The sequence below is a fragment of the Nitrosomonas halophila genome (genome assembly GCF_900107165.1).
GTDB lineage: Bacteria > Pseudomonadota > Gammaproteobacteria > Burkholderiales > Nitrosomonadaceae > Nitrosomonas > Nitrosomonas halophila.
The window spans coordinates 1-49,820 of sequence record NZ_FNOY01000020.1 but is presented as its reverse complement, the minus strand read 5'-3'; the positions used below and the strand labels follow the sequence as shown (position 1 = coordinate 49,820).

Below are 49,820 nucleotides of genomic sequence, written 5' to 3'. Positions count from 1 at the left end.
TCTACCAGAGCAAGTCTGGCTGAACCCAGAGAAGGACGGGGGTGACTTAAAGGTCGCCGTGTAGATGAACACGACAACTACCTTGACAAACAGCGTACAACTATTCGCCTCAAATGATCGAGGAATCCCGCTCAGCCAGCTTCGCCCCCGCTACGATCGCTATTCTCGGACAGCCTCCTAGTCCGGACAAATTCCGATGTGAATATTGTCCATTATTTTTGGAGCCCAGCAATTACCATGTCATTCAAATCTCGCTTCAGATCGATATTGAATATTTCGCCATTGCCAGAAGAAGCGCATCGGGCAGATAGCGGCATATTTGACTTCAATTCTGACGGCACGCTGTCTCGTGAAGCTGTTGTGCACGAACCTCATTCTGCCGAAGAGGCTTGTCATCAATTCCCAATGGACAACGATCATCCATCGGGACTGGATGCCGAAAACATCGCCATCCATGAAGCCAGGCAGCGACTCGAATGCGAGGCCAAAGCACGCGTGACAGCCGAAGCACGCGCCCGGGCGGAAACCAGCGCCAGATTGGCTGCCGAGGCAAGAATCAAAGCCGATACAGTCGCCACCGAAGAAGCCAAAGCACGCATTCGAGCTGAGACCCTGGCCAAGCGCGAAGCTCAGGCACGCCAGGAATTGGAAGCAAAACTGCGCCAAACAATAGAGGCCGGCGCCAAAGCAGAAAAAGAAATCGTCGCCACCCTACGCGCCAGGGTGCATGCGGAATCCGTGATCGCAGAGAAATCCCACCAACGCGCTCAGGAAGAGGCGATGCTGCTCGCACAAACGCAAGAGAAGGAAATCGCAGAAGAAAAAGCAATCCAGGCGGCTATTGCCAACAGAAAAGTTGCGCAACAAGCGCACATGATGGCAGTTTCCACAGCCGAAGCCGAAACCCGGGCAATTGCCCTGGCCCAAGCCAGGATGGAAGAAAACGAAGAGATACTCGCCTTGGCGCATGCCAAGGCTGAAGCGGAACAGCAAGCACTGGATGAAATCAGCCAGCGCAAGGAAGCGGCCGCCCTGCTGGCGCAGCAAGAGCGGGTGCGGCTGGAAGCGGAAGCCCGAGCGAATCAGGCGCTGCAGGAAAAATTGGCAGCCGAAGAACAAGCAATCCGCGCAGCAGAAACCCGGCAAGAAATCGATCTGGCCGCCAGACAGGCCGCCGAGTCGCGCGCGCATGCCGAATCTGAAGCGGCCGCAGCCGGACTGGCCAGGGTCGAAGCAGAGCGGCAGGCCGAAGTACAGGCTCAGCTGGCCGCACAGACTGAACAAGAAATGTCTCAGGCGATTGCCGAGCGCGCCAGAGCGGATAACCAATTACTGGAAGAGACACGCCAACGCATCGCGGCAGAAACCGAGGCCCGTCTGGCTGCGGAAGCCCGCGCACAAATAGAGCAGCAGGAAATCGTCACGCTTAATGCAAAATTATTAGCGGAGCATGCCGCGGCTGAGGCAGTTAAAGAACGCATTGCAGCCGAGGAAGCAGCAATCCAGCAATCGCGCGCGCGCGCCATTGCCGAGGCTGCCGCCAGGAAATCCGCAGAAGCGAAAATTGCAGCGGAATTGCAGGCAACCACGCTGGCAGAAGAACGCGTCGCCCTGAACGCCCGGGCGGAACAAGAAGCACGCGCACTGGCAGAATCGGAAGCATGTCTGCTCGCAGACAAGAAGAAAAGGCTGGACGCCATCCAGCTGGCCAAAGCTGCCCATGCAACACGGCTGGAGACAGAACGCAAACTGACTGAACTTGCAGCCGCTATCGCCCAGAATCGCACGCTCATCGCGGTCAAGATGGAAGAGAAACTACGCATGGCTGAAATCGCAGCAATTACGACTTTGGGCCGGGCACAGGCGGAAACTTCGGCCCTGGCGGCGCTGCAAGCGAAAATTGAGCAGGAAGCACTCGCCATCGAACGGGCGATTGCACGGGAAGCTGTCGAGACCATGGCCATGGAAGCGGCGCTCGCACGCACCCGGGCTGAGGAAACCGCCATTGCCCAGGCATCGAACACAATCCGGGAAGAAATCGCGATCACCAGCATTATCCAGCAGCATCCCGGTGAGGCCGCACCCGTACAGGAAGAAGTTGAGGATGATGGACACCTTGATTTGAATCCCTCCGGCGAATATGAACCCTCAATGGCCGCACCAGAACAGGCCGACTCAGACGATTGGCAGGTCGCAACACCAATGCTTGCCTATCAAGAAGATATCACAGCCCTGGCTGAATCTGGACAGACAGCGGCCTATCACAACTCCGAGATCGAACCTGGTTTCGCACCCACGCCGGCCATCACCGATGCACTAGAAACCGCAGTGCATGCGTCATTCAAACCTGATGATAGCCCGTCTCCAGACACGTTCGATCAATTTGATAACATCCGGACACCAGACGCTCCTGCCGCACCCCGCACATCCAGAATGCACTACAAGCAAGATGGCAACCAGCCGCTTGCGGATGATCTGGAAGCCGAGTCAATGCTGGACGAGTTGTCAGCAAACAGGATGGGCGCAGCCTAGGAGGTTGTCCAAAAATAGACTGATCTACTACGGATGAAGCTGGCTGAGCCCTCGCTACGCTATTCTCGGACAGCCTCCTAGCAGCAACGCCGGTATCCTCGGCTGATTGCAATTTTTATAACGAATGGATTGTTATCCACAGCATAAGTTGTTATTTTTACGTTACCTGACTGCTGGCGACGCCACGAGCCAAAGTGCACGGCTGTCAAGCCTGTCCAACTGAGAATCCAGGGTAACCGATCCCAGATAGCGTACCGATACATCTTTATAGTATTTTCGGGAGCCTGCGCGGGCCATATTCACGCGTTCTCACCCAGCACACACCCTCCCAACCCCCAGGAGACACAATATGCTGAAAACTCTATGCGCCTCTTCCCTGATGCTGATGCTATGGTCCATGCCATTCCATGGATTTGCCAACCAGCCGGAAGAAAAAGTCACAACCGTACACGATCAAAAGCAAGTTTCGGTGACAATCTACAATGAAGACTTGGCACTGATCAAGGAACTGCGCGACATCCCGCTGAACAAAGGTATGAACCACCTTGCCTGGCGCGAGGTCTCTGCCCGCATCCGTCCCGAAACTGCGTTACTGCGCAATTTGCAGCAGCCCACGGGATTCCGGTTACTTGAACAAAATTTCGATTTTGACCTGCTCACGCCCCACAAACTGCTGGAAAAGTATCTTGGCCGCACGGTCACCATACTTCACACCAATCCCGCCACAGGGGTTGAAACCAGCGAATCCGCCGTCGTGCTCTCCACCAATGAAGGCATCGTACTGCAGTTCGAAGATCGTATCGAAACCGGCACCCCCGGTCGAATCGCCTTTCCCGGTGTGCCCGATCAACTGCGCGACCGGCCTACCCTTACGCTCGCACTGGTCAACCCGCGGGCCGGCAAACATCAGCTGGAACTCTCTTATCTGACAGCCGGCCTCTCCTGGCAGGCGGATTATGTCGCTGAACTCAATGCCGATGACAGCCAGCTCGATCTCAATGGACTGGTCACCCTGGTAAACCGCAGCGGCATCGCTTACCGCAACGCCCGCATGCAACTGGTTGCCGGAGATGTGCACCTGGTCCAGCCTGAAACACGCTACAGCAGAAAAATGATGGCCATGGCAGCCGAGGCGGCGGACTTGCCGCAAATGCGGGAAGAAGCTTTATTTGAATACCATCTCTACACCCTGTCAGCCCCAACCACCCTGGCAGACAATCAGACCAAGCAGGTCGCCCTGATGTCGGCAACCGCCATCCCCCTCCACAAAGAATTTCTGCTGCACGGCGCGAGTCATTACTATGCCGGCAAGGTCGGTGAAATCGGCCGCCAACTCAAGCCTGCTGTGTATATTCAATTTGACAACCAGGGCGAAGGGCTGGGCGTGCCACTGCCCAGAGGCGTTGTACGTGTCTACAAACACGATACACAAGGCCATACGCAATTCGTCGGCGAAGACCGCATCGACCATACCGCCAAAAACGATCAGGTACGCTTGAAGCTGGGTAGCGCTTTCGACATCACTGCCGATAAAATCCAGACCGATTTCCAGCGACTTACCACCACACCCCAGAACGTGGCTGAATCCGCTTACCGGATCGCAATCCGCAATGCCCACCGGGAAGCCGTCACCGTCCGCCTGCAAGAGCCCATACCCGGCGACTGGACAATGCTCGCTGAATCCCTGCCCCACACCAAGCCGAGCGCTAACCTGGCCGAATGGCAAGTCACCGTCCCCGCCAACCAGGAAACCGAGCTGACCTACCGGGTTCGGGTCAAATATTGAAAGGAGGGGCAGTTAGCGTCTCGGCCACCTGAGGTATCCGGGCTCTACCCCAACTCAGAAGCTGTTTGCAAACAGCTGGAGACAGATCATACAGCAGCAGCATGCGTGTCAATACGCACTGCTTTTTCCAAAAATATCGGCAATCACCCCTACCTGCCTGGCAAGGCAGCCAGCATCAAAGCCAGTTGATGCCAGCCAGGGGCTGGATTGCCGTACCACTGCTGCAACTCACAAAATCACAAGGGGTCAAGTCTTGTTCTGCCATAGACGATAATCCATTCTACTCAACATTGGATATCACCGAGAGGAAATTTATCTGGATGATACCGGCCTCATCAATTAGCCGGCATTATTTGGCCATAGCTGTAAACGATTTAACTGGGTTTGCCATGCGTATTGCCTGATAGGCAAGGACTATCATATCGTTGCTAAAACGATTGCAGGAAGAAAGGGCTCGCATATTCCTCATGCTCTGCACAAAAATGAAGCCCTCATGCCAAAGGAGGATGATATGCGCAAGATGATCATGCAAATTCCCTTCCAGCTTCCAACAGAGAAACAGCGTCTACTTCTGTTGCTGGAAATTCTCGATGAAAGCCGGCTGGAAGGTATGGTCTTGACCGGCCCCTGACTCCCCATGGGCACATCCCGAAACATCCTGTTTTCAGGACTTTTCAGCAGCCCTAAAAAAATTCAAGCACACCCGCCTCGGCTCAAACATTGAAACGGAAATGCATTACATCGCCATCCTGGACGATATATTCCTTACCTTCGAGGCGCATTCTTCCGGCCTCTTTGGCCTTTTGCTCTCCCCGGTAGGCGACAAAATCGTCATAGGCGATGACTTCGGCGCGTATAAAGCCTTTCTCGAAATCGGTATGGATGACGCCAGCAGCCTGGGGAGCGGTTGAGCCGCTGCGAATGGTCCAGGCCCGGACTTCCTTGACGCCGGCCGTGAAATAGGTCTGGAGTCCCAGTATTTGATAGGCCGCGCGAATCAGGCGATTCAAACCAGGTTCTTGCAGTCCGATATCCGCGAGAAAGATCTGCTTGTCTTCATCGGAGAGATCCGCAATCTCGGCCTCGAGGGCGGCACAAATCACCACCACGGGCGCTGCCTCCTGTTTGGCCTGCTTTTGGATTCTGTCCAGCATGGGGTTATCTGCAAAGCCCTGGTCCGCGACGTTGGCCACATAGATAACAGGTTTGGCGGTCAACAAACAAAGTGGCTTCAGCAGTGCCTGTTCAGCGCTTTCAAGCTCGAGGCTGCGGGCAGGATGGCCCTGGTCTAGGTGCGCATGCAGTTTCTCCAATATCGCCAGCAAACGCACGCTTTCTTTGTTGCCCGAAGATTTTGCCAGCTTGGCTTCACGCTGCATCGCCTTTTCCACTGTCGCCAGATCTGCCAATGCCAGCTCGGTCTGAATCACCTCCATATCCGACAGGGGATCCACTTGGCCAGCAACATGCACGACGTTATCATCCGCGAAACAACGGACCATATGCACAATGCCATCGGTCTCGCGGATATTGGCCAGAAATTTATTGCCCAAACCTTCGCCCCTGGAGGCACCAGCCACGAGTCCAGCGATATCGACAAACTCTACGGTTGCCGGTTGCACTTTCTGTGGGTTGACAATTTCGCTCAGGCCGGCAAGGCGCGGATCGGGCACTTCGACTATGCCAACATTGGGGTCAATCGTACAGAAGGGATAGTTCTCGGCCGCAATGCCGGCTTTGGTCAACGCATTAAACAACGTGGACTTGCCCACATTTGGCAAGCCTACGATCCCGCACTTCAAGCTCATGATCGGATTCTCATCAATATTTTAGGAAATAGTAGGAAGTTAGAAACGGTTGGGCAACCGCGCACGCTACTTGTCACACCGGGTATGTAATTGGTGCATGGCTGCCGCCAGATCGCCCTTGGCTATGAGTGGCCATACCCGCATGCTGCGATCGATAGCCTGCTCGATGTGTGACGCTTCTTCCTTCCTGGGAGGGTGCAGAACATAATCCACAACCGCATGCTTGTTTCCGGGATGACCGACACCGATCCGCAAACGCCAGAAAGACTGGCTTGATAGCTGAGCGATAATGCTTTTGAGGCCGTTATGTCCGCCTGCCCCGCCACCTGATTTCAGCTTGACAATCCCCGGTTCCAGATCCAGTTCGTCATGCACAATCAAGACTTGTTCAGGCGCTATCTTGTAAAACCGGCAGATGGCTGCCACGGCCAGACCGCTGGCATTCATGTAGGTCTGTGGTTTGAGTAGCCAGCATTCAGTATCGTCCTGGGTTGCACGCGCGCAGAGCCCATGAAATTTGGCTTCCACTCTGAACGATGCATGCAAGGTGTCGGCCAACTGGTCTAGCCAATGAAAGCCGACATTGTGGCGGGTGGCCGCGTATTTTTCGCCTGGATTGCCAAGTCCAACCACAATTCTGATGGGTGATTCCACTACCTGATTCGACCTTGGCAATAAATGACTGGATAAAGCGTGACTTGAACTTGCGGCACTCCCGGATGATCGGCCAGGCCAGTCTTCTCCGGGAGCTTAAACGGTTTAGGCGGATTCGGATTCCGATTCGCCGGCTGCGGCACCACCACGTGGCGCGATGAGGGAGGCGACTGGCTGATCGTCACCCTTGATCAGGGCTGGAATTTCGACCCGCTCGGGCAATTGCAGATCGCTGAAATGCAAAGTGCTGCCCGCGGTCATGTCTGACAAATCGACAGTGATGAACTCAGGCAGATCCTTGGGCAAGCAGGAGATATCGATTTCGTTCAGCACATGGCTGATCATGCCGCCAGACAATTTCACACCGGGAGCGATATCGCCATTGATGAAATGCAGCGGCACTTTCATATGGATTTTCTGGTTCTGATTGACCCGCTGGAAGTCGACATGCAGCACTTGTTGCTTGTACGGATGCATTTGCACGTCCCGCAACAATACCTGCTCGGATTGACCGTCAACATTGAGAGTCAAAATGGATGCGTGAAAGGCTTCCATTTTTAATTTATAAAACAGATCCTTGTGATCCAATTCGATCGGCTGGGCAGCGCCATCCCCTCCGTATACGACCCCGGGCAGCCTGCCTGCCGCGCGCATGCGGCGACTTGCTCCGGTTCCCTCTAACGTCCGCTTATTGGCACTTATTTCGATTTGCATTGCGTTCTCCTGAAAATGATTCATCCGCCACCGGATGAATCAAGAAATCATATAGGTTTATTCCATGAACAATGAACTCAACGAGCTTTCATTGCTTATTCTGAGCATTGACTCACCGAACAAGCTAGCCACGCTCAGCTGACTGATACGGTCACAGTTTGCCGCTTCTTCACTCAAGGGAATTGTATCGGTGACAACCAGCTTATCCAGACTGGAATTCTCAATTCGTGTCACTGCGTTGCCTGACAGCACCGGATGCGTCGCATAGGCAATCACGCTCAACGCCCCCTCCTCTTTCAAGGCTGCTGCAGCTTCGCACAAGGTGTTGGCGGTATCCACCATATCATCAATGATGACGCAGGTACGGCCTTTGACTTCACCGATGATGTTCATCACTATGGATTCATTCGGTTTGGGACGCCGTTTATCGATAATTGCCAGATCGCACTCCAGACGCTTGGCCATATGGCGCGCTCTCACCACCCCGCCTACATCGGGCGACACCACGATTAAATTTTCATAGTTATGCTTCCAGATATCACCGAGCAGAATCGGCATGCCGTAGATATTGTCCACGGGGATATCGAAAAATCCCTGGATCTGGTCGGAATGTAAATCCATGGTAAGCAGTCTATCCACGCCGACACTGGTCAGCATGTTCGCGACCACTTTGGCCGTGATGGCGACACGCGCCGAACGCGGCCGCCTGTCTTGCCGCGCGTAGCCAAAATAGGGAATGGCCGCTGTCACACGACCGGCCGAGGCGCGCTTCAAGGCATCCACGATTACCAATATCTCCATGAGGCTTTCGTTGGTGGGCGCACAGGTGGATTGCAGCACGAAAACATCGTTTCCCCGCACGTTCTCGAGTATCTCCACCATGATCTCACCATCGCTGAAACGTGCAACTTTCGCACGTCCAAGATTGATGCTCAGATGCTTGACCACATCCTGCGCGAGCTGTGGGTTGGCCGTGCCGGTAAACACCATCAAGCTGTCGTAAGCCATGAATAACTATTACCCCGGGATAAAAAAACAGTGCAGGTCGATATAATCGGTTGCATAACGCCAGCATTTGCTGCTGACAGATTACTACTGAGATCTGGCTGGGGAGGTAGGGATCGAACCTACGAATGCCGGAATCAAAATCCGGTGCCTTACCACTTGGCGACTCCCCAATATAAATTTTCCTAAAAATCCGACAATGGATGACTTGCAAGTCCCTGCACGACAAAACCACTCATCTCGCTGGGCATCTGCATGCATGCTTCCCGCGCACTGGGCTCGTCAGGAAACTCTGCAAATATACACGACCCTGATCCACTCATTGCAACTTTCGTCGCACCACGTCGCTGCCTTAACCACGCCAGCCAGCTGGCAACTACCGGTTGCATCCGCGCGACGACCGGTTCAAGATCGTTATGTCCCTGTCCGGTGGAAAAGGCCGCCATTTTGATCGGAATTGTGTCGCGTGTCAACTCCCGACTCGAAAAAACCTCGACTGTGGAGACATGCACAGGTGGAGTCAGTACCAGATACCAACAGGAAGGCAGGTCTACAGGCGTGAATATTTCGCCGATTCCTTCGGCAAACGCATTTCGGCCGTAAACAAATATCGGCACATCGGCGCCCAATTCCAATCCGAGCGTCATCAAATGTTCCCTGTCCCAGCCAATCTTCCATAACCGATTCAAGGCGATCAATGTCGTCGCGGCATCAGAGCTTCCGCCGCCCAGTCCGCCACCCATCGGAATCCGCTTCTCCAGATGAATGTCGACGCCCAGGGGACAGCCGCTCCGCTCCTGCAGCAGCTTGGCTGCACGCACGCATAAATTATCCTGGTCGGGCAGACCGGGCATGGGATTGGTTAACTTGATCAGCCCATCATCCCTGACAGTAAAAGTCAGCTGATCCGCGTAATCGATAAAACGAAAAACCGTTTGCAGCAGGTGGTAACCATCGTCGCGGCGTCCAATCACGTGCAGGAACAAGTTGAGCTTGGCTGGAGCTGGAAATGTATGCATAGCACGTTCACTGTTTTTTATTTTGCTGGGCGTGTGGCGTGTTCATTCTGCCATTGATCGACGACCAGTTTCATTTTCATATCCGCACGGGTGAATTCCAGCAATCGCGGCAAAGCGGATTGCGCTGCCTGTTCCGGATAATAATCCAAATAGGCGATCTGCCAGCCATCCTGGCGGATCGCGACGGTACGGTGATCGCGATCGGTATCCTTCTCGGCCACTGTCATCGGAAAATGCCGGCCACGCACCCAATATCGCAAGCCGGCAAGCGGCAGCTCCCAACCCAACACCTGTGCCGTGAGCTGCTCTGCCGTAGCCGCGCGATAAATTGCCGGTTCGGATGTCGTCAAGCGCACGCCGGTTCGATCGCGATAAATTTCGGCGACTACCTGACCTAGTGGAGAGAACAAATAAATTTCATCCTCATGTGCCGTATGCCGCCAACGTACACTGCCCGAGAATTTCTGCTGATCGGTTTTCACCGCCAGCCGGCCAACCAACATAAAAAAACGATCCATCGATTCTTGCTGCTCGAAAGCAGGCGGAATGATGGTCGCAGTGATGGCAGCAGGACGAATCTCCGGTCCGGCACAGCTGGTCAGTATCAGGCATACGCATAACCACTGCTGAATACGCCAGATCTTTTCGGCACAGAAACCGTGCATGCTGGACAGCTTGGCGATCGCTGCGTGCCCTGCGAACAACTTATCTATGATATCAATAAGCCAGGATGGTTGCCGGTTAAAGCGCATTTCCCGCTTCGGTCGCGGCATTACGGGTATGTTGCGCATCCGGCAACACAATATTCAATTCGAGTGTTTCCTGATTATCATCCTGCTCGAATTTGACGGAGATCGCATCCTGGTCCACCTCGACATATTTCCGAATCACCTGCATCAATTCTTCTTGCAGCTGCGGCAAATAGGACGGTTTATTGCGATAATAGCGCTCATGTGCAACGAGGATTTGCAGCCTTTCTTTTGCGACGGAAGCGGTTTTAGATTTAGATGATCTAAAATAATCCAGTAAGCTCATTATTTACCTCCGAACAGCTTTCTGAGGAACCCCTTTTTATTTTCAACAAAACGGTGCGGTCTTTTTTCGCCGAGGTATCGTGCCACGACATCTGCGTAAGCCTGACCGGCATCACTTTTCTCGTCCAGAATCACCGGAATTCCGGCATTGGAAGCATTCAGCACCGATTTCGATTCCGGTATGATGCCCAGCAAATGCAGGGACAGTATTTCCTGCACATCCTCCAGGCTCAGCATTTCACCCGATTCGACGCGGCTTGGGTCATAACGCGTCAACAACAAAAACTCCTTGATCGGATCCATGCGCAGCTCAGCCCGGCGCGACTTGCTTGCCAGGATTCCCAACATGCGATCCGAGTCCCGGACCGACGACACTTCCGGATTCGTCACCACAAATGCGTCGTCTGCGTAATACATGGCCAAGTTGGCACCCTTCTCAATACCGGCTGGCGAATCACAAACAATGTACTTGAAATCCTTGGAAAGCTCTTCCAGCACCCGGCCAACACCTTCCAGGGTCAATGCATCCTTATCGCGAGTCTGTGAGGCAGGCAGGATATAGAGCTGGTTACAATTCTTGTCCCGGATCAGAGCCTGGTTGAGATTTGCCTCGCCATTGATGACATTAACAAAATCATACACCACCCGGCGCTCACATCCCATGATCAAATCGAGATTGCGCAATCCGACATCGAAATCGATGACAGCGGTCTTATGTCCCCTTTTAGCCAGCCCCATGGCGATAGCCGCGCTGGTCGTGGTTTTTCCGACCCCACCCTTACCCGATGTTACAACGATGATTCTTGCCAATTGAATCTCCTTTCCCAGAAATAGTTTTTAATTGAGTTCCTCAACAATCAACGCTTGGTCCTGCAAATAAACTTGCAGCGGCTTTTTTTTGATACTTGCCTTCAAATCTTCGCTTGTCTTGTAAACCCCGGCAATCGAAACGAGCTCAGCCTGCAAATCGAGACAAAAAAGGCGTGCGGCGGTATTGCCCTGCACACCCGCCAGCGCCCGCCCTCTGAGGGTGTTGTAAACATGAATGTTGCCCTCCGCCATGATCTCCGCTCCGGCACTGACTTGCGACAGAATCACCAGGTCGCCGCCAGCGTAGATCCGCTGGCCCGAACGCACTGGCTGGGTAACAAGCATGGCTGGCGCATGTGACACCTCTTTGACAACCATGGCCTGGATCTCGGGCATGGCAGCAGGCGCGTTGCTCAGCTCCAGTCGCGCACTGCCACTACTGCGGCCAGAATCCACCGGAATCGACGATGCCAAAGCCAAGCGCGCCTGGGCATCGTTGCCGCCCCGGATACCCACAGGGCACAACCCTGATTGCCGCAGCAGCGCTATCAGTGCCGCGACATCGATTTCCTGGCCGTGCTCGTTCAATTCGGTCAAATCGAACAATACCGGAGAACTTTTGAAGAAATCGGGCGCACTGGCAATTTTTTCCTGTAGGTGCAGGGCGATTGCATGCATGTCATTGCTGTATAAAACCAGAACTGGTGCAAAGAAAGTACTGCTCCTGAATTCCAATACGGAAGATTGCAAACCATCCATGTGACAAGACTCTGAGCTGTCCGCAGAATCAATCATGCGGGTATGTATGGAAAAGTGGGATCAAGGTCCCGCGTTTGAAATAAAAGCCGTCATTATACCTTTCCATCCAATGGAATAAACTGCTTTAACCAAGAATCGGGCAAAATGCTTGCAGTGCAGTTGATAGCATAACGCACGCCGCGATGCTTGCAAATAATGCAGAAAAATTGCTGCCTGACAGCATGAAATTAAGTATGCTTCACCTATCTGCCAGTCAAGGAGGAAAGCATGAAATCCCATTCACTTTTACTCTGCTTGATCCTGCTCGGCGCCTGCTCCGGCCCCTCACCGAGAATCCGGGATTTTCCTGCAGAGCCCGCCCCTTATACACTCATCAGCCAGGCAAGCGATACCTACATAGACACCCAACTGCGCTGGGGCGGCACCGTTATCGATGTGGAGAACGAAATCGATTCCAGTCTCATGCAAGTGCTTTTCTATCCGCTCGATGCCAATGGCTATCCGCAAACCGATGAACCCAGCCAGGGGCGGTTTGCGATCGAAACCAGCAAGTTTCTGGATCCGGCAATTTTTGTCAAGGATGCGGAAATCACTGTTGCCGGATCGGTAAAAGGCGAAATCGAACGCCTGGTTGGACATAAACCCGTACGTATGCCGCTCATCGAGGCAGAGGCGATTTGCCTATGGCCAAAGGCATACCGGGGAAGAAGATATTACGATGAGGCCATCTTCCGCTATGTTCCGGATCCCTATTTTGGCGGCTATTGCGGCCCTTACGGCTATTGGTGGTGATCGCCCAACTGGCAGTTTCGGCAGCCTGGTTGTCAGGACAATTTCGAATCATGGCATCAATCAAGAGACATCTGCTACGGTTTCGCCAATGCGCAAATTCCCTTGGGGCATACTCGCGCAAGAATTAAGCTTGAGATTGATTGTCAAACCTTGCACACAGAATGGCTGCCGAGTGTCGATGCCTGCAGGGCAAGTTTTTAAGTACCATCTAAAATAATCACTTAGTGTGTCTGTGCGCACGCGCGCTCTACATCCGTACTGGATGAATGGATGAAGCGGATCGGCCGCATGACTACTCGGCCAATTTAATTGGCGCCACCCACCTTGGAGGAAAGCATGAAATCCTACTTGCTTTTGTTCTGCCTGATATGGCTCGCTGCATGCACCAGCATGCCGCCAGCCATCAAAGATTTCCCAGCAATGGATATTCCTTATCAGCTTGTCAGTCAGGATATCGATGCCTACAAGGATACCCCGCTACGCTGGGGCGGCACGGTTATCGACGTGGAGAACGAAACGGATTCCAGTCTTGTACAGGTGCTTTTTTACCCGCTGGATCGCAACGGTTACCCCCAAATCAACCAAACCAGCGATGGCCGGTTCGCCGTTGAGACCAGTGAATTCGTGGATCCGGCGATCTTTACCGAAGATGCAGAAATCACGGTTACAGGTACCTTGAAAGGGGAAATCGAACGGATGGTCGGCAACAAGATCATACGCATTCCGCTGGTGTCTGCTGCCGCGATTTATCTATGGCCCAAGGATTATCGGGGAAGACGCTATGTTGGGGATCAAAGATATCGCTATCCACCCCCCTATCCCTACTTCGGTTATTATGGCCATCCTTTCTTTTACCGGGGCTTTTATGGCCCCTATGGGTATTGGTGGTAGGCATCAGTTGAGTCACTGTCAGATTGCCGCTCAATTGCACATCCAGCGTCACACAACCCGCACCGGCAAGGAACTAATACAAGCCAGGCCCAAATGCTGATAGTATGAGCCTCCTAACCCAGCCGTATAACCACTGTCACCCGGAATGCTGACTCCGGTATCCATCAGATGCCAGCGCAAACTGTACTGCCCTGTGAAAAAAATGCCAAACACCCACAATAGCTTTTTTCGAACTCAGCGAGATATACATAATCAAGAGGCGCTGCATCGCCCATTGCCAAGCATCCCGCACTATCAGCGCAGCGCAGCGCGATCGCTCACCCCATGCCCGCAGCAAATATCGTTAACGACTTATGTGGAAGCTCTTAAACTCATTCACAATCCTCATCCTGGCTTTTACTGCAGCCAGCATCGCCCTGGCCTACTTTGCGATCGAGCAGCAGCCCCGAATCGAAAGAGAAATTCTCGTCACACCAGAACATATTGCACGCGCCAAGCAGCTGCTTGATACGCATCGCTATCAGGTCCATGCGGGCAAGTCAGTAACAGCCAAATTTCAGCCAGATGATCTGGATATCGCCCTCAATTATCTGGCACATCATTTCGCGCAGGGACGCGCCAGGACAACCGTACAGGATCAAAGCGCACTGATCCAATTGAGTCTGCCCGTGCCGGTAGGGAATACCCGCAGTTTTCTCAATGTTCAGGCAGTTGTGGCAGCAGCCAATGGCCGCCCCATGCTGAAATCGGTGCAGATTGGCCAATTGCCCGTACCGGATGCGCTTGCCGACCTGCTGATATCACAGCTTCTGACCCGGTTACAAAAAAGCAGCCCGGATGTCCGCGCAGCGCTGGAAGCCTTCCGAAAATTACAAATCTCCCGCAATGGCATCGCCATCACATACTACTGGGAAGGCTGGAGAACCGATCAATCCGCTTATTCTTCACTGAGCGCCCCGCTTTTCAATCAACAACAGCTGGATCGGTTGTTCCGCTATCATCATTTCCTGAATGAGCGCAACCGTCATCAGGCAGGACAGTCGATGCCGCTTTCCGAACTGCTGACGGCCCTCATGCAGGAAACCGTCCGCCACACCGCATCAACGAATATTGTAGAAGAGGTCCGTGCCGCAGTATTGGTGGCCGCGTTCCATGTGCTGCAGTTTCCACTCAGATCAGTCATCCCAGAGACAGCCAGCTGGCCCAATCCCGTCAGAATCCGAGTCACGCTGGATGGACGGGCAGATTTTGCCATGCACTTCATGGCTTCTGCCGCAATTACCGCCTATACGGACACCATCTTGTCCGATGCAATTGGCCTCTACAAGGAACTGGAAGATGCCCGCTCCGGCAGCGGATTCTCATTCAACGATATCGCCGCCAACCGTTCGGGTACCCGTTTTGCCGAGAAAATACTGGCTAACCCAACTGCAGCACAGGCCATGCGCAACAAAATACTGTCGGGGATAGAGGATACCGATCTCATCCCCTATTGGTCGGATCTGCCCGAACATATGTCTGAGAGCACCTTCAGAACACACTTCGGGGGCATAGGCAGCCCGCAATATATTGAAATGATGGACAAAATAGAGCGACGTGTGGCTTCACTGAGATTGCTGCACTGAATCCATGCCCGGTCCAAAACGGCATGCTAGCAGATATACAAGACCCCACTCATAAAGAGGTTGATAATTGAGTGGAAAAACCACTAACATTAGCCGCCAAAATCACACTTTCCCAAAATGAAAAAACATCATTGCGCGCATCGTAACGAAAATTTGACCCCTTCTGGCAAGCAGCGCAGAAAACTGCTCCATTTGGCAACATTAGGCGCTGGCGTCAGCCTGTTCACAGTCCCAACGGGCGTCCGGCAAGCGCATGCCAGCGGCAAAGCGAAAACTTTGCTGTTAAGCTGCATGGATTATCGTTTAATGGATGAAATTGAACGCTATATGCTGCGCAAAGGCCTATATCATAATTATGACCACATCGTGCTGGCGGGTGCCTCGCTGGGCGCAATCACCGAGAAATATCCTGCATGGACCAGAACCTTCTGGGACCACCTGGATCTTTCGGTCACACTGCATGACATCCATACCGTTATCGTAATGGATCATCGTGATTGCGGTGCCTACAAAATGCTGCTGGGTGAGGATTATTCCTCGGATGTGGAGAAAGAAACGGCTGTGCACACCACCAATCTCATGCATCTCAAAAAAATGATCAATGAGAAGTATCCTCAGATTGAAGTTGAAACATTGCTGATGGATTTGAAAGGTGAAGTAGAAGTCATCCTGGATACATCCATAGGACAAGAAGCGACCCAACCAGACGAAATAGAATCGGCGTACTGATCCAATCAAGCAGCTGACCATACAACGCAAACTGGAATCAGCCCTTATCAGTCAGAATCGCCCCCCTGATATTGCTGGATTAAAATTCCTTGACCACAAAAAAGGTAATATCGGTGCCGCCCCGTTTATTGTCTCTGATCACGTTGAGATTATGCGTCATATCCACAACCAGCATGGAATCCCCCAGAAAGCCGGTGGCCACACGCCCCCCGACTGCGCTGTAGAACGTATCCTTGCGCTTGAATTCGCCATCGACGTTGCGCACTGGATCGAGCCATGCAAGCGTACCATGCAAACTCAGATAACTGAAAAAAATTGGCTCCCAGCGGTATTCCGTATTGGCAATCAGGTAGTGCTCAGGATAAAACTCCCAGACCGAAGCACCGGGCAATACCGGAATGCCAGTCGACGAAAAATCCCAGCCCATCGGATTCACCCCGCCACCGATCCTTTGTGCCGAGAAACGATCCAGGTTGTTGCCAGTGCCAACATGGACGGTACCCAGCAGGCGATGCCGGTCGCTGTCTATGAACGGCACTCCACCCGCCGCCAGCGCATAGGCATCGAATCTGACATGATCGCGGGTATTGCCCGCCCTGTGCTGGATGCCATCCAGCCCCCAGTCGCGCCAATTCAAACGATGACCATAAACAAAGTTGGCACCGGTAGCAAAACCCTGATGCGCCAGCCAAAGCACATTCCGCTCCAGCGCATCGTATTTAATCTCCAGCCGTGTACCGAGCTCTACCGTATCACTGGGTGTCACTAAATTATCAGCTGCTTTGCGACTTCTTTTGAAATAGAGAAAGCCTGGCTCAAAATAGAGATTGACCATAAATATGTTGTCATTGTAGCCAGGCGAAATCTGTTCTCGATACCCGATACCTGCACTCCACTGCAAGCGCCCCCAGTACATTTCTTCATCACGGACCCGCTTGCCATCGACTATCTCGCTTAACGGCGCAGGCGGTGTAAAGTTGCGGAATGCGAGCGCATATTGATAATTCCCCCAGTCGGGCAATTGCTCGCCGTAAAAGATATCGTTATAGACACCGGCAACATTTGCATAAAACAACTGGCTTTCTTTTGGCTGACGCCAGAAATAGAGGCTACCGATCGGAAATATAGTCCGGTCATCCGGTTCATGCATATTGTATTGCAGCCCCAGCATCCAGGCATCGACTGATCGCCGGTCACGGCTCTCGACCACGATTTCTTCGCCAAAAATCTCGGTTCTGAAGCCTTCGCCAGCGCGTGGCGTACGATACACTTTGGCATCCCGATCAAGATAGGGCAGCGCCTGTTCATTGGGAAAACTGATGGCAGAATGCGTAGCTGAATTCCGATCCTGTTCGGCCAGCCCCAATTGCGCAACAAGCATCAGACTGGAAAACAAGGCAAACCGCAAAAAATGGTGTTGCATATTTTGGCAATAGTCTGTCATCTTCATCCACTCCGAAAATTCATTTAAAAATGCTCAGCTGTGAAAATACCCACAATCCGACTACAATATCCAGGTTGGCCGATTTTATAAAATTCTCCGATCCTGACAATCCTGAAACCCGCCCTCAAGACATTCGACGCCACGTAACCCCGGTACAAATGGCCACCTTACTCCACTCAGCGCTTCAACTGCGCGCGTCATGATCAGTTTTAGGTCACTTGTATCTAAAATGGCGCACTATTTTAGCATTCCGCGCAGAATTGCTCGACAATCTGTTGTTTTATTTCAACACCAAGGACTCGTTAACAGCCAGAACTGGTCAAACTCAAATCAGTCAGTGACATCCGGCCCGGTGAGCTGCCTGCTAAGGTCGGTGACTCTCATTCCAAATAGATAGATCGATTCAATAAGATATCCCTTTGCCGCCAGTCGGGAAGATACTGACGCATCAACGCTTTAAAACGTGAATTATGCCGCCGTTCGTGAAAATGGACCAGCTCATGAACGAGCACATATTCGATACATGCGATGGATTTTTTAGCAAGCTCGAGACTCAACCAAATGCGCCTGGCGGTGGGGTTGCAGCTTCCCCATCGGGTTCGCATGTGTTTGATCCGCCATTCCGCGACCTGTACCCCTACCGCAGCCTGCCACTTGGCCAGCAGTGGTGGAATCAATACTTGCAGTTGCGCCCGATACCAGCGCAATAAAATCAGTTTGCGCTGCTCTCTGCCAGCTCCCGGCCGGACATACAGCGCAAGCTGATCCGGCTTGCGCAATATAACGCCATGCTGGCGCGTCCGCTCATGCACCCGTAGCGCATAGCATTGCCCAAGAAAATGATGGCGCTCACCGTCTACCATTGCCTGTGCATTTACAGCGGGCCGCGTTGTGAATGCTGCCTGCCGCCGTTTGATCCATGCCAGCTTGCCGATGACCATCATGCGAATGGCTTCATCGCTGGCTATCGATGGCACCACTGCCCGCACCCGTCCATCAGGTGGATCAAGGTAGAGATACATGTGCTTGATCGGCTTGCGCACAACCTCCACCATCATGCCGGTTACGCTCAAATAGCTGACGACTGCCTGTTCAGCAAAGCTCATTGCGGCGCCCGCCTGTCAGAACGGCAGCTGCTGCCAGATGCGATCGATTCTGGCCTTGACCTGTGCATCCATCTCAATCGTCCGCCCCCATTCGCGCGCGGTCTCGCCCGGCCATTTGTTGGTCGCATCCAGGCCCATTTTGCCCCCCAGGCCAGAAACCGGGCTGGCAAAATCGAGATAATCGATCGGCGTATTCTCGACGATTAGAGTATCCCGCGCGGGATCAACCCGGGTCGTAATCGCCCAGATGACTTCTTTCCAGTCCCGGATATCGATATCGTCATCTGTCACGATGATGAACTTGGTGTACATGAACTGCCGCAGAAAACTCCAGACACCGAACATGACACGCTTGGCATGGCCAGCATACTGTTTTTTCATGCTCACTACTGCCAGCCGGTAGGAACAACCTTCCGGCGGCAGGTAGAAATCGACAATTTCAGTAAATTGTCTCTGCAGCAACGGTACGAAAACTTCATTCAGCGCCACACCGAGGATGGCAGGCTCATCTGGCGGTTTGCCGGTATAGGTGGAATGATAGATCGGGTCGCGGCGCATGGTCATGCGTTCGACCGTGAACACAGGGAAGGTTTCCTGTTCATTATAGTAGCCGGTATGATCGCCGAAAGGCCCTTCCACAGCGGTTTCCTCAGGATGGATATAACCCTCCAGCACAATCTCGGCACTTGCCGGGACCTGCAGATCATGTGTCAGGCACTGAGTTACCTCGGTTCTCGCACCGCGCAGCAGGCCGGCGAACTGGTATTCGCTCAGACTATCCGGAACCGGTGTCACGGCACCGAGAATCGTAGCCGGGTCCGCACCCAACGCGACCGCAACCGGATAGGGTTTACCGGGATGGACCATGCAGAAATCACGGAAATCCAGCGCACCACCCCGATGGGCCAGCCAGCGCATGATCACTTTGTTCGGCGCGATCACCTGCTGGCGGTAAATCCCCAGATTCTGACGAGCCTTGTGCGGACCGCGGGTCACTGTCAGCCCCCAGGTAATCAGCGGCCCGGCATCATCCGGCCAACAGGTCTGGATGGGCAAGCGGCTCAAATCAACGGCCTCCCCCTCCCAGACCACCTCCTGACAGGGCGCATGAGAGACCTGTTTGGGCGCCATGTTCAGCACTTGCTTGAGCACTGGCAGCTTGTCCCAGGCATCGCGCAGACCTTTCGGCGGATCGGGCTCCTTGAGATAGGCAAGCAACTTGCCCACTTCGCGCAAGGCGGCAACAGAGGTCTGGCCCATGCCCAGCGCGACCCGTTCGGGCGTGCCGAACAGATTGCCCAAGACTGGGATCGTGTGCTGAGTGGGCTGTTCAAACAGTACCGCGGGGCCCGCCTGCTTGAGCAGACGGTCACAAATTTCAGTCATTTCCAGGCGGGGGTCGATTTCCGTCTTGACCCGCTTCAATTCTCCGCGCTGTTCGAGCTGCGCCAGAAAATCGCGTAAATCTTTATATTTCATGGATAGTTAGATAATCTAAATGGAAAACGCAACGAACAGCTAGGAGGCTGTCCGGCAAAAGCCTGGATAACTTGGGACAGGCCGAATCGCCCAATGCCGGTCCTCGCAAGCCAGCGCCCCCTCGTCATGCTGTGATATGGCGCGTGAGAATACAATCACATGCAGCACCACTTACCGGCCGATCCCGGATAGAGTATCCAGCAAAATGCCGATAAAAACCGTCGCACCGATCCAATTATTATGCAAAAACGCTTGAAAGCAACGGGCGGGTTCTCGCTCGCGAACCAGGTGATACTGATGAATGATCAAACCCAGCACGACCAGCAGCGCGGCATAGTACAAAATCCCCCGCTGCAAGAGCCCGCCCGCAAACACCAGGATACTGACAAAAGCAACGTGACACAGCACGATGCCTGCCACATCGAAACGTCCCAGCGTGATAGCGGAAGTTTTGATGCCGATTTTGAGATCATCCTCCCGGTCGGCCATCGCGTATTGTGTGTCGTAAGCAATCACCCAGCAGAGATTGGCCAGCATCAACAACCAGACAATAGGCGGTACGGCATTGGTCTGGGCGGCAAACGCCATGGGCATTCCGATACTGAACGCCAACCCGAGATACGCTTGCGGCATGGCAAAGAAACGCTTGGTGAAAGGATAGGAAGCTGCCAGGAGCAGCGCGCACACGGATAGCCCGATCGTGAGCCAATTGAGCGGCAGAATCAACAGGAATGCGCATAAGCTCAACCCAGCGGCCACCCACAACGCTTCCTTCGGTTGCACCAGACCGGTTGCCAGCGGCCGCTGCCGGGTACGCGCGACATGCGGATCAATGTGCCGATCGGCAAAGTCATTGATGGCACAACCTGCGGAGCGCATCAGGACCGTTCCCAGCACAAAAATCGCCAGTATCATCAAATCCGGCCAGCCATCAACCGCCAGCCACAAGGCCCAGAGCGTCGGCCATAGCAACAACAAAATACCAATCGGTTTATCCAATCGAATCAGTTGGTAATACGCAAATAATTTTTCTTTGAATGTCATAATAATTTTTAAAAAATGGGCTGTGATTGGAACAAGCAAACTGCGAATCGAGCATGCCCAGGAGGCGTCCTAGACTCATTCTGCAGCTCTCAGTTGCCGAATCGCGGGCAAAAATACCTCCGTCACGAGCAATGGCTGATCTTGCAGGGTAAACAGCGAACGCCTGGCCCACAGACTCATCGGCCGATCAGACAACTGCTCGCAAGCCCGTGCAAATAGCGGATGGTGTGGCTTCAGTTGCTTATACTCGAAGGGCGTGCGGCGGATCAACGGATTGGTGAACAGCATGGTACCGAGCGACTGGTTGCCCAGGCGGCTCAATCCGCGCCATGCGCCTTGCAAATGCGCCGGTTTCACCACCGAATGCGCGAAGACAACCGGCATATCGTCGCAGCGCAGGTACACTTCTCGCACCAGTGCCCGCACCCCCCAACGCAGATTCATGATCGCCAGTTCATCGATGCATGCGGCAGCCAGCGCTTGAAATACCGGCTCGACACGGAAATGCTCACTATGCGCTTGCAGCAGGCGCGTCAGCGAATCGCGGTGGCGCAACCACCAGCGGATATCGACAGGCGCACACACTGGCGCAGGGTGCCATGCCGAGGGCGCATTGACCTTCATTACGTTAAAAACCTGAAAGACGGAAAGATCGACCGAAGCATACTCGATCTACAAAAAAGCATTCAGCGCGTTATCTGCGATGACAAAGGATTTCAGAAGCCCCGCTTGACCGCTAGTCGACATGGCTAAGCTGCTATGATGGAGAGGATAAATTGTTGTGCTTGAATTCATTCTAAGGGCTCGTTAATGAATAACTTGAGCATACGCTGGGGTCGCTTTTGGCGCAGACCAAGACGCAAGACACACCGTTGTGTCATTCACAACCAGTGGCTTGCAACGCCGGTATGCGCCAAAAGCGACCCCAGCCCGAAGGGTTGTTGCGTATTCGGGCATCTGCGGCGTTGCGAGGCTTGCGAATGGAACGACCATTCGGCTTCGCCTCGCGCCTTGCATCTTTCCCGAATACGTAACAACGTATGCCCAAGTTATTCATTAACGAGCCCTAAGATTGATTACACTGTCGCGCGTGCTGCCTTACGCTGGCAAGCAACGCCTCTTTGCTGAACGGCTTGGCCAGGTGACCATCGGAGCCGACGATTCTGCAACGCGCCTGATCGAACAACCCGCTTTTGGCGGCAAGCAGCACAATTGGGATTGACCGGTATTTTGGGTGACGCTTGATCAGCATGCAGGCCTGATAACCATCCAAGCGCGGCATGACGCTATCCAGAAAAATAACGTCGGGTCGGCCATCGATGATCTTTGCCATCGCGTCAAACCCATCTGTGGCAAGCATCGCCTCACAACCGGATTGTCCAAGAAAAATTTCGGCGTCTCGACGGATAGTGCTGCTGTCATCGACCACCAAGACTTTAATTCCCGCCAAATCATCGCATTCACTCACAGCCATCCCTCACTCTGCCATCCTTCCTGGCCAAGTTCTCTATCAGAACAACGAAAAACCCTCTCGTTGATGCCAATGGCCCTATGATAACGCATAATCCAGAAAACCTCAGACAGACGCAGGCCGGAATCCGCGCAAAGCAGAGGGATATGACGCGGCATGGCAAGGCAGCCATGCGCTGCATCAACGGGCTGTCAGCAGCTTCCTTCCAGAACTAGGAAGCTGACCACTTGGCCACCAGCTGCCGCAGGAATTTCCACTTTCTCCGGCGGTCTGGCCGCCACCGCTGCCTACTTGCGCCAGAAGGCAATGGTAAAAACGATCAACAATGTATAAAACTCGAGCCTGCCCAGTAACATGGCAAAACTGCACAACCAAATCTGGAAATCGTTCAACGAAACATAGGTTGAAGCGGGGCCAATTTCGCCCATGCCTGGCCCAAGATTATTCAGGCAGGCAATTGCCGCCGAAAAAGCCGTCATGCCATCCAAGCCGCTCAAAGTCAGCGTCAAAGTCATCAAAACCATGCTTGCTGCATAAACGAACAAATAGGCCAGAACGGCAAAAATAATCTTGTGGGAAATCACGTTGCGTCCGATCTTGACCGGAGAAACCGCGCGCGGATGCATGATGGTAATCATTTCCCGGAAAAACTGTTTGTAGAGTATCCGCACCCTGATCATTTTGATCCCCCCGCCGGTCGATCCCGAGGAGGTGCTGAAACCCGACAGAAACATCATCCACAGCGGTGCGAAAATGGGCCAGACAGCGTAATCAGTATTACTGTAGCCAGTGGTTGTAGCCACCGAAACCACATTGAAGGCGGCAAAACGCAACGCCATCAGCGGCTCCTCGTAAACCCCCTCACTCCACAGGTAAACAGCCAGACCCGCACAACTGCCAAGCACGATCAGAAAAAAAAGCTTCGCTTCCGGATCAACCCGGTAAAAAGAAAAACTTTTAGTTCGCCAGACCATGAAATGGGTGGCGAAATTGATCCCCGCCAGCAGCATGAACACAATCGCGATCGCCTCGATCAGTGGAGAATCCCAGTAGCCATAGCTGGCATCATGCGAGGAAAATCCGCCCAGCCCCAAAGTGGTGAAGGCGTGCATGACCGCATCGAACTCACTCATCCCGGCTGACCAGTAGGCGATAATACAAAGCAGCGTCAGCGCGGCATAAACCAGCCATAAACCCTTGGCGGTCTCGGCTATGCGCGGGGTCAACTTGGATTCTTTCATCGGGCCCGGAATCTCCGCCTTGAATAGCTGTCTGCCACCCACCCCCAACATCGGCAGAATCGCGACCGCCAGGACGATCAATCCCATCCCGCCCAGCCAGATCATGAGGCCACGCCATAAATTGATGGCATGAGGCAGCGAATCAAGACCGGTCAGAACCGTTCCCCCGGTCGCGGTCAATCCGGAAGCCGCCTCGAAATATGACTTGGCGATGCCCAGCTCCGGAAAATACGCCAGAAAAGGCAACATGCCAAACAACGGCAATGACAGCCAAACCAATACCACCAGCAGAAAACCGTCACGGATCTGTAATTCGCGCTTGAAAGGACGGGTCATCAGCCAAATGGCCGCACCGCATCCCAGGGTGATCAGCAATGCGTCCCGAAAAACGTCCAGAGAGCCGTCCTCCAGCCAATAGGCCACGCCATAAGGGATCAGCATGGTCAGGCCAAAGACCAGAATCATCTTGCCCAATACGTTGGCGACCGCAAGAAAATGAGTCATAACTGATGCTGCTTACAAAAATGCCACATTGACCTGAAACAGCTTCTCGACCTGACGGATCATTTTCTTGTTGACCACAAACATGATCACGTGATCATCCTGTTCAATCACCGTGTCATGATGCGCCACAATCACTTGGGCCTGATTCCATCGTTCGGAGATATGCTTTTTCTCCTCCTCGGGCAAGTCCTGGCGGTAGGCGTCGCCAGGCGGAAGACCGCGGACAATCGCGCCAATCGTGGCCCCTTTGGGCAGCTTGATATCCTCGATTTTCTTGCCGACCACATTCGACGAACTGGCATCGCCATGCGCGACCAGCTCCAGCGCTTCGGCAGCGCCTCGCCGCAAGCTGTGCACCACGACCACATCCCCCTGCCGGACATAGGCCAGCAATGAGCCGATGGTCACCTGCGCAGGCGAAATTGCAATATCGATCCCACTGCTTTGCATCAGATCCACGTAGATGCCGCGATTGATGAGCGCAATCACCTTGCGCGCGCCCATGCGCTTAGCCATCAGGGCTGCCATGATATTGTTCTCATCGTCATTGGTCAGCGCGCAAAATACATCCATCTCGCTGATGTTCTCGCTTTCGAGCAATTCCTCGTCGGTGACATCGCCATGCAATATCAGCACATTGTGCAAATCCTGCGCCAGCGACTCACAGGTTTTGCCATTATATTCAATGATGCGCACCTGATAACTGTGCTGCAGCGCCTCGGCCAGCCGCCTGCCGACCTTGCCACCGCCCGCGATCATCACACGCCTGGCAGGCTTGTCCATGCTGCGCAATTCGCTCATGACAATACGGATATCACGGGAAGAGGCGATGAAGAAGACCTCGTCCCCGGCCTCGACCACAGTACTGCCCTCGGGGATGATCGGACGATCACGACGAAAGATGGCGGCTACCCGGGTCTCCACATTCGGCACATGCTGACGCAATTCCTGCAGCTGCTGACCAACCAACGGGCCGCCGTAAAAGGCCTTGACGGCCACCAGGCTGACCTTACCAGAAGCGAAGTCGAGCACCTGCAGGGCTTCCGGAAACTCGATCAGTTTTTCAATATATCCGGTCAGGATTTGTTCAGGACAAATCGCAAAATCAACGCAAAAATTCTCCTTGGAAAAGATCTCGGGATGATCCAGATAATTAGTAGCCCGGATCCGGGCAATTTTGGTGGGGGTGTTGAACAGACTTGCCGCCAGCTTGCAGGCAACCATATTGGTTTCATCACTGCCAGTTACCGCCAGGATCATGTCGGCATCGTCGGCACCAGCCTGCCCCATGGTAGCAGGATGAGAAGCATTTCCGGCCACGGTGCGCAAATCCATCCGATCCTGCAACAGGCTCAGTTTGCTCGCCGACAGATCAACCATGGTAATATCATTGGCTTCGCCAACCAGACTCTCCGCCACGGTTGAACCTACCCGGCCCGCCCCCAGAATGATGATCTTCAATACCAGTCTCCAATCCTTGAGTAATAGCAATAACCTTAAACCATGGCGCCTGCCTTCGCCAGCGAACCAGGGAAACGCCGAGTCATACCGTTGCCATCGTTACGGCTGCCGTAACGATTCCCGGTACCCCATACACAATGATCAAGCAAGGAAGCAGCGCTGATCCGGTGCACGGAATGCGCACCGGTTTGCTGGTACGATATGTCGACGCCCACAAAGCGCGCAGTAAACCATATAAACACGAGCCAGGCAATACAGCCATGTTACGTGGCTCAGCCCGCCCATCCGGGATTTCCAGGCTCATGAACGGCCAGTCATCACGCCTGACCTGCAACACAAGGTGCCTGGAGGAAATACGAATCAGGATTGATGTGATCGCACCCAATCACGCCATTGGTTGAACAATTCTTGGTCGAGTGCCGCAATGACTGAACGGCGCCACGGCTGACCAGACCAGTAATCATCCTTATCCAATGCGCACCGGTGGCCACCCGCTTCCTCGAGGATCAGGCACCCGGCGGCATAATCCCAGGGTTTTTGCCCGCCATGCAGATACAAATCAAAATAGCCGGCAGCGGTATAGCACCACTCAAGCGCGCAGGCACCGAAATTACGCTGGGAAGCATAGGGATGTCCTGCCACAACCGCCTCGGCCAGCTTACGATTCAGCCGTTTGAAATCGACATTGGCAATCGCATTGCGCAATGGAATTTTGCGCTTGGATAGCGGCAGCGGCTTTCCATTCAGAAAAGCGCCTTTACCCCGTTCCGCGTAGAACAGCTCGTCAGTGGCAGGGTTATATACCACGCCCAGCACACTTCTGCCCTCACGCAACAAGGCAACCGAGGTGGCAAAAAAAGGCAGGCCATTCATGAAATTGGAAGTGCCATCGAGGGGATCGATGGCCCAAACGCCATCCTGACCCGCTTCCCATTGTTCGTGCTGCTGCAATCCAGTCATTTCCTCGCCGATCATGGCAGCAGGACAAATCCTATGCAGCCTCTCCAGCAAACTGGTTTGCGCTGCCATGTCGGCTTCGGTGTAAAAACTGCCGTCTTCCTTGTAAATCCGCTCGACCTGCAAGTAACGCGGCATGATTTCCTGGTGCGCCACCTCTTTCACTGCTGCAATGACTTGCTCCAGCATACTCAATCGGCTCGCCACTTGATCGAGCAGCCAATGCTGGGAATTTGCTCTCGAGGCCCCTGACCAGTCCTGGCCACCTCCACCATCGCTTCAAATAAATCGCGGCGCACATCGGCTGGTGCGGCTTCCTTGCGGGAAGCATCCAGCCGGCCGCGATACTGCAATGCCAGTTGGCTGTTGAAACCGAAGAAGTCGGGTGTGCACACGGCGCCATATGCCTTGGCAACGGCCTGCGTTTCATCCCAGACATAGGGGAAAGGGTACCCGTATTGCTGGGCTATCTTGGCCATGTTGTCAAACGAATCTTCCGGATAGTCCGCCGGATCATTCGACATGATGGCAATGGTACCAATTCCATGTCCAGCAAGCTCCTTGACATCGCGGATGATCCGGTCCCGAATGGCTTTGACGTAAGGACAGTGGTTGCAGATAAACATCACCAGGAGCCCATTCTCGCCGCGTGCCGCAGCCAGGTCATAGCGTTTGCCATCCACGCCAGGAAGATCGAAATCCACTGCTTGCCAGCCAAAATTACAAACTGGTGTTTCCAGACTCGCCATATCGTCAATCACTCCTTTTCCATTAAATGATTCTAGGAGACTGTCCGAAAATAGACTGATCTACTGCGGATGAACCTGCCAGGCTGGATTTTTCGATCCTTTTCGTTGAATAGAACAACTATTCGCCTCAAATGATCTAAAAATCCCGCTCAGCCAGCTTCGCCCTCGCTACGATCGCTATTCTCGGACAGCCTCCCAGCTTTGTTATATTATCATGGAAATGTTTACAAACTTTTGATCGCCCATTATTAAAACCATCCATCCCGCATGACAGCACGCTTTTTCCACCCTCAACCCATGCAGCCGGGCGAGCTGGTCATGTTACGCAGTGATACCAGCCATCATGCCACACAGGTCCTGCGCTTGCAGCAGGGTGATCCAGTCATTCTTTTCAATGGCGAGGGCGGAGAATTCTCCGGCCACTTGGCGCAGATCAGGAAAACGGCATGCCTGGTCCAGATCGACCGTTTTTCAGATGTGACGCGCGAATCCCACTTGCTTATTGAGTTGGCTCAGGCAATCTGCACCAACGAAAAAATGGATTGGATCATTCAGAAAGCAGTCGAACAAGGCGTGACCCGCATACAACCTCTGACGACACGGCGCAGCGTCGTCCGCTTGAGCGGTGAACGTGCCGACAAACGCCAGCGCCATTGGCAGCGGGTCATCATTTCCGCCTGTGAGCAGTGTGGCCGGAACAGTGTTCCCGAATTGTTGCCGTTGCTGTCACTGTCTCAGTGGTTCGAACAGAAATTTGCCCAACAGACAGAAACGGGCGAGCGACCGCGTCATCACCTGATGCTCTCGCCAGCGGCCAATCATCGCCTGGCCGACTTGCCTCCACCTCAACCCCATGAATGTCTTGCCCTGCTGGTGGGGCCGGAAGGGGGATTCACCAGCGAAGAAATGGATGCAGCACATACGATCGGTTTCGAGCCGATTCGACTGGGCAAACGCATCCTGCGCACCGAAAGCGCGGCCCTGGTAGCCATTGCCGCAGCCCAAACCCTGTGGGGCGACTATTGATTCTCACACACGCCTTTGTCCTTAACCGCACAAGATCCGCTCAATGAAATCGGATACCGAATTTATCAGCTGGTTTCGTTCTGTCACGCCTTACATTCATGGTTTCCGGGGCAAGATTTTCGTCATTGCTTTCGGTGGCGAAGTGGTCTCGGACGGGAAATTTGTCGAGCTGGTCCATGATTTCAATCTGCTCGCCAGCCTGGGTATCCGGCTGGTGCTGGTACATGGCGCGCGCCCGCAAATCGAATCCCAGCTGCAAATGGAACAACAGGATATTGCCTATGTGCAGGGCAAACGCGTCACGGATGCCGCTGCCCTCCAGTGCGTCAAGGCAGCCGTTGGCAAAGTCCGGGTTGAAATCGAGGCATTGTTATCCATGGGGCTGCCCAACTCGCCCATGGCCAATTCCGCCATCCGCGTCACCAGTGGCAATTATGTGACAGCCCGCCCGATCGGGGTTTTGGAGGGAATTGATTTGCAATATACCGGCGAGGTCCGGCGGGTCAATACCGCTGCGATCCTCGATCAGCTCGAGCAAGGCGCCATTCCCCTGCTGTCGCCACTTGGCTATTCACCCACCGGAGAAATCTTTAACCTCACGCTGGAAAACATCGCCGCCGAAGTCGCGATCGCGCTCAAGGCGGACAAACTGATCTTCCTGATGAACACCCCGGGGATTTATCAGCCATCTGGTGACAGCGAGAAACTGTTACAAGAGATGACCGTCAAACAGGGCAAAGCCTTGCTCGCAGCCATGCAGAAGACCACAGCGCAACCGTTGGATGAGGACATACAGCTCTATCTGCCGTGGGTACTGCAGGCATGCGAACAGGGCGTAGGACGGTCACATCTGATCAGCCGTCATGTCGACGGCGCACTGCTCATGGAGTTGTTCACGCATGAAGGGATCGGCAGCATGATCACGCGCGATCCGCTGCAAATCATCCGTCAGGCAGAAATCGAGGATATCGGCGCAATTTTGCAATTGATCGAACCGCTGGAAAATGCAGGCGTACTGGTTCGACGCAGCCGCGAATTGCTGGAAATGGAAATCGACCGCTTCACGGTGATCGAACATGACAATATCATCATCGCCTGCGCCGCGCTCTACCCTTTTCCCGACGACCAGACCTGTGAACTGGCCTGCCTGGCCGTGCATCCCCATTATCGCAAGGCCGGCATGGGCCGCATTCTGATCGACCATCTTGAAAATCAGGCCAGGAAACGCGGCTACACCCGCCTGTTTGTCCTCACTACCCGCACGGCTCACTGGTTCGTCGAGCGCGGTTTCGTCGAAACCACGCTCGACCAACTCCCCCTGCCCAGGCAGAGTCTTTACAATTACCAGCGACGTTCCAAGGTCTTCGTCAAGCGGCTGACCAGCTGAAACCGCGCAGCCAACCGAGGGCGCCAGCATCAACCGACCGCCAGATTCTCATCCGATTGCGCCGGAGACCTCAACCGCTGCAGACAAATATCGCGCAATTCGAGCGCGGCGCTTTCCACATAAAAACCGACCGCACCCGATCGATAGGCATCACTCACCAAACAAAGCACGACTCGGTCATCGACCGACAGCTCCAGGTAGCACCCGAATGCGATCAATTGAATGCGGGTGACTCCCCGCTCCTCCGCCTGCCAGAAACCGGACTGCAGCGATTCGAACCGCATCATCTGTTCCCCGGTGGCCGCACAGTTGGTGCCCCAGTCCCGTATTTGAGCAACCCCCTTCATCAGATCCAGCGAAAGATAGAAGCCATCATGAGTGTTGCGATCAATCCGGAACACGATGCCGCACTTCCCGGAGCCACCTAACCGCATCGATGCCTGCAACCGGAAACTGTCCAGTTCGCCCTCAAACAGGAAGGGTTGAAATCCCGAGCAACCACTGAGCCTAATACAACCGTCACCGCTTGCATGGCAGCGATCTTCGGGCCCGGATCGATTGAGTGGGCGCAATGTGCTCGCATCCAGCTGCTCGATGACAGCATCAAGTATCTTCTCGAACGACTGCACTCGCAACAGCCCTGACGGCGTTCTCACCAGGCGCTTGGGTGGCGGCAGCATATTGGCGACATCGCGCCGCATCCGGTCATGAGTGAAGAAACTCCACAGCAGCCAGCCGCCAGGGTCGGCACAGATGCGGCCCGCGTAATTTCCCTCGCCGAGCAACACGTTATCATGATAACTTTTCCAGGGCGCACCCATGCGCTGGGTATGCCAATAACGTATCTTGGCATCCTCGCGTATACTGCCAATCAAGTAATACTCCCGATCGATCTTCAGCAAATTGGGAACCTCAATATCGTCATAGAGTCCTGGATGATAGAGCGGCGGGCAATGAACGAAACGGTTTTCCTCAACTTCCTCCATCGCTGCCACACAACCGCGCCGGACAACGGGGCCATCGTTGACCCTGCCGGAGCAAAGCAGCCATCCGCGCGAATCCTCCCGGAAATAGAACGGATCTCGCCAGCTCACCCATTGCCTGCCTTCACAGACATCTGCTTCATAATGTTCTGGCGCGGGCGCCAGGGGATAACAACTGGCCGGATCGAGCGGTGCCGAAATCAATGATGATTGGGGATTTTCGTTACCACGATTGTTCTCGTTATCCCGCCAAGCGACCGGCTGTTTGCGCCAATGATACAGATCATCACTTACAGCCAGACCGATACGCTGGATCAAACCGTGATCACGGCGGGAAATGCCGGTATAGAACATCCGCCAGCCCTTGGGCCGGTGTGGGTCCGGGGTCACATGCATCGTCCACAACATTGAATCATCCCAGCTGCCCGGATGTCCGATGAAAATTGCATTTTCCACACGCACCCAATGCAGCCCGTCACGACTGACTGCATGCGCGATGTAATCATGATTGGGTAATACTAGGTGAAATAGGTGGTAGCAATCATCGTGATAAACAATATCAACATCACCAAGTGTCTTGCGAGTACCGTCAAACTCTACATACATTGAATGGCTCCTACCCCATAAACAAGCAGCATTAGTCAGATAACCCAGACGAAAATATGATGTAATGATTGCAATAGCCAGAGGTAAAACTTTCGTCTGATAATATCGATCGGCAGCATCAGAGAATATATTTATACTCAAATAGCATCAAATTCCTGGAGCCTCTTGATATGAAACCATTGATTACAATCCTAGCGGTATCTTTGACCGCCTGCGCCAGTATCGGCGAGCCTGGAAAAAACCGCGTAACCTATGAAAGCAATTTTGCGGGAAATCATGCCGTACTTGCATACTGCGTCACTGAAAAATTGCAGAAGGATGGGCGATGGTCCATGCGCCTGCTGCAGTTCAGGAACAGAACATTTCAGGATACCGACGCATCCGAGATTCTTGCCCATGACATGAGATTGTTGCCCGGCGTCTATGCACGCAATTCTCCCACCAATCCGGATGCGGTCATGGAATATGTTTCGCCAGCCCCGGAAGTGGTGCACACCTACGACAGAATCGATCAGGCCTACCTCATGCCAGCCTTCAGGTTTTCCTTGATGTTGAAAGCAACCGACGGTGCAACTGTCTCCGCCTCACTCAAGGGCAACCTCCATCTGGGCCGCATGGCCTGGCAATATTTACAAACATGCGCGCGGCCGGAATGAGCCCCGCTCCCCAGCGGATGCCTGCTTTATATTATTGCGCCACCAATTTCTGAGCAGGATGCATACCGCGCAGCAGAGTCCGGCGCGAACGCAGGCGGCTTGTCAAGGATTACTTTCGATCGGCCCGGTAGATTGGATCAGTTCATCCGACAGACCCTCCAAATCATCTTCTGCAACCAATCCTTCGCTGCGCAGAAGCATCAGCTGCATGCGTGCTTTCGACCGGCTGTGACTGTCGAATAACAGTGACAGCCGCTTGTCTGCATTCTCGATCAACTTGAAAAGATAGATGTATTTGGCATAATTTGACATATCCGCCTGGCTGGTCGCTTCCTGAACGTCAGTCAGCACCTTCGCACAAAATTTCTCCAGGGCGGCCTCTTTAATTTTTTTGAACTTCTTCCAGTCAGACTCTGTAATCATGATGAGCAGTTTAGGGATGGTTGAACGCAGGTTGCTCCATTACGGTTTCACGGCTATCGGCAAAATAGGTCATGCTACTGAACCGATTTGCGGGAGAAATGGTATTGGTTGGAATTGTAATTGGTTGGAATTGTAAAGTTATGTGCCAGCGAGTCAATCTTGAATTGTAACAAACAAACGCCTAACCATTAAGAATTAGGCAGGCCTCCTCCCCCTGGGAACCAGCACCTGGCGGAGCAGGTAATAACTTGCCAACCCGGCCAGCATGCCCGGCATGCCTTCATAAATGTCCTCATGCAAATCGAAATAACGCCACAGCCAAGCCGTGCCCATACCCAAAGCCATCATGACTAGCGCCAACCGTTCATCGACCGGATGCCGGCGCACCAGGATGAATAAAAGCGGCCCAAATGCAGCGGCCAGGGTCGACCAGGAAAGAATCACCAGGTTAAAGACACTCTGCGTTTCCGCCAGCGCAATGAGTAATGCCAGCGCTGTCACCACCAGCGTCATGCTCTTGATCTCCCAGGTTTTTTCCAGCCGCCTGGGCGCCAGGTCGTGGGTCAATGCTGACGAGCAGGCAAGCACCAAGGCATCGGCTGTCGACATGGTCGCGGCAAAAATGCCCGCCAGGATCAGACCAACCAGGACCGGTGGCAACAGCTGCATCGCAATGGTTGGCAAGGCGAGCTCGGGATCCATGCCTTGTAGCTCGGGCAGATACAGCCGTGACAGCATGCCGACACCGGTCGCCAAGGCATAGAATATCGTAAAAAAACTGTAATAATAGACACGCGCCTGGCGCATGTGGTTGGCATTGTCCAGCGCCATGAAGCGGATCATGATATGCGGCTGGCCAATCACACTGAAACCCGCAAACATCCAGCCGACAACGAACAGCATCACACCCCCCAAGCCAGGCATCAGCAGGTTATCGGGGAACCAGTTCAGGTAATGTGGAATTTGCGCCAATTGCTGCCAGGTCGCGTCTATGCCCCCGAGGCCATCCACACCCACTATGAACAAGAGACCCATCGCACACACCATCACCAGCGATTGCGCTGCGTCAGTCCAGATCGATGCACGTATGCCCCCTGCCAAGCAATAACCGGCCACGATAACTGCGACCAGAATGGCACCGGACTGATGCGCCCAGCCAAACAAGACATGCAATGCCTTGCCGCCGGCAGCGAGCTGTGCTGCCGCATAAGCACCGAGAAACAAGACCGTGATGACGGCGGCAAATTTGCGCACATAGATCAAGTCCCCGCCCTGCCAACGACTGAGCACGCCGGCGAAGGTGATCTCGCGGGTATGCTCGGTTGATATCCGCAATTGCCGGTGAATGAATAGCGAAGCAAGAAAATCGCCCAATATCCAGCCCAGCATCAGCCAGATCGCAGCCAGGCCAGTGAGATAGGTAAAGCCGATCACGCCAATGAACATATAGCCGCTATTATTGGTGGCGACGGCTGACAAGCCTGTCAGGGCGGGTGAAACCGAACGGCTGGCGATATAATAATCGCTTTTGGTGCCGCGGCTCTTGAACACCGAGGCAAGTCCAACCAACAAGAAGCCGGCCAGAAAGATAATAAAACTAGCCATGCTCATGTGGCGATGATCCTATTTTGATAGCGCGCCTGCGAGGCAGTGCAGTCTCAGGCGATATCGCCCTCGTGTATCGGCAAGGCCTGAGGCGTACCACGTTTAGCCAGAAAATCAGGCCGGGGGCGTTTTCCGCCGAAGGGCGCTACCAAGCGGTTACTGAGCGCGTTATACACGGCAAAGAAGTTACTGCGCGGAAAGGGTGTGATATTGCTGTTTGAACCATGCATGGTATTGCAATCGAATAAAATTACAGTCCCAACCGGTCCCAAGGGCGTCTCGATGCCGCCAGTTTCGGCCAATGCGCGCAAGCTATCGTCATCGGGCACGCCGTATTCCTGTTTCTTGAGCGACTGCACATAGTGATTATCAGGCGTTTCCCCGACACAGCTGATATATTGCCGGTGCGAACCCGGAATCAGCATCAGCGGCCCGTTATAGCTACGGTTGGGTGTCAGCACGATCGACATCGACAAAGCGCGCATGCGCGGCATGCCATCCTCGACATGCCAAGTCTCGAAATCGGAATGCCAGTAGAATTCCTTACCCCGAAAGGCTGGCTTGAAATTGAGACGCGACTGGTGGATGTAAACCTCATCACCCAACAGAAAACGGGCGATACCGGCAAGGCGCCGGTCGCCGGCCAGACGCGTAAAAATCCGGCTGATTTCATGGACCTTAAAGATCGAGCGCAGCGCCCCGCTGCCAGGTTCCCGAATCAGCAGTTCCGGGTCAACGCCCTCTGTGTCACCTTGCAGCACCGCCATTTCACGCTGCAAACAGACAACTTCGCCAGGTTTAAGCAAATGCGGCAGCACCAGAAAGCCGTCCCGGGCATAGCTTTCCGTTTGCGCGCGTGTCAGAGGTGACGCGGTTGTCCAGTCGCTATAGACGACAGGATCCTGACGTGCCAGCACCTTCGGCATGGCATGCACGCGCGATGGATAACAATCAGCTTGTGTTGTAACAAAGCCCGCTTGAAGTTGCTCTTTCATTTTTATATCTCATCATTCGACAGTTTCGGCCTCTAGAGGGTAGGCGCCAACGGCGTCATGCACCTCACGGCCATTAAGTGGTGGATTAAAAACACACGCCAGCTCCATTTCGGTATCGGCACGCAAGACATGCTTATCATGCCGATCCAAAATATAGATCGTCCCGGGTGTGATCGGATATTGCTTGGCGTCATCCAGGGTTTCGACCATCCCGTGACCGGAGATGCAGTAAACCGATTCCAGATGATTTTGATAGCACATCTCGGTCAGGGTGCCGGCATAAATGGTTGTGATATGGAAGGAAAAACCCATGCCATCATTTTTCAACAGCAGACGGGTACTTTCCCAGTTCTGCGCGACAACCCTGCGAGAAGAGTTGCGCGCATCTTTCAAATTACGCACGATCATAATACTAGGCAGCCACTACGTTACTGAGAGGTTTACGTTGGCTGGCAACGGCCGTCGCGACGCTTTGGTCCAGAATATCCAGACCGCGCGTCAGATCTTCATTGCTGATTGTAAGCGGACACAAGCATTTGACAACTTCGCTATCGGGTCCGCTGGTTTCAATCACCAGGCCGCGCGCAAAGGCGGCACGGCTAACGGCCGCAGCCAACTCACCACTGCCGCAGTCAATGCCCTGCATCAAACCGCGTCCCTTCACCTTGATGAGACCCTTGTCATGTTTCTCGGCAATGGCGCGCAAGCGTTGAGTTAGCATCGCCGCTTTGGCCTGAACGGATTTGGCAAATTGATCATCGCGCCAAAATGTTTCGATCGCCGCTGCCGCGGTCACGAAAGCGTGGTTGTTGCCGCGGAAGGTGCCATTATGTTCGCCCGGTTCCCAGATATCGAGTTCACGTTTGATTAATGTCACTGCGAACGGCAAGCCATATCCAGAAAGTGATTTGGACAAGGTCACGATGTCCGGCTTGACATTGGCGGCTTCAAAGCTGAAGAAATTGCCCGTGCGACCACAACCTGCTTGAATATCGTCGATGATCAGCAGCATATCGTAACGGCGGCATAAGCGCTCCAAGCGCTGCAGCCATTCATAGGATGCCACATTCAGCCCACCTTCACCTTGCACGGTTTCGAGGATAACCGCAGCAGGGTGATCAAGACCACTGCTGGCATCTCCCAACACTTTTTCAAAATAATCGATGGTGTCGACCTCATCACCCATATAGCCATCATAGGGCATTGCTGTCACTCCTGTCAGGGACATGCTGGCGCCTCCGCGATGATGCTGGTTACCGGTTGCCGCCAACGAACCCAACGTGACGCCATGGAAACCATTGGTGAACGACACAATATTGGTACGCCGTTTGACCTTGCGGGCTATTTTCATCGCGGCTTCAATCGAATTGGCACCGGTCGGGCCAGTAAACTGAATGACATAATCCAGACCGCGCGGCTCGAAAATATGTGTCCGCATGGCTTCGAGGAATCCGGCCTTGGCACGGGTGTGCAAGTCGAGGCTGTGGGTAATGCCACCCGAAGAAATATACGCCAGCAGCGCATCGCGCAGCACTGGATGATTATGGCCATAATTCAAGCTGCCGGCGCCCGCCAGAAAATCGAGATAGCCACGCCCCTCGCTATCATAAAGGGTAGCGTTCTCGGCGCGCTCGAAAACACAAGGAAATGAGCGTGCATAGCTTTGCACCTGCGACTCGTTGCGTTTGAAAATATCGGTACTAATATGATCTGCCGTTGTGGCTGCTTTATGTGTGGTCATGGTTCTTTCCTTCTGTTTGATTTACCCTGCCCGATACTTGAAACGGGCCAATGGATATGAGGAACTCGCTGTCATGTTGGCCGCCCAAATGCTGGTCGCGGTCAAACAACAGTGTGCGTTGATGAGGTGCGCCCAATGCCGCTGCTATTTTTTCAAACATCGCCCTTGATGCTGCGTTGGGCGAAGTCACAGTGGTCTTCAGCATGGAAACGCCGGCACATGCGGGACGCGCCAAAATATCGAGGATTAGCCGTTTACCCAAGGCCTTGCCTCGCGCGACAGGGTCTACTGCTACCTGCCAGATAAACAGTGTTTCGGGTTCATTCGGCAACCGATAGCCTGAAACAAAACCGAGAACCCTGCCATCCTGTTCGGCCAGGGCGGAAGTTGCTGAAAAATGCGTGCACTGCAGCAAATTGCAGTAAAGAGAGTTTTGATCGAGCGGTGGACAGTTTGCAATCAGTGCATTTACAGATGCCCCATCCGTGGAAAAAGGTTGGCGAATAACGATACGACTGTGCTGCTTTACTTCCAAATATGCGTCCTGCGGTTTACTTTCGGTCAATAGTTTTCAACTTTTAGATCACTGCTTGTTTATTACCCTATAGGAAGTTGCATAGTCCTGTCAAATGCGAAACCCCTCCAAACATGGAAAATCAGCGTGGTTTTCTATAAAGTCCAAACCCAACAAAGCTCTTTGTTATCATTCACTTACCACACTACCGCACTCTATGAAATTCATGCCTGTTAATTTTTTAAAAAAAATTGCAATGACAATGAAAGTGTCGGGTCAATGCGGCCACATGGCTACTCTTCTTCAAACCACCTATCATGCCAGTACCGGCGCTTGAGCGCGCGCCAGCTATCGATCTCCACCCCGCCTTGCGCAAAACGCAGCAGGATTGCGCCATCCCGATCACTGCGCCGCAGTGTGCTGCCTTGCACGCGGTAGCGATTGACCACCTCAGCTCGCGGATGCCCGAAAGGATTGCGGTAACCCGCCGTAAAAATTGCGTAGGCCGGATTCACCTGGCGCACAAAAGATTGCGAAGAAGACGACTTGCTGCCATGGTGCGGAACAATCAAGACCGTGGCTGGCAGCAAGCCGGGTACTTGCCGCAGCAACTCGCTTTCGGTTGACCGGCCGATATCCGCCGGCAGCAGCACGCTGCCATGACGGGTCGTGATCTTCAGCACACAGCTCGATTCGTTGGTATTATGCCGCTGCGCCAGATAGCTAGGCTGCCGGGGGTGCAATACCTCGAAGTGCACGCCGTCCCATACCCAGGCGATTCCTGCCAAACAGTTCCGGTTAACAGCCACCTGCTGCCGGACCGGATGGTCCTGCCCGAGCGAGGCCAGCAACATCCTGGCAGGCACTACTTGCAGTACCGACAACGCACCACCGCTGTGATCCGAATCGGCGTGAGAGATAATCATCAAATCAAGTGCTCGTATGCCTTCGCCCCGCAGATAGGGCACGATGATGCGCTTGCCACTGTCGCTGTCGCCGTAGCTCGGCCCGGCATCATAGAGCATGGCGTGATCACGCGTACGCGCCACCACTGCCAAGCCCTGCCCCACATCGAGCACATCCAACCATAGCTCTCCCTCTGCCGGCCTGTCCGGGAATACGAGAAACAGGGGCAATACCATCAGCAAACCCAACCAGCGTGCCGGAAAACCCGCCCGGATTCCGAGCCCCGGCCCGCCGGGCAACATGAGCCACAGTACACCCGCTACCGCTGCCGCCACCGTCCAGGCTGGCGGGGCATGCTGCTGCCAAATGGCAGGAGGAAGCTCGGCCAACCCCTGCAGGCCGGTCATCAAGCCCTGCAGAATAAAAAGCGCGATCGATAAACAAAATTCCCAGCCCGGCACAGCCGCCAGCAGGGTCAAGGGCACTACGGCAAAAGTCATTACCGGAATGGCGAGCGCATTGGCAATCGGCGATACCAATGACACCTGCTGAAACAGGGTGAGAAGCAGCGGGAACAAGCCCAGTGTGATCATCCACTGGATGCGCACCCAGCCGGCCACCTTGCCGGGTTGGCCGATGCGCCCGGATAAAGCATAGCCAATCAGAGCAATCGCTCCGAACGACAGCCAGAAGCCCGGTGAAATGACAGCCCAGGGATCGCCGATCACGACCATCAGCAGCACCCATCCCAGTACGGCTGGCATGGAGACCCGCCGGTCATGCCAACATGCCACCACTACGATCAGCAACATTAAGAAGGCGCGCTTGGCGGGAATGGCAAAGCCAGCCAGCAACGCATATGCCAAGGCTGCGATCAATCCCGCCAATAGCGCCGGCTTGCGCGCCGGCAAGCGCAGTGATAGCCAGGTCATGCGCCGCCACAATCCATACACGGCCATGGCGATCAGACCGGACACCAGGGTGATGTGCAATCCCGAAATGGCCATCAGATGATTGGTGCCAGTACGCGTGAACGTTTGCCAATGCGCCGTAGGGATGGCGCGCTGATCGCCCACCGCCAGGGCAATCAATACACCGGCATCGGGGTTATCCGGCAAATAATGCCTAAAGCGGGCGCGCACATTCTCCCGCATCCGCTCGAATCCATAGCGCAAGCTCCCGCGCCAATCCTCCAGACGCTGGTTGTTGGACGCCGGGCGCACATATCCCACCGCACGCACTTGGCGCTCCAGCAGTTTGGCCTCGTAGTCAGCCACATGCGGATTGGCATTACCATGCGGACGCTTGAGCCGGACGCGCAACCGCCAACGCTCACCTGCCCGCATCTCGGGCATGGGACGCTTCATATGCCGCTTGTTCCGATACCAGGCAAGCAGGATACGCTCCGGGACCGTGGCATCGGGCGTGAGCACCTGTTCGACATCAAACCGGAATCGTATCTTTTGACGGTCGCGCTGCGGCATCTCAGCGACTACACCGATCAGGCTGATATCCCGCCCCTCCCATGCCTGCGGCAAAGCGTCCGCCAATCTTGCCTGGGCGCAAAAAGCCGCCCACAGAAATCCGGCGCCCAGCACAACACCGTACAGGAAAAATCTTCCTGCAGACAAAGCCGGACCGGTGCAATAGCGCCGCAGAAACAGCGCCAGCCCTGCGGCCAACACCCAGCCCACAGCCAGGGACATATCCGGCAGCTGCGGTTGTTGCTGCAATAAAATGGCCCCCAGCACGAATGCCAGGCTGTATTTTAGGATAGGCACAAACGATGGCCAGGTAGTGATAAACTAACCGGCTTTTAGCCTGGGTGGCGGCCATTCGCCATGGCTGGGCGTTATGGAAATGGCCAGCGTTTCATCCATGCTTATGGCTCGCTGCAAAATACTCACGCCTCCTCGCAATTCTGAAATATTAACAACTGATAATGTTTACGTCAGAATCGGTAACCGGCTGAGAAGTTATTTGGGCATGCCTGCTCGCAGTCAGCCCCTCAACACCCCATTAATCCGCAAACTGGCGGGGCGCAGCAGGGATCGATGCTCGTCATGAAGATAATGATGATTTTGAGGAAATTGCAATTGCTGTGGCGCACAGATAGCTATGTTTTCACTGAAGTTCAGGATACTCGCACGATCCTAGGAGGCTGTCCGAGAACAGACTGATCTACTGCGGACGAACCTGCCAGGCTGGATTTTCCAATCCTTTTCGTTGAATAGAACAACTATTCGCCTCAAATGATCGAAAAATCCCGCTCAGCCAGCTTCGTCCTCGCTACGATCGCTATTCTCGGACAGCCTCCTAGAAGGATTCAGGATTCATTTGTGATCTGCCGTTATAGCCAGCAATTACGGCAATCCTACAAATTTTGCCCCCAAGCTAATAAAACCTATCTTGCTAGATCAGAATGCCAACCAAACATGTTTTCATGCTGCTGGCTGTCATGACGTCCACAGCGATCATTGCCAGCGCCAACGCTTCCAACAACAATCATACATTTGGACCACTGGACGCCACGCAAAGCAGCGTCATCCCCCACATTCCGGAACCGATGCTGTTTGACCTGGTCAGACCACTCGGTGCGGCCAAGGGCGAGCTGGAAATCAATACACTGGTTGACCACGCTTTACGCGCCGGCCATACCGAATGGGCGCCGGAAATTGAATATGCATTCCTCGACGGTTATGCAATCGAGCTGGAATTGCCATTCCAGGATTTTTCAGTGGCTGAATACAAACTTGCGTTCCAGGGCACAATCGGCACGCTGCTCGGTGCACGCATGATCCATGGCTGGCAAATCATTGGCCGCTATGACCGGCATGAGAAAGCCTATCTGACCGACACACTTTATTTGAATGGCATGCGACTTTCCAACAAGTGGAGCATGTTCCACATGCTGGGCGTACGCAACAATTTTTCGGAAAAACGGGAACGCTTCAACGGACTGCTCAACAACAGCCTTTTCTATGCTGTTTCCCGACAGCTGACATTGGGTTTCGAAGTCAACAACGAGATGCCTCGCTGGGGCAAATGGCGCTATCGATTGGTGCCGCAAATCCATTACGACTTTACCCCCCACACTTCCTTGCAAGTGGGCGGCGGCCCTTCCAAGCTGGAAGATTCCAAACGGACCGAGTGGACAGTTGCCTGGCGATTGATTCATGCTTTCTGACTACCAGCAACCGTCACATGATGCGTGTCAATACATACTGCTTCTGCAGCCAGGCTTTTTCCCGACTACCATAACTTTTTAACGTCAGCCGGACAATGCGCAGGCATAGCCTTGAACCAGAACCACGAATGGACACCAATACACACCAATAATGAAAACCACTTCGATTGCGTTTGACCCGTAATCAGACCTGCTACCAAAATAAAAATCGCCACTCAATCATTAGTGTGTATTCGTGTCCATTCGTGGTTATCAAAACCAATAGTGGAGCAGGCCATCCAGACGCTTTGCAGCGACAATGCATCACCACCATGAATATGATGTTTGGAAGATAGGTCCAAAACGGAAATCTCCACACAGCTTCTGAGGCAAGCCCTTAATATTGTAACTGGGTATCACAACACAGCATCAAACCCGAGGGACTTACAGTGCTTCAAAGATACCGGCGGCCCCCATGCCGCTGCCGATACACATGGTCACCATGCCGTATCGGTGATTACGGCGTCGCAGGCCATGCATCAACGTGGCGACACGAATCGCACCAGTCGCGCCCAGAGGATGGCCGAGCGCGATTGCGCCGCCCAGAGGATTGACCTTGGCACGATCGAGCCCCAAATCGTTGATGACAGCTAGGCTCTGCGCGGCAAAGGCTTCGTTCAGTTCGATCCAATCCAGATCATCCAGTTTCATCCCGGTCTGTTTCAGTACCTTGGGGACTGCTTCAACCGGACCGATTCCCATGATTGCAGGCGGCACACCGGCCACGCTGTAACCGATAAACCGGCCGATTGGAGTCAAATTGAAACGTTGCAAGGCGGCCGCGCTCATTACCAATACCGCCCCGGCACCATCGGACATTTGTGAACTGTTGCCCGCAGTCACCGACCCTTTGGCCGCAAAGACAGATCGTAATTTGGCCAACGCTTCCGGATTCGTATCCGCGCGCGGACCCTCATCGGTATCCCTGATCACTGACAAATGACGAACTTCACGAGCAGACAAATCCGGCCAGTTTTGCTCGACAGCATAAGGTGAGATCTCGTCCTTGAACTCGCCCTGTTCGATTGCCCGCACTGCTCGCTGATGGCTTTCCAGCGCGAAGGCATCCTGGTCCTCGCGTCCAATTTTCCACTGGGTCGCCACTTTTTCGGCGGTAATTCCCATGCCATAAGCAATGGCAGCATGCTCATCGTTCACGAACAATGCCGGGTTCATCGCCACCTTGTTGCCCATCATGGGAATCATGCTCATGCTTTCGGTGCCGCCCGCAATGATCACATCGGCTTCTCCCAGGCGGATACGATCCGCGGCAATCGCGACTGCCTGCAATCCCGAAGCGCAAAAACGATTGATCGTCATGCCCGGCACGCGGTCAGGCAATCCTGCCAGCAGCAAAGCCACACGCGCCACATTGATACCCTGCTCCGCTTCCGGCATGGCGCAACCGACGACGACATCGTCGACCGCTGCCGGGTCCAACCCCTCGCATTGCGCCAATACCGACCGTATGACATGCACCAGCAGATCATCGGGGCGCACATCCTTGAACATCCCTCGCGGCGCCTTGCCGACCGGGGTGCGCGTGGCGGCAACGATATAGGCATCCTGAATTTGTTTGGTCATCAGACTTTTCCTTTGATTCTTGAATATCGGGATTCTGAGAGAGCGGCGCCAGCAGGCACTGTTTCGTTATATTCAAAACATTGACCGGCCTGGCCGAACCGCCCTCAGTTGCGAAGCGGCTTACCGGTTTTGAGCGTATGCGCAATCCGTGCCTGGGTTTTCTCGGTCGCCAGCAATTCAATGAAGGCGGCGCGTTCCAGCTCCAGCAGCCAGTCCTCATCCACCCGGCTACCCGCCACCACATCGCCGCCACACATCACATGCGCGATCTTGCCGCCTATCAGGTAATCATGTTCGGAAATAAAGCCCCCTTCCCGCATGTTGACCAATGTGCCCTTGATGGTGGCCACACCGGTCGAACCGGCCACCACGATTTCGCGCGAACGCAAAGGCGGCCGGTAACCGACTTCGGCCAGCGCAAGCGCCTGAGCCTTAGCCACATGCAGCAACTCAAAACGATTCATGACTATCGTATCGGCTGGCGTCAGGTAGGAGAGCGCCTTCGCTTGCTCTGCGCTTTTGGCCAGTTTCGCCATTGCAACCGTTTCGAAATAATGCTTCAGATAAGGAAAAGGGTCGCCATCGATCGCATGCCGCGCGGCCCGCATTGCAAACTCCTTGCAGCCGCCGCCAGCCGGCAGCAAGCCCACGCCTGCCTCGACCAGCCCGATATAGGTCTCCAATGTCGCCACTGCACGGTCGCAATGCATGACAAATTCGCATCCGCCGCCCAGGGCCAGGCCATCGACTGCCGCAACCGTCGGCACCATGCTGTAGCGCAGGCTCTGCGAGACTTGCTGGAAACGGGCAATCATCGCTTCCACTTCGGCCAGTTTCCCGGCCATCAGCGCATCGGCCATATCGAGACTGCGAGCGGCCTGCAGAATGGTGGACTGCGCAGTCTTTTTGATCTTCTTAACAAACTCATCGAATGCCGATGGCGGCGCCTCGCGTTTTGGCCGTTCGGTCGCTTTTTGCAGATTGGCGCCGAGCGAGAATGGCGGTTCGGTCTGCCAGAGAATCAAGGCGCGGAAATGCCGCTCCGCTTCCGCGATGACCTGCTGCATGCCTTGCAATACGGTATCATCGATGGTGTGTTTTTTGGTTTTGAAACTGACGATCGCAAGCTGGTCACCGGTGTGCCACATGCGCAATGCATCGGTTTCGAAAACAGTCTCGCCATAGGCCGCTGTTTCGCCCACCAAGCGATCAGGAAACAGCTGGCGCCGGTAGACCGGCAGTTGTGATCGTGGCTGCAGGCTGTCTGCCGCGGGCGCGTAGGAGCCTTCCTGCGCGTGCACGCCTTGCGCCGGACCTTGACCAACCGCCTGCACCCAATCCGGCAAGGGTGTCTGGGCCATGGATTGACCGGCATCGATGTCGGCATTGATCCATTCCGTAACGGTGCGCCAGCCTGCCGCCTGCCAAATCTCGAATGGCCCCTGCTGCCAGCCGAATCCCCAGCGCACAGCCAGATCGAGATCGCGTGCGTTAGCAGCGATTGCAGCCAGATGCACAGCGCAATAATGAAATAAATCACGGTGAATCGCCCACAGGAACTGGGCCTGCGGATGGGTATGCGCACGCAGGGCGGCAAACTTGGCAACCGGATCCTTTTGCTTCAACAGTGCCTCGACCTCGCTATCGACTTCACTTGCAGACGGTCGATAATCACCGGTCGCCGGGTCCAGCACATGAATCTCCTTACCTTGCTTGTAATAGATTCCCTGGCCGCTCTTCTGCCCGAGCGCGCCCTGCTCCACCAGTTTCTGCAACCAATCCGGCACAGCCAAGTATTCGTGCCAGGGATCATCGGCAAGTTCATCGTGCATGGTCTGCATCACATGCGCGAGAATATCCAGCCCGACCAGATCCGCCGTGCGGAAGGTCGCACTCTTGGGCCGCCCGATCAGCGTCCCGGCAAGCTTATCCACCAAATCGAAGCGCAACCCGTATTGCTGAGCATGATGAATATTCGACAAAATGGAAAAGATACCCACCCGATTGGCAATAAAATTGGGCGTATCCTTGGCGCGGATCACCCCCTTGCCCAGAGCGGTCACCAGAAAGGCTTCCAGCACATCCAACGCCTCCCCGTCACTGTGCGCGCTCGGAATCACTTCCACCAGATGCATATAGCGTGGTGGATTGAAGAAATGAATGCCGCAAAAACGCGGGCGCAAGGATTCCGGTACCGTCTCGGCCAGCTTATTGATGGATAGGCCGGAAGTGTTGCTCGCAAAAATGGCCCGATCATGCAAAAACGGCGCAACCTTCTCGTATAGCTGTGCTTTCAAATCCAGGCGTTCGGCTATCGCCTCGATGACGACATCGCAATCCCGCAGCTTTTCCAGGTGCTGCTCGTAGTTGGCAGGCTCGATACTGCCCGCCTTGGCAATGGTCGACAATGGCGCCGGTTCCTGTTTTTTCAGTTTGCCAATCGCCTTGATAACGTTGGCATTGGCATCGCCGGATGGCGCAGGCAATTCGAACAATAGCGTCTCTATGTTGGCATTGACCAGATGTGCTGCAATTTGCGCGCCCATGACCCCTGCGCCCAATACTGCAGCTTTCCTCACGATGAATGGATTATTATTCAAATTTCCCCCCGTTTGATCAGATTATCGGAAAATACTGCTCGCCTCCCTGTGCCAGGCTGGTCCCAAGCAATATACCGCAAAGCCTTTCTTTTCTTATTAAAAAGATTACAAGCATGAACCGCAAAGAGCAAGCATCCCTCAGCAAACAGGGGCACACAAACGGATGCCGGCAAGCGCAAATGCATGTCATGCACCCTAAAACTGATGCAAGATTACCCTGCACTTCATCCCCTCACTGAAAATTAATTAGAGACCTACTCCTCAATAGGGAGTAACTGGAACAATCCCTTGATTCAATTAAGATTTATGCCTGAAATCAGTAATAGGCAGTAATCCAGACTAGGAGGCTGTCCGAGAATAGCGATCGTAGCGAGGGCGAAGCTGGCTGAGCGGGATTGTTCGATCATTTGAGGCGAATAGTGGTTCTATTCAACGAAAAGGATCGAAAAATCCAGCCTGGCAGGTTCGTCCGCAGTAGATCAGCTATTCTCGGACAGCCTCCTAACAAATTCACCCCGGTCAAATTCACACCACTTGAATCATTTAATGATAATGATTATCATTTGTATTATTATTAACTTTCAAGCACCAACCACCCTTGAGAACGAATGCCCAATACGGAGATCCGAGTATGAACAGCCCGGTAATAGAAAAACAACCTTCATTCGATACATGGCCGCAAGCACGAAAACTGCCCGAGACCATTACCGTTGAAATCACACCCTCTCCTATAAAACGCACAAAAATCTGGGATCTGAACCGCACCTTTCACTGCCCCATTATCGGCATCTGCATATCGACTCCAGAACTGGAGCGGTTTGCCCAGCGCTTTCATTTTGATGCGCCCATCAGCCACACGCATGCCCTGCATGTCGAGGCGGTCTGCCGCGCCGCCAGCAGAAACCGCTTTTCTGAAGCCATTCACAAGTATCTGGACAAGCAATATCAGGGATATATCAAACAATTTGAGAGTGCCAAAAGCGACGATGAAGTGCTGCTTCTCTGGCAGCACTATTTTTCACAAGGAAAAATTGCCGGCCCGTTATGGGCGGCATTGACCCACAAACGCATTGGCGATGCCAGCCAGGCACGCATTCACGACTGCATACACATGCATATGCATCAGGCAGTTATCGATCTCGCCTCGGCGCAAGCCAGGCTACTGGAATCGGAACAAATGCTGCTGGAAACAACCGGCACACTGGAAAAATACAAACAACAGCACGCCACCAGAGAATCCCGCTTGCGCACTCAATTGAACCAGGCGCTGGCAGAAATCAAGCGCCTGCAGGCTTGCCAGCAGGAGGCCGAAATGCTCCGCCAGCGCCTGGAGAAACTGGAATCCTGTCAGGCCATGCATGCAATGGGACAACGTTTGATGCGCTTGACAACCGAAAACGAACAATTGCGAATCAAGGCTGAAGGCGCCAAGCAGCTCGATCAGGCATATAAACGCGCCAAACAGGATTTATTTGCCATACAACACCAATGCGACAATCTGCGCAAGGAACGGGATGCACTAGAACAGCTGCTGCTCACACAGCATGCTGACCACGGCAATGACGCGGATGGGAGCAAGGCCAGTGCGACGGATGACACCGGATCCTGTCCTTGCATACTGTGCGTGGGCGGCAAGATCACTTTGCTGCCGAAATACCGGGCGCTTGCCAGGCAAATGGGACTCGAGCTGGCCCATCATGACGGCGGCCAGGAAGATGCCCTGTCACGCCTACCCGAAATGATATACAGCGCACACGCGGTCATCTGCCCCACTGATTGCGTAAGTCACGCCGCTTATTACCAAGTCAAACGACTCTGCCGCCTGAGCCATATTCCCTGCTTGCTCTTTAAAGGCATGGGCGTCTCCAGCTTTGCCACGGCATTGACCAGGATTACAACCGGCAATACCACCATTCACGGCACTGCCATGTGAATGGCATAACGTATGCGGGCAAACACCCTATCAACCGGAGCGGATCCGCATGCGCTATGCAAATGAAACCGGGTGCGCTGGCATGATTGTTTCTGGCAGTGGCGCACCCTTAACCAAGCATCTCATTGAAATCATCAACAAACCAATAACCATCATCATCTCATGGAGGGTTTATGAATTTTTGGCCTGCGCTGCAACAGCCAGTTTTACTCATTATCGCTTTCATTGCCATGCTGCATACTGCCCTTTTACAAGCTCAAGACACCCAGCAGAACGATTCCACCGGGTTTCTGGTCGTTGCCGCCGATCGCGGTTTTGTCGGCAACGAAGAAATTCGCGATGCATTCGCAAATTTCGAGCAACATCACAATGCAGCATTAGTCTTTGTCACGGATGAACGCACAAATCTGTCCCTGACATCTAGTCTGGCTTCGCTTCAGAACCGGGGCGCCAAACATGTCGTCGTGCTGCCTCTGTTCCTGTCCACCTCGACCCCACGCTATCAACTCGTCCGGAAACTGCTGATCCAGAAAGAATCGGATCTCTCCCTGTCATTCGCCCGTGCCTATGGAAAAAGCTATATCGCGGTCGAGGAACTCGCTGGCCGCATGCGCGCTACACCATCAATCGCCGGTCAGGATTTGCTGATCGTCGGCTATGGCGCCAGAGATGAGGCCAGTCAACAGGGCATGCAACAGGATTGGGAGCAAATAGTCCATCACGCTGCAAACGGCCTGGACGTGCAATCGATCCAAACCTTGATTCTTCCAGAAAGAGGTCAAGATGAAGATGGAGAAGCCTATTTCAAACATATCAAGCAATTGCTCGCCACGGCACTCAAATCTCGCTCATCCACCAAGGCGGACAAGCAATTCCATGTCCTCCCGTTTGCCTTCGGACCCAGGCATGACAGCATGATGTCGCTCGAAGCACGTCTGACATGGCTGCTCCCGGAACATGCCAAACTGGTCGATCGTCCGGCTGATCCCAAATACCTGACCACCTGGATGACACGCGAGGCCAACCGCAGCCAGTCCCTTACCCCCGCCAGTACCGGCGTCATTCTCTTTGCCCATGGCTCTGATTTCCATTGGAACGAGAATCTGCGAACAGCCGTACAACCTTTGATGGAGCGCTATCTGGTCGAATTTGCCTTCTCTATGGCAGACCCTGGCACAATCGAACGCGCATTACGCAAACTGGAACAACGCGGCGCAAAAACAGCGATCATAGTCAGCGCCTACGCAACTGGTAGCTCATTCCGCAAGGAAATCGAGCAGCTGACCGGTCTGGATTTCGAGAACCGGCGTGCCGGGCAGACCACCCCCGATAATCCTGGCAAACATACCGATCATGGCCACCATGGAAAACCCGGTGAATCCCCATCCAGAATCCTGACCACCCTGCCTGTCATCTTCACTGGCGGCTATGACGACCATCCACTGTTTGCCACTGCACTGCTCGATCGCGCACTTGGATTATCCAAAGATCCTGCCAAGGAAACCGTCATTGTCGTTGCGCATGGCACAAAGGATGATCAACGCAATCTCGCCTGGCTCAATAAACTGGAAGGAATCGCCCAGCATATGCGCCATAACGGCGGCCAGCAATTCAAGGCCATCCAGGTAGCAACCTGGCGCGAAGACTGGCCCGACAAGCGCGCCCCCTGGATCGAAAAAGTCAGAAACATGGTCATGGAAGCCAGCAAGCACGATGGCAAGGCAATCGTGATTCCCGCTCGCACAACCGCCACTGGTCCAGAGAAAAGATTCCTGGCCGGATTGCAATTTGAACTGGGCAGCGGCTTCGCGCCCCACCCACTGTTTACGCAGTGGGTAGAGGAACAAATTCATCAAGGCATGCAGCAGTACGCCCAAGCGATGAATCACTGATCGACAGCATTCATTTTTGTTAGCCAGCCAGCACACTAGTACCCAAAGCTTGAAATATATCGGATAATTTGCCATTTTTTTGATTGAACAAGCAAAAATTGCATGGCCCGCCCTTTATTCCCACTGACG

42 protein-coding genes and 1 tRNA gene are annotated in these 49,820 nt (G+C 54.0%); 12 read left to right on the top strand and 31 right to left on the bottom strand.

Annotation, left to right across the window (positions count from 1 at the left end; translation table 11 throughout):
• Positions 1-237 precede the first annotated feature (237 nt).
• A complete protein-coding gene (locus BLV85_RS06755) occupies positions 238-2,532 on the top strand; it encodes a coiled-coil domain-containing protein (protein WP_090413560.1) in 2,295 nt (764 codons plus the stop codon).
• Between the two features lie 349 nt (positions 2,533-2,881).
• Complete coding sequence (locus BLV85_RS06750; protein ID WP_090413557.1) at positions 2,882-4,318, top strand: DUF4139 domain-containing protein; 1,437 nt, start codon at positions 2,882-2,884, stop codon at positions 4,316-4,318.
• A gap of 713 nt (positions 4,319-5,031) precedes the next feature.
• Here the strand turns inward: BLV85_RS06750 and ychF are convergent.
• From ychF to minC, 10 genes are all read right to left on the bottom strand, one after another.
• Positions 5,032-6,126, bottom strand: coding sequence for a redox-regulated ATPase YchF (gene ychF, locus BLV85_RS06740; protein WP_090413554.1), 1,095 nt, complete (start codon positions 6,124-6,126; stop codon positions 5,032-5,034).
• Positions 6,127-6,192: 66 nt separating this feature from the next.
• Positions 6,193-6,780: an aminoacyl-tRNA hydrolase gene (pth, locus tag BLV85_RS06735; protein WP_090413552.1), complete on the bottom strand. Its 588-nt coding sequence runs from the start codon at positions 6,778-6,780 to the stop codon at positions 6,193-6,195.
• 105 nt (positions 6,781-6,885) lie between these two features.
• Positions 6,886-7,494 (bottom strand): 50S ribosomal protein L25/general stress protein Ctc, encoded by a 609-nt coding sequence (locus BLV85_RS06730; protein WP_090413551.1) that lies wholly within the window; start codon positions 7,492-7,494, stop codon positions 6,886-6,888.
• A gap of 57 nt (positions 7,495-7,551) precedes the next feature.
• Positions 7,552-8,502, bottom strand: coding sequence for a ribose-phosphate pyrophosphokinase (locus tag BLV85_RS06725; RefSeq protein WP_090413549.1), 951 nt, complete (start codon positions 8,500-8,502; stop codon positions 7,552-7,554).
• Positions 8,503-8,597: 95 nt separating this feature from the next.
• Positions 8,598-8,672, bottom strand: a tRNA-Gln gene (locus BLV85_RS06720).
• 12 nt (positions 8,673-8,684) lie between these two features.
• Entirely contained in the window at positions 8,685-9,518 is an 834-nt protein-coding gene (gene ispE / locus BLV85_RS06715) for a 4-(cytidine 5'-diphospho)-2-C-methyl-D-erythritol kinase (protein ID WP_090413548.1), read from the bottom strand.
• A gap of 17 nt (positions 9,519-9,535) precedes the next feature.
• Entirely contained in the window at positions 9,536-10,291 is a 756-nt protein-coding gene (gene lolB / locus BLV85_RS06710) for a lipoprotein insertase outer membrane protein LolB (protein ID WP_245725112.1), read from the bottom strand.
• Entirely contained in the window at positions 10,260-10,553 is a 294-nt protein-coding gene (gene minE, locus BLV85_RS06705) for a cell division topological specificity factor MinE (protein WP_090413547.1), read from the bottom strand. The genes lolB and minE overlap by 32 nt, the downstream gene beginning before the upstream one ends.
• A complete protein-coding gene (gene minD, locus BLV85_RS06700) occupies positions 10,553-11,362 on the bottom strand; it encodes a septum site-determining protein MinD (protein WP_090413545.1) in 810 nt (269 codons plus the stop codon). Before minD ends, minE begins: the two co-directional genes overlap by 1 nt.
• 27 nt (positions 11,363-11,389) lie before the next feature.
• Positions 11,390-12,121 (bottom strand): septum site-determining protein MinC, encoded by a 732-nt coding sequence (gene minC, locus BLV85_RS06695; protein ID WP_090413542.1) that lies wholly within the window; start codon positions 12,119-12,121, stop codon positions 11,390-11,392.
• 267 nt (positions 12,122-12,388) lie between these two features.
• Here minC and BLV85_RS06690 point away from each other — a divergent pair, with 267 nt between their 5' ends.
• The 4 genes from BLV85_RS06690 to BLV85_RS06670 all read left to right on the top strand — a co-directional run bounded on the left by BLV85_RS06690 (position 12,389) and on the right by BLV85_RS06670 (position 16,158).
• Positions 12,389-12,913 (top strand): Slp family lipoprotein, encoded by a 525-nt coding sequence (locus BLV85_RS06690; RefSeq protein ID WP_090413540.1) that lies wholly within the window; start codon positions 12,389-12,391, stop codon positions 12,911-12,913.
• 336 nt (positions 12,914-13,249) lie between these two features.
• Positions 13,250-13,804 (top strand): Slp family lipoprotein, encoded by a 555-nt coding sequence (locus BLV85_RS06685; protein WP_090413538.1) that lies wholly within the window; start codon positions 13,250-13,252, stop codon positions 13,802-13,804.
• Positions 13,805-14,157: 353 nt separating this feature from the next.
• On the top strand, positions 14,158-15,429 hold the full coding sequence (locus BLV85_RS06675) for a YfiM family lipoprotein (RefSeq protein WP_090413531.1): 1,272 nt from the start codon (positions 14,158-14,160) through the stop codon (positions 15,427-15,429).
• A 117-nt stretch (positions 15,430-15,546) separates the two neighbouring features.
• Positions 15,547-16,158 (top strand): carbonic anhydrase, encoded by a 612-nt coding sequence (locus BLV85_RS06670; RefSeq protein ID WP_090413528.1) that lies wholly within the window; start codon positions 15,547-15,549, stop codon positions 16,156-16,158.
• Positions 16,159-16,237: 79 nt separating this feature from the next.
• On the opposite strand, the gene BLV85_RS06665 is transcribed toward BLV85_RS06670, so the two are convergent.
• From BLV85_RS06665 to BLV85_RS06620, 11 genes are all read right to left on the bottom strand, one after another.
• Positions 16,238-17,581, bottom strand: coding sequence for a hypothetical protein (locus tag BLV85_RS06665; protein ID WP_176973958.1), 1,344 nt, complete (start codon positions 17,579-17,581; stop codon positions 16,238-16,240).
• Between the two features lie 401 nt (positions 17,582-17,982).
• Positions 17,983-18,708 (bottom strand): M48 family metallopeptidase, encoded by a 726-nt coding sequence (locus tag BLV85_RS06660; protein ID WP_090413522.1) that lies wholly within the window; start codon positions 18,706-18,708, stop codon positions 17,983-17,985.
• Between the two features lie 15 nt (positions 18,709-18,723).
• Positions 18,724-20,187, bottom strand: a complete 1,464-nt coding sequence (gene ubiD / locus BLV85_RS06655; protein ID WP_090413519.1) for a 4-hydroxy-3-polyprenylbenzoate decarboxylase — start codon at positions 20,185-20,187, stop codon at positions 18,724-18,726.
• A gap of 171 nt (positions 20,188-20,358) precedes the next feature.
• A complete protein-coding gene (gene ubiA / locus BLV85_RS06650) occupies positions 20,359-21,231 on the bottom strand; it encodes a 4-hydroxybenzoate octaprenyltransferase (protein WP_090413517.1) in 873 nt (290 codons plus the stop codon).
• Between the two features lie 75 nt (positions 21,232-21,306).
• Positions 21,307-21,855: a chorismate--pyruvate lyase family protein gene (locus BLV85_RS06645; protein ID WP_090413516.1), complete on the bottom strand. Its 549-nt coding sequence runs from the start codon at positions 21,853-21,855 to the stop codon at positions 21,307-21,309.
• Between the two features lie 442 nt (positions 21,856-22,297).
• Positions 22,298-22,705, bottom strand: coding sequence for a response regulator (locus BLV85_RS06640; RefSeq protein WP_090413514.1), 408 nt, complete (start codon positions 22,703-22,705; stop codon positions 22,298-22,300).
• Positions 22,706-22,989: 284 nt separating this feature from the next.
• A complete protein-coding gene (locus BLV85_RS06635) occupies positions 22,990-24,447 on the bottom strand; it encodes a TrkH family potassium uptake protein (protein WP_090413512.1) in 1,458 nt (485 codons plus the stop codon).
• A gap of 12 nt (positions 24,448-24,459) precedes the next feature.
• On the bottom strand, positions 24,460-25,908 hold the full coding sequence (gene trkA / locus BLV85_RS06630; protein ID WP_090413510.1) for a Trk system potassium transporter TrkA: 1,449 nt from the start codon (positions 25,906-25,908) through the stop codon (positions 24,460-24,462).
• A gap of 35 nt (positions 25,909-25,943) precedes the next feature.
• The gene (locus tag BLV85_RS15155; protein ID WP_176973957.1) at positions 25,944-26,150 is read right to left on the bottom strand and encodes a hypothetical protein; all 207 of its coding nucleotides are present in this window, start codon (positions 26,148-26,150) and stop codon (positions 25,944-25,946) included.
• Between the two features lie 118 nt (positions 26,151-26,268).
• Positions 26,269-27,054, bottom strand: a complete 786-nt coding sequence (locus BLV85_RS06625) for an inositol monophosphatase family protein (RefSeq protein ID WP_090413508.1) — start codon at positions 27,052-27,054, stop codon at positions 26,269-26,271.
• A 2-nt stretch (positions 27,055-27,056) separates the two neighbouring features.
• Complete coding sequence (locus BLV85_RS06620; RefSeq protein WP_090413506.1) at positions 27,057-27,614, bottom strand: thioredoxin family protein; 558 nt, start codon at positions 27,612-27,614, stop codon at positions 27,057-27,059.
• Between the two features lie 267 nt (positions 27,615-27,881).
• Here BLV85_RS06620 and BLV85_RS06615 point away from each other — a divergent pair, with 267 nt between their 5' ends.
• Both BLV85_RS06615 and argA read left to right on the top strand, forming a co-directional pair.
• Complete coding sequence (locus BLV85_RS06615; RefSeq protein ID WP_090413504.1) at positions 27,882-28,640, top strand: 16S rRNA (uracil(1498)-N(3))-methyltransferase; 759 nt, start codon at positions 27,882-27,884, stop codon at positions 28,638-28,640.
• Between the two features lie 43 nt (positions 28,641-28,683).
• Positions 28,684-30,027, top strand: coding sequence for an amino-acid N-acetyltransferase (gene argA, locus BLV85_RS06610; protein ID WP_090413501.1), 1,344 nt, complete (start codon positions 28,684-28,686; stop codon positions 30,025-30,027).
• Between the two features lie 29 nt (positions 30,028-30,056).
• Here argA and BLV85_RS06605 read toward each other — a convergent pair whose 3' ends face one another.
• Entirely contained in the window at positions 30,057-31,616 is a 1,560-nt protein-coding gene (locus BLV85_RS06605) for a glycoside hydrolase family protein (RefSeq protein WP_090413499.1), read from the bottom strand.
• Positions 31,617-31,786: 170 nt separating this feature from the next.
• Between BLV85_RS06605 and BLV85_RS06600 the strand changes: the two genes are divergently transcribed.
• Positions 31,787-32,272 carry a hypothetical protein gene (locus BLV85_RS06600; protein ID WP_090413497.1) on the top strand — a complete coding sequence of 162 codons (486 nt, stop codon included), beginning with the start codon at positions 31,787-31,789 and terminating at the stop codon, positions 32,270-32,272.
• A gap of 102 nt (positions 32,273-32,374) precedes the next feature.
• Here BLV85_RS06600 and BLV85_RS06595 read toward each other — a convergent pair whose 3' ends face one another.
• From BLV85_RS06595 to BLV85_RS06565, 7 genes are all read right to left on the bottom strand, one after another.
• Positions 32,375-32,695 (bottom strand): hypothetical protein, encoded by a 321-nt coding sequence (locus BLV85_RS06595; RefSeq protein ID WP_090413495.1) that lies wholly within the window; start codon positions 32,693-32,695, stop codon positions 32,375-32,377.
• A 195-nt stretch (positions 32,696-32,890) separates the two neighbouring features.
• Positions 32,891-34,300 carry a sodium/proline symporter gene (locus BLV85_RS06590; protein ID WP_218132787.1) on the bottom strand — a complete coding sequence of 470 codons (1,410 nt, stop codon included), beginning with the start codon at positions 34,298-34,300 and terminating at the stop codon, positions 32,891-32,893.
• 53 nt (positions 34,301-34,353) lie between these two features.
• The gene (gene thpD / locus BLV85_RS06585; RefSeq protein ID WP_218132786.1) at positions 34,354-35,295 is read right to left on the bottom strand and encodes an ectoine hydroxylase; all 942 of its coding nucleotides are present in this window, start codon (positions 35,293-35,295) and stop codon (positions 34,354-34,356) included.
• A gap of 12 nt (positions 35,296-35,307) precedes the next feature.
• Positions 35,308-35,703 carry an ectoine synthase gene (locus tag BLV85_RS06580; RefSeq protein WP_090413491.1) on the bottom strand — a complete coding sequence of 132 codons (396 nt, stop codon included), beginning with the start codon at positions 35,701-35,703 and terminating at the stop codon, positions 35,308-35,310.
• A gap of 4 nt (positions 35,704-35,707) precedes the next feature.
• Positions 35,708-37,036 carry a diaminobutyrate--2-oxoglutarate transaminase gene (ectB, locus tag BLV85_RS06575; RefSeq protein WP_090413489.1) on the bottom strand — a complete coding sequence of 443 codons (1,329 nt, stop codon included), beginning with the start codon at positions 37,034-37,036 and terminating at the stop codon, positions 35,708-35,710.
• A complete protein-coding gene (gene ectA, locus BLV85_RS06570; RefSeq protein ID WP_218132785.1) occupies positions 37,023-37,601 on the bottom strand; it encodes a diaminobutyrate acetyltransferase in 579 nt (192 codons plus the stop codon). The genes ectB and ectA overlap by 14 nt, the downstream gene beginning before the upstream one ends.
• A gap of 242 nt (positions 37,602-37,843) precedes the next feature.
• Positions 37,844-40,237 carry a DNA internalization-related competence protein ComEC/Rec2 gene (locus tag BLV85_RS06565; RefSeq protein WP_090413488.1) on the bottom strand — a complete coding sequence of 798 codons (2,394 nt, stop codon included), beginning with the start codon at positions 40,235-40,237 and terminating at the stop codon, positions 37,844-37,846.
• 641 nt (positions 40,238-40,878) lie between these two features.
• Between BLV85_RS06565 and BLV85_RS06560 the strand changes: the two genes are divergently transcribed.
• Positions 40,879-41,643: a hypothetical protein gene (locus tag BLV85_RS06560; RefSeq protein ID WP_245725111.1), complete on the top strand. Its 765-nt coding sequence runs from the start codon at positions 40,879-40,881 to the stop codon at positions 41,641-41,643.
• Positions 41,644-42,066: 423 nt separating this feature from the next.
• Here the strand turns inward: BLV85_RS06560 and BLV85_RS06555 are convergent, their stop codons facing one another.
• A complete protein-coding gene (locus tag BLV85_RS06555; RefSeq protein ID WP_090413486.1) occupies positions 42,067-43,266 on the bottom strand; it encodes an acetyl-CoA C-acyltransferase in 1,200 nt (399 codons plus the stop codon).
• Positions 43,267-43,370: 104 nt separating this feature from the next.
• Positions 43,371-45,866: a 3-hydroxyacyl-CoA dehydrogenase/enoyl-CoA hydratase family protein gene (locus tag BLV85_RS06550; protein WP_090413484.1), complete on the bottom strand. Its 2,496-nt coding sequence runs from the start codon at positions 45,864-45,866 to the stop codon at positions 43,371-43,373.
• Between the two features lie 631 nt (positions 45,867-46,497).
• On the opposite strand from BLV85_RS06550, the gene BLV85_RS06545 reads away from it, so the two are divergent.
• Positions 46,498-47,799: a DUF2325 domain-containing protein gene (locus tag BLV85_RS06545; RefSeq protein ID WP_090413481.1), complete on the top strand. Its 1,302-nt coding sequence runs from the start codon at positions 46,498-46,500 to the stop codon at positions 47,797-47,799.
• Positions 47,800-47,972: 173 nt separating this feature from the next.
• Positions 47,973-49,691, top strand: coding sequence for a sirohydrochlorin chelatase (locus BLV85_RS06540; protein ID WP_090413479.1), 1,719 nt, complete (start codon positions 47,973-47,975; stop codon positions 49,689-49,691).
• The last annotated feature ends 129 nt before the right edge of the window (positions 49,692-49,820 follow it).

Bases quoted from the DNA above. Each gene is read 5' to 3' on its own strand.
- BLV85_RS06755 (WP_090413560.1), top strand. From the start codon at position 238: ATGTCATTCAAATCTCGCTTCAGATCGATATTGAATATTTCGCCATTG.
- BLV85_RS06750 (WP_090413557.1), top strand. From the start codon at position 2,882: ATGCTGAAAACTCTATGCGCCTCTTCCCTGATGCTGATGCTATGGTCC.
- ychF (WP_090413554.1), bottom strand. From the start codon at position 6,126: ATGAGCTTGAAGTGCGGGATCGTAGGCTTGCCAAATGTGGGCAAGTCC.
- BLV85_RS06730 (WP_090413551.1), bottom strand. From the start codon at position 7,494: ATGCAAATCGAAATAAGTGCCAATAAGCGGACGTTAGAGGGAACCGGA.
- BLV85_RS06725 (WP_090413549.1), bottom strand. From the start codon at position 8,502: ATGGCTTACGACAGCTTGATGGTGTTTACCGGCACGGCCAACCCACAG.
- ispE (WP_090413548.1), bottom strand. From the start codon at position 9,518: ATGCATACATTTCCAGCTCCAGCCAAGCTCAACTTGTTCCTGCACGTG.
- lolB (WP_245725112.1), bottom strand. From the start codon at position 10,291: ATGCCGCGACCGAAGCGGGAAATGCGCTTTAACCGGCAACCATCCTGG.
- minE (WP_090413547.1), bottom strand. From the start codon at position 10,553: ATGAGCTTACTGGATTATTTTAGATCATCTAAATCTAAAACCGCTTCC.
- minC (WP_090413542.1), bottom strand. From the start codon at position 12,121: ATGGATGGTTTGCAATCTTCCGTATTGGAATTCAGGAGCAGTACTTTC.
- BLV85_RS06690 (WP_090413540.1), top strand. From the start codon at position 12,389: ATGAAATCCCATTCACTTTTACTCTGCTTGATCCTGCTCGGCGCCTGC.
- BLV85_RS06685 (WP_090413538.1), top strand. From the start codon at position 13,250: ATGAAATCCTACTTGCTTTTGTTCTGCCTGATATGGCTCGCTGCATGC.
- BLV85_RS06675 (WP_090413531.1), top strand. From the start codon at position 14,158: ATGTGGAAGCTCTTAAACTCATTCACAATCCTCATCCTGGCTTTTACT.
- BLV85_RS06670 (WP_090413528.1), top strand. From the start codon at position 15,547: ATGAAAAAACATCATTGCGCGCATCGTAACGAAAATTTGACCCCTTCT.
- BLV85_RS06665 (WP_176973958.1), bottom strand. From the start codon at position 17,581: ATGCAACACCATTTTTTGCGGTTTGCCTTGTTTTCCAGTCTGATGCTT.
- BLV85_RS06660 (WP_090413522.1), bottom strand. From the start codon at position 18,708: ATGAGCTTTGCTGAACAGGCAGTCGTCAGCTATTTGAGCGTAACCGGC.
- ubiD (WP_090413519.1), bottom strand. From the start codon at position 20,187: ATGAAATATAAAGATTTACGCGATTTTCTGGCGCAGCTCGAACAGCGC.
- ubiA (WP_090413517.1), bottom strand. From the start codon at position 21,231: ATGACATTCAAAGAAAAATTATTTGCGTATTACCAACTGATTCGATTG.
- BLV85_RS06645 (WP_090413516.1), bottom strand. From the start codon at position 21,855: ATGAAGGTCAATGCGCCCTCGGCATGGCACCCTGCGCCAGTGTGTGCG.
- BLV85_RS06640 (WP_090413514.1), bottom strand. From the start codon at position 22,705: ATGGCTGTGAGTGAATGCGATGATTTGGCGGGAATTAAAGTCTTGGTG.
- BLV85_RS06635 (WP_090413512.1), bottom strand. From the start codon at position 24,447: ATGACTCATTTTCTTGCGGTCGCCAACGTATTGGGCAAGATGATTCTG.
- BLV85_RS06625 (WP_090413508.1), bottom strand. From the start codon at position 27,054: ATGCTGGAGCAAGTCATTGCAGCAGTGAAAGAGGTGGCGCACCAGGAA.
- BLV85_RS06620 (WP_090413506.1), bottom strand. From the start codon at position 27,614: ATGGCGAGTCTGGAAACACCAGTTTGTAATTTTGGCTGGCAAGCAGTG.
- BLV85_RS06615 (WP_090413504.1), top strand. From the start codon at position 27,882: ATGACAGCACGCTTTTTCCACCCTCAACCCATGCAGCCGGGCGAGCTG.
- argA (WP_090413501.1), top strand. From the start codon at position 28,684: ATGAAATCGGATACCGAATTTATCAGCTGGTTTCGTTCTGTCACGCCT.
- BLV85_RS06605 (WP_090413499.1), bottom strand. From the start codon at position 31,616: ATGTATGTAGAGTTTGACGGTACTCGCAAGACACTTGGTGATGTTGAT.
- BLV85_RS06600 (WP_090413497.1), top strand. From the start codon at position 31,787: ATGAAACCATTGATTACAATCCTAGCGGTATCTTTGACCGCCTGCGCC.
- BLV85_RS06595 (WP_090413495.1), bottom strand. From the start codon at position 32,695: ATGATTACAGAGTCTGACTGGAAGAAGTTCAAAAAAATTAAAGAGGCC.
- BLV85_RS06590 (WP_218132787.1), bottom strand. From the start codon at position 34,300: ATGGCTAGTTTTATTATCTTTCTGGCCGGCTTCTTGTTGGTTGGACTT.
- thpD (WP_218132786.1), bottom strand. From the start codon at position 35,295: ATGAAAGAGCAACTTCAAGCGGGCTTTGTTACAACACAAGCTGATTGT.
- BLV85_RS06580 (WP_090413491.1), bottom strand. From the start codon at position 35,703: ATGATCGTGCGTAATTTGAAAGATGCGCGCAACTCTTCTCGCAGGGTT.
- ectB (WP_090413489.1), bottom strand. From the start codon at position 37,036: ATGACCACACATAAAGCAGCCACAACGGCAGATCATATTAGTACCGAT.
- BLV85_RS06560 (WP_245725111.1), top strand. From the start codon at position 40,879: ATGCCAACCAAACATGTTTTCATGCTGCTGGCTGTCATGACGTCCACA.
- BLV85_RS06555 (WP_090413486.1), bottom strand. From the start codon at position 43,266: ATGACCAAACAAATTCAGGATGCCTATATCGTTGCCGCCACGCGCACC.
- BLV85_RS06545 (WP_090413481.1), top strand. From the start codon at position 46,498: ATGAACAGCCCGGTAATAGAAAAACAACCTTCATTCGATACATGGCCG.
- BLV85_RS06540 (WP_090413479.1), top strand. From the start codon at position 47,973: ATGAATTTTTGGCCTGCGCTGCAACAGCCAGTTTTACTCATTATCGCT.